Annotated in this window: 44 protein-coding genes (1 of these 44 running past the window's edge); 23 read left to right on the forward strand and 21 right to left on the reverse strand. The window is 46.7% G+C overall.

Annotated elements, in window-relative coordinates; all coding sequences use genetic code 11:
- The 16 genes from BD749_RS12735 to BD749_RS12810 all read left to right on the forward strand — a co-directional run.
- Nucleotides 1-608: malectin domain-containing carbohydrate-binding protein (locus tag BD749_RS12735; RefSeq protein ID WP_218972550.1), on the forward strand; the 608-nt coding region annotated here is incomplete at its 5' end.
- 901 nt (nucleotides 609-1,509) lie between these two features.
- On the forward strand, nucleotides 1,510-5,763 hold the full coding sequence (locus BD749_RS12740) for a malectin domain-containing carbohydrate-binding protein (protein ID WP_101444813.1): 4,254 nt from the start codon (nucleotides 1,510-1,512) through the stop codon (nucleotides 5,761-5,763).
- Nucleotides 5,764-5,928: 165 nt separating this feature from the next.
- Entirely contained in the window at nucleotides 5,929-9,216 is a 3,288-nt protein-coding gene (locus BD749_RS12745; RefSeq protein WP_101444816.1) for a malectin domain-containing carbohydrate-binding protein, read from the forward strand.
- 251 nt (nucleotides 9,217-9,467) lie between these two features.
- Complete coding sequence (locus tag BD749_RS12750; RefSeq protein WP_101444819.1) at nucleotides 9,468-10,322, forward strand: ABC transporter permease; 855 nt, start codon at nucleotides 9,468-9,470, stop codon at nucleotides 10,320-10,322.
- A gap of 21 nt (nucleotides 10,323-10,343) precedes the next feature.
- Nucleotides 10,344-11,618, forward strand: coding sequence for an ABC transporter ATP-binding protein (locus BD749_RS12755; RefSeq protein WP_101444822.1), 1,275 nt, complete (start codon nucleotides 10,344-10,346; stop codon nucleotides 11,616-11,618).
- Between the two features lie 54 nt (nucleotides 11,619-11,672).
- Entirely contained in the window at nucleotides 11,673-13,307 is a 1,635-nt protein-coding gene (locus BD749_RS12760; RefSeq protein WP_101444825.1) for a glycosyltransferase, read from the forward strand.
- A complete protein-coding gene (locus BD749_RS12765; RefSeq protein ID WP_101444827.1) occupies nucleotides 13,304-14,320 on the forward strand; it encodes a polysaccharide deacetylase family protein in 1,017 nt (338 codons plus the stop codon). The genes BD749_RS12760 and BD749_RS12765 overlap by 4 nt, the downstream gene beginning before the upstream one ends.
- 11 nt (nucleotides 14,321-14,331) lie before the next feature.
- Nucleotides 14,332-15,255: a glycosyltransferase family 2 protein gene (locus BD749_RS12770; protein ID WP_101444829.1), complete on the forward strand. Its 924-nt coding sequence runs from the start codon at nucleotides 14,332-14,334 to the stop codon at nucleotides 15,253-15,255.
- A gap of 18 nt (nucleotides 15,256-15,273) precedes the next feature.
- Nucleotides 15,274-16,266, forward strand: coding sequence for a glycosyltransferase family 2 protein (locus tag BD749_RS12775; RefSeq protein WP_101444832.1), 993 nt, complete (start codon nucleotides 15,274-15,276; stop codon nucleotides 16,264-16,266).
- Nucleotides 16,267-16,429: 163 nt separating this feature from the next.
- Entirely contained in the window at nucleotides 16,430-17,431 is a 1,002-nt protein-coding gene (locus tag BD749_RS12780; RefSeq protein WP_245869167.1) for a glycosyltransferase family 2 protein, read from the forward strand.
- Nucleotides 17,407-18,495, forward strand: coding sequence for a glycosyltransferase (locus BD749_RS12785; RefSeq protein WP_101444836.1), 1,089 nt, complete (start codon nucleotides 17,407-17,409; stop codon nucleotides 18,493-18,495). Before BD749_RS12780 ends, BD749_RS12785 begins: the two co-directional genes overlap by 25 nt.
- Before the next feature lie 507 nt (nucleotides 18,496-19,002).
- Nucleotides 19,003-20,064, forward strand: coding sequence for a glycosyltransferase family 4 protein (locus BD749_RS12790; protein ID WP_101444838.1), 1,062 nt, complete (start codon nucleotides 19,003-19,005; stop codon nucleotides 20,062-20,064).
- Nucleotides 20,065-20,117: 53 nt separating this feature from the next.
- Nucleotides 20,118-21,239, forward strand: a complete 1,122-nt coding sequence (gene wecB / locus BD749_RS12795; RefSeq protein WP_101444841.1) for a non-hydrolyzing UDP-N-acetylglucosamine 2-epimerase — start codon at nucleotides 20,118-20,120, stop codon at nucleotides 21,237-21,239.
- Complete coding sequence (locus BD749_RS12800; protein WP_180336407.1) at nucleotides 21,214-22,794, forward strand: alginate lyase family protein; 1,581 nt, start codon at nucleotides 21,214-21,216, stop codon at nucleotides 22,792-22,794. The genes wecB and BD749_RS12800 overlap by 26 nt, the downstream gene beginning before the upstream one ends.
- A 10-nt stretch (nucleotides 22,795-22,804) precedes the next feature.
- Complete coding sequence (locus BD749_RS12805; protein ID WP_101444846.1) at nucleotides 22,805-24,070, forward strand: glycosyltransferase family 4 protein; 1,266 nt, start codon at nucleotides 22,805-22,807, stop codon at nucleotides 24,068-24,070.
- A gap of 437 nt (nucleotides 24,071-24,507) precedes the next feature.
- Nucleotides 24,508-25,509, forward strand: coding sequence for a sugar transferase (locus tag BD749_RS12810; RefSeq protein ID WP_101444848.1), 1,002 nt, complete (start codon nucleotides 24,508-24,510; stop codon nucleotides 25,507-25,509).
- Between the two features lie 267 nt (nucleotides 25,510-25,776).
- Here the strand turns inward: BD749_RS12810 and BD749_RS12815 are convergent, their stop codons facing one another.
- The 3 genes from BD749_RS12815 to BD749_RS12825 are packed head-to-tail and all read right to left on the reverse strand — an operon-like array spanning nucleotide 25,777 to nucleotide 28,154.
- Nucleotides 25,777-27,069, reverse strand: coding sequence for a hypothetical protein (locus BD749_RS12815; RefSeq protein ID WP_101444851.1), 1,293 nt, complete (start codon nucleotides 27,067-27,069; stop codon nucleotides 25,777-25,779).
- 3 nt (nucleotides 27,070-27,072) lie between these two features.
- Nucleotides 27,073-27,513 (reverse strand): hypothetical protein, encoded by a 441-nt coding sequence (locus BD749_RS12820; protein ID WP_101444854.1) that lies wholly within the window; start codon nucleotides 27,511-27,513, stop codon nucleotides 27,073-27,075.
- Complete coding sequence (locus BD749_RS12825) at nucleotides 27,510-28,154, reverse strand: thioredoxin family protein (RefSeq protein ID WP_101444857.1); 645 nt, start codon at nucleotides 28,152-28,154, stop codon at nucleotides 27,510-27,512. The genes BD749_RS12820 and BD749_RS12825 overlap by 4 nt, the downstream gene beginning before the upstream one ends.
- A 257-nt stretch (nucleotides 28,155-28,411) precedes the next feature.
- Between BD749_RS12825 and BD749_RS12830 the strand changes: the two genes are divergently transcribed.
- The 4 genes from BD749_RS12830 to BD749_RS12845 all read left to right on the forward strand — a co-directional run bounded on the left by BD749_RS12830 (nucleotide 28,412) and on the right by BD749_RS12845 (nucleotide 32,440).
- Nucleotides 28,412-29,605, forward strand: coding sequence for a proline dehydrogenase family protein (locus BD749_RS12830; protein ID WP_245869172.1), 1,194 nt, complete (start codon nucleotides 28,412-28,414; stop codon nucleotides 29,603-29,605).
- Between the two features lie 181 nt (nucleotides 29,606-29,786).
- A complete protein-coding gene (locus BD749_RS12835; RefSeq protein WP_101444860.1) occupies nucleotides 29,787-31,592 on the forward strand; it encodes a nitronate monooxygenase family protein in 1,806 nt (601 codons plus the stop codon).
- 6 nt (nucleotides 31,593-31,598) lie between these two features.
- Complete coding sequence (locus BD749_RS12840; RefSeq protein WP_101444863.1) at nucleotides 31,599-32,048, forward strand: 6-pyruvoyl trahydropterin synthase family protein; 450 nt, start codon at nucleotides 31,599-31,601, stop codon at nucleotides 32,046-32,048.
- A gap of 164 nt (nucleotides 32,049-32,212) precedes the next feature.
- Entirely contained in the window at nucleotides 32,213-32,440 is a 228-nt protein-coding gene (locus BD749_RS12845) for a hypothetical protein (RefSeq protein ID WP_101444865.1), read from the forward strand.
- A gap of 84 nt (nucleotides 32,441-32,524) precedes the next feature.
- On the opposite strand, the gene BD749_RS12850 is transcribed toward BD749_RS12845, so the two are convergent.
- The 15 genes from BD749_RS12850 to BD749_RS19450 all read right to left on the reverse strand — a co-directional run bounded on the left by BD749_RS12850 (nucleotide 32,525) and on the right by BD749_RS19450 (nucleotide 46,164).
- Nucleotides 32,525-33,292 (reverse strand): ABC transporter permease subunit, encoded by a 768-nt coding sequence (locus BD749_RS12850; protein WP_101444868.1) that lies wholly within the window; start codon nucleotides 33,290-33,292, stop codon nucleotides 32,525-32,527.
- Nucleotides 33,289-33,999, reverse strand: a complete 711-nt coding sequence (locus BD749_RS12855; protein WP_101444870.1) for an ABC transporter ATP-binding protein — start codon at nucleotides 33,997-33,999, stop codon at nucleotides 33,289-33,291. Before BD749_RS12855 ends, BD749_RS12850 begins: the two co-directional genes overlap by 4 nt.
- Nucleotides 33,932-35,257 carry a nitrous oxide reductase family maturation protein NosD gene (locus BD749_RS12860; protein WP_101444873.1) on the reverse strand — a complete coding sequence of 442 codons (1,326 nt, stop codon included), beginning with the start codon at nucleotides 35,255-35,257 and terminating at the stop codon, nucleotides 33,932-33,934. The genes BD749_RS12855 and BD749_RS12860 overlap by 68 nt, the downstream gene beginning before the upstream one ends.
- Entirely contained in the window at nucleotides 35,241-35,708 is a 468-nt protein-coding gene (locus BD749_RS12865) for a nitrous oxide reductase accessory protein NosL (protein WP_101444876.1), read from the reverse strand. The genes BD749_RS12860 and BD749_RS12865 overlap by 17 nt, the downstream gene beginning before the upstream one ends.
- 7 nt (nucleotides 35,709-35,715) lie before the next feature.
- On the reverse strand, nucleotides 35,716-36,306 hold the full coding sequence (locus tag BD749_RS12870) for a hypothetical protein (RefSeq protein WP_101444878.1): 591 nt from the start codon (nucleotides 36,304-36,306) through the stop codon (nucleotides 35,716-35,718).
- Nucleotides 36,307-36,383: 77 nt separating this feature from the next.
- Nucleotides 36,384-38,420 carry a Sec-dependent nitrous-oxide reductase gene (gene nosZ / locus BD749_RS12875; protein ID WP_101444880.1) on the reverse strand — a complete coding sequence of 679 codons (2,037 nt, stop codon included), beginning with the start codon at nucleotides 38,418-38,420 and terminating at the stop codon, nucleotides 36,384-36,386.
- A 17-nt stretch (nucleotides 38,421-38,437) separates the two neighbouring features.
- Nucleotides 38,438-38,983 carry a c-type cytochrome gene (locus BD749_RS12880; RefSeq protein WP_245869176.1) on the reverse strand — a complete coding sequence of 182 codons (546 nt, stop codon included), beginning with the start codon at nucleotides 38,981-38,983 and terminating at the stop codon, nucleotides 38,438-38,440.
- Between the two features lie 296 nt (nucleotides 38,984-39,279).
- A complete protein-coding gene (locus BD749_RS12885) occupies nucleotides 39,280-40,047 on the reverse strand; it encodes an ABC transporter permease subunit (protein ID WP_101444882.1) in 768 nt (255 codons plus the stop codon).
- A gap of 3 nt (nucleotides 40,048-40,050) precedes the next feature.
- Nucleotides 40,051-40,758: an ABC transporter ATP-binding protein gene (locus BD749_RS12890; protein WP_101444884.1), complete on the reverse strand. Its 708-nt coding sequence runs from the start codon at nucleotides 40,756-40,758 to the stop codon at nucleotides 40,051-40,053.
- Nucleotides 40,721-42,019 carry a nitrous oxide reductase family maturation protein NosD gene (gene nosD, locus BD749_RS12895; protein WP_101444887.1) on the reverse strand — a complete coding sequence of 433 codons (1,299 nt, stop codon included), beginning with the start codon at nucleotides 42,017-42,019 and terminating at the stop codon, nucleotides 40,721-40,723. Before nosD ends, BD749_RS12890 begins: the two co-directional genes overlap by 38 nt.
- Nucleotides 42,003-42,470: a nitrous oxide reductase accessory protein NosL gene (locus tag BD749_RS12900; RefSeq protein WP_101444889.1), complete on the reverse strand. Its 468-nt coding sequence runs from the start codon at nucleotides 42,468-42,470 to the stop codon at nucleotides 42,003-42,005. Before BD749_RS12900 ends, nosD begins: the two co-directional genes overlap by 17 nt.
- Nucleotides 42,467-43,069: a hypothetical protein gene (locus tag BD749_RS12905; RefSeq protein ID WP_101444892.1), complete on the reverse strand. Its 603-nt coding sequence runs from the start codon at nucleotides 43,067-43,069 to the stop codon at nucleotides 42,467-42,469. The genes BD749_RS12900 and BD749_RS12905 overlap by 4 nt, the downstream gene beginning before the upstream one ends.
- 90 nt (nucleotides 43,070-43,159) lie before the next feature.
- Entirely contained in the window at nucleotides 43,160-45,178 is a 2,019-nt protein-coding gene (gene nosZ, locus BD749_RS12910; RefSeq protein ID WP_101444894.1) for a Sec-dependent nitrous-oxide reductase, read from the reverse strand.
- Between the two features lie 30 nt (nucleotides 45,179-45,208).
- Complete coding sequence (locus BD749_RS12915; protein WP_245869179.1) at nucleotides 45,209-45,691, reverse strand: c-type cytochrome; 483 nt, start codon at nucleotides 45,689-45,691, stop codon at nucleotides 45,209-45,211.
- A gap of 314 nt (nucleotides 45,692-46,005) precedes the next feature.
- Nucleotides 46,006-46,164, reverse strand: a complete 159-nt coding sequence (locus tag BD749_RS19450; RefSeq protein ID WP_180336408.1) for a hypothetical protein — start codon at nucleotides 46,162-46,164, stop codon at nucleotides 46,006-46,008.
- 374 nt (nucleotides 46,165-46,538) lie between these two features.
- Between BD749_RS19450 and BD749_RS12925 the strand changes: the two genes are divergently transcribed.
- The 3 genes from BD749_RS12925 to BD749_RS12935 all read left to right on the forward strand — a co-directional run bounded on the left by BD749_RS12925 (nucleotide 46,539) and on the right by BD749_RS12935 (nucleotide 52,012).
- On the forward strand, nucleotides 46,539-48,839 hold the full coding sequence (locus BD749_RS12925; protein WP_101444899.1) for a nitric-oxide reductase large subunit: 2,301 nt from the start codon (nucleotides 46,539-46,541) through the stop codon (nucleotides 48,837-48,839).
- Between the two features lie 658 nt (nucleotides 48,840-49,497).
- Entirely contained in the window at nucleotides 49,498-50,130 is a 633-nt protein-coding gene (locus tag BD749_RS12930) for a hypothetical protein (RefSeq protein WP_101444902.1), read from the forward strand.
- 235 nt (nucleotides 50,131-50,365) lie between these two features.
- The gene (locus BD749_RS12935; protein ID WP_101444905.1) at nucleotides 50,366-52,012 is read left to right on the forward strand and encodes a M28 family peptidase; all 1,647 of its coding nucleotides are present in this window, start codon (nucleotides 50,366-50,368) and stop codon (nucleotides 52,010-52,012) included.
- A 216-nt stretch (nucleotides 52,013-52,228) separates the two neighbouring features.
- Here the strand turns inward: BD749_RS12935 and glgP are convergent, their stop codons facing one another.
- From glgP to BD749_RS12950, 3 genes are all read right to left on the reverse strand, one after another.
- Nucleotides 52,229-53,875, reverse strand: a complete 1,647-nt coding sequence (gene glgP, locus BD749_RS12940) for an alpha-glucan family phosphorylase (RefSeq protein WP_101444908.1) — start codon at nucleotides 53,873-53,875, stop codon at nucleotides 52,229-52,231.
- 337 nt (nucleotides 53,876-54,212) lie between these two features.
- Nucleotides 54,213-56,954, reverse strand: coding sequence for a S8/S53 family peptidase (locus tag BD749_RS12945; RefSeq protein WP_101444910.1), 2,742 nt, complete (start codon nucleotides 56,952-56,954; stop codon nucleotides 54,213-54,215).
- Nucleotides 56,955-57,660: 706 nt separating this feature from the next.
- Nucleotides 57,661-57,671 carry the final stretch of a pirin family protein gene (locus BD749_RS12950; protein ID WP_101444912.1) on the reverse strand. The gene runs 859 nt beyond the window's last position, so the window shows 11 of its 870 coding nt (coding positions 860-870); its start codon lies off the right edge, out of view; it ends in the stop codon at nucleotides 57,661-57,663.

The following is a 57,671-nucleotide window of genomic DNA, read 5'->3' on the forward strand; positions in this document are numbered from 1 at the left end:
ACATCCACGCCGAGGCCGGTTACGCCAGGGCCGTGGTCAAGACCTTCACCGGCGTGTCGGTGACCGACGGCAAGCTGACAATTGGGTTCTCCTCGGTGACAAACAATGCCATCGTCTCCGCAATCGAAGTGATTAAGGAAGATGCTACAACAATTACTTCTGCCGTTCTCACCAACTCAGGCGGCTCGAGCTACAAGGACAGCCAGTCCAGAACCTGGGCGGCGGACGCGGCCTTCTCGGGCGGGGTGTCCGGCTCGCAATCCATCAGCGTGAGCAACACCTCCAGTGACGCGCTCTACCAGCGCTACCGCTACGCCAGCAACGGGGCCCCCTTCAGCTACAACATCCCTGTGGCCTCGGGCCGCTACACCGTCAAGCTGCACTTCGCCGAGCCCTACTTCAAGAAGTCAGGCGCCCGCAAGTTCAACGTCGACGTGGAGGGCGCGCGCAAGTTGAGCAGCTACGACATCCACGCCGAGGCCGGTTACGCCAGGGCCGTGGTCAAGACCTTCACCGGCGTGTCGGTGACCGACGGCAAGCTGACAATTGGGTTCTCCTCGGTGACAAACAATGCCATCGTCTCTGCAGTAGAAGTAATTAAGGAGTAGAAACTTATTTTACCGAATGAGGCGATCTAAATAATTGTTTTAGATTAAGTTCATAATAACTAAGCGATGTAGGACCTACCTACATCGCTTTTTTTGTTAAATACAGTATTTTTCTGAGTCTTTGCTCACTTATAGGAAGTATATATCATTAGTTTTTTAATGTTCAATTGCATTTATGTTTTCATAACACTTAATGGAATTAATATTAACCTATGCATCTCATTTGGGGATCCAATGCATTATCAGCCTGATTGATCAAAGGATAACTTATTTCTTGTTTTTTCTTTACAAGTATAAATTCATTATCAGTAACTGCTAATTATATTCTATTTAATAAGCATTATAAGTCCTCTACTATATACCCTAAAGCAATAATACTACCTGACTACTTTAATTATAATTATCATTCTATTGACCAGTAGTAGGACTACTGATCTTATACCCTATAGGCCCTTAGGCCAGTACATTTCATTAAAAGCCATAAAAGACACAAGAATTTCGAAAATTAAATTCTAACTCAAATGGTACATATCGAATAATGCACAACGACAGACTATTAAATATTTTATATATATAAAATATAAAAAGCGAATTGATCTATTGTAAAAAAATACAAATAAAACAGCAACCATTCCAATATTATACGTAAATATCAATAGGCTGAAATAACATTATTAGTTTAGAAAATTACATCTAAACCTATTGAATATTATATACATCATAGATATATATAATAATATATTTAGGAATATTATAAGATTCATTAAAAATTTTGATCTGGATTATTGAATATTCTATTAGCTCTTGCTAGAGAAATCTCGCCTTTTGCAGACATCTTATATATCATTTACTCTTTGAATGCCTGGTTGTTACCATACTATACGTCTAATATAAAGCTAAAATGAAAAAGACATTTACAATTGAACCTAGAATAATCTTCTCATTAATTATCAATAGCCTATTCATTTTAACACTTGTTACTGCTATAAACAGCAGAACAGAAGGTGCTGACCTTAAAAATCTTGCAACAAGCTATCAAACATCTCCTGCCTTAATAAGTAACATATCTACAGGCTCAGGTAAGGCTTATACAACTACAGGTCTTGTTATAGGGGCCAAAACCTACGTAGATCGTACATATCAAGTCACTAGCTTACCCTCAATATTATCTGGATCTTTCATTTTACAGACAGCTAATGATGATAAGCAAAATACAAGTACTTCATTTCTTTCTTTTGACTTAAGTCAAAGTTCAACTGTTTATGTAGCTTATGATCCAAGAGCTACCTCATTGCCTAACTGGCTTAGTGGTTGGCAAAAGTTAAGTGACAGGATAGGTTTTAACGATCCTAAGATTAGTCATATGGATTTATACAGCAAAACTTTTCCAGCCGGGAAAGTTAGTTTAGGCGGCAATTTGGCGAGTCCAGCTTCAGGATCACAAACTAATTACTTTGTAGTCGCTAAACAATCTACATCGACTTCTTCGAGCCTAATTTCGGGGGTCTCCTCAAAAACTGGTAGAAATTATAATCTTACCACTCTAGCTGTAGGAAAAGAAGCGTATACGGACCGTACTTATAAAATAACAGGTGTTCCTACATCTTTGAACGGAATACCCTTTATTCAGACACCAAATGAGGACAAGCGGTCTACAAGTACTACGGTCGTATCATTTAACCTCAGCCAGACTTCTACCGTTTATGTAGCTTACGACCCGAGAGCCACAGCTTTACCTACTTGGCTCAGTGGTTGGCAGAAGCTTTCAGATAAATTATATTTCGACGATCCTGGCACTAATTACTTAGATTTATACAGTAGATCATTTCCTGCGGGCACAGTAAGCTTAGGAGGAAATATGGCTAGCCCGGCAGCTGGTTCACAAACAAATTACCTGATATTAGCCAAACAATCTACCACCACTGGTAACACACTTGCATTTACACCAAACACTTTAAATTATACAGTAGAACAGGGTGCAAATGTAACAAGTCAATCAACAACATTATCAGCAAATACTGGATCACCCAGTATTACCTTAGTCAAGTCAGAAGCTAGTTGGCTTACCTTACCTACCTCTTCACTAGGAACAATTTCTTTTGGCCCGTCAAATATCAGTTCAAATCTGACCCCAGGTGTATACCAGGCGACAGTGACTGCAAATGCGAGCAACTATCAGTCCGCCTCATTGCAAATTAACTTAACGGTTACTAAATCAAGTACTACAACCCAGGAAAAGAAATTTAATTTTCAACCCGCTGGCTCTTCTACACCGAGCGGTTATACCCAAGATGTTGGGCTAGCTTTTGATAATGGTAGAGGCTATGGTTGGGTAGATCCATCTACAAAACAGCCTAGAGATCTAACAGCTAATATGCGTCTCCGTTCAGGTACCGATGAGCTACGACTCAGAACATTATCTCAAATGCAAGCGTCCGATAAAGGACAACTCCCAGGAAGCTGGGAACATGTTACTGCTAATGGATCTTATAATGTGACAGTGAGTGCTGGAGACCCTAATTATTTCGATAGTAACCACCGTATAAATGTAGAAGGCGTCACTGCTATATCAAATTTCATACCTTCAACTTCACAAAAGTTCAGATCAGCAACTGTTACAGTTCAGGTTAATGACGGAAAGCTTACCATAGACGCTAATGGTGGAACAAATACAAAAATAAATTACGTCATTATCACGCCTGCATCTTCTGATGGTGACAAAATTCCACCTACAGTAGCTGTGAAATTAAGCGGCGTGTTGCTATCGCCGGGAGTTTATGCCAATGAAGCCACCATTGCAATTGAAGCATCTGATACTGGTGGTTCTGGTCTTGCTTCGATTCAGTACAGTCTGAATAATGGCTCTTATACAGCTTACAATTCCCCTTTCAAAATAAGTACTGCAGGCAGTTATACTATTCGGGCTAGAGCAATAGATGGCAATAACAACCAGACAATAACAGACATAACTTCTTTCAGTATCGTAAAGTCTTCCCAAAGCAATGCTTATATGGTGGTGGAGAATATGGACAAGTTCCAAGCACCGGACAGGCTGACATTCTCACTTCTTCAGACTCCTTGGAGGCGACAGAACGAGGATGGCTCTTATACACCCTATAATGCTAATCATAATAAGGTGAGACTTAAAATAAGTAACCGAGGATCGGGGTCTTTAACAGTTAGTGGTTTAACGTTTTCTAACACCTCCGCATGGAAGATTGCTACTCTGAATGGTTCAACTTATTCTAGTTCATCTTTGCCTATTACCCTGAATAGTGGTGCGTCAGTAGAGGCAGTTGTCGAATTCATAGCTAAGGATTTAGGAGGACGCGTAAAGCTGCTTAATGATAAGCTGTACATTTCATCCAATGACCCTAACACCCCATACAAGGAGATAAAACTTCATGGATTATGGCAATTTGAAGGTGAGGGGAATGATGAGCCTTATGCACAGGAGATCATCAATGCATTTGGCTTTAAGACTAAAGTAGGATTTAGTGCGACAGACGGCACCTCAAAAGGGAACACCGTAATTGCTAACTCTGATGAAATACTTTCAGCTTACTTCCTTCGTGCTGATGCGACTAAACCTGTACATGTCGTTCAGATGGCTGCCTATCACAGTTGCTGCTCCTCTACAGAAACCTTCCAATGGTATGACAAAGGGAGTACAACCAACAGAACTGTTTTCCAGCATAACACCCTGGATGGTCAGTCTCTATTACCAAGGCTAAGAAGTTCTTCAACTGATGTTGCGCAGGGAACGTTCTCACCTAGCGGCGCCTTTGGCTTTAAAACCAATAACTCTTATTCTGACCGAACAAAAAATTATGAAGGCAGAATAGGTATGCGTATTTGGAAAGCAGTTGATCAGGATGGCAATATCATTCCGAATGCCTATATCATAGGTATGGATTACCTTACATCTCCATTTGTTAATTACGACTATCAGGATAACATATACTATGTGAGTAATGTTAAACCGGAAGTGGGGGCTGTTTTCTATTCTGAACTGCAGGCAACACCATCAGCCTCAGACTTTGGCACATTATTAACAGGAGCTAGCAAGTCACAGACTATAAATCTTAAAAATTTAGGTAAAACTTATAGCAATGGAAGTAGCGATCCTTCCATAACAATCAGGAGTATAGAAATTGTAGGACCAAATAGAGACGAATTTTCGGCTTCTATGCCAACTACTACAACATTAACCCCACAAGCCACCACTGGCATCAATGCCGTTTTCCGTCCTTCCAGCTCAGGGATAAAGAACGCAGCCTTACTCGTGCATTATAATAATTCTATGTCACCTTTACGCATACCTCTTTATGGTATGGCTAATACAAGTAACAGCACGGTTAACATTACAAAGCGCATTAAGGGTGGGGCAGATACGAATGTAACGATTGGTGGCAAGTTATGGGAGGCTGACATAAACTATAGGAAAGGGAATATCAAGTTAGATAGACCAGGAGCTACTCCTATTGCCGGTACAGACGATGACCCACTCTACCAAACTTACCTATCCTCCAACGCTGATTTCGATGAGATCCGCTACGACATCCCAATTGCGAATGGCAATTACGCTGTTAGAATGCACTTTGCAGAGAACTTTTGGTCGGTAGCGGGTGCCAGGGTATTCAATATCAGTCTAGAAAATGTGACGCAGCTATTCAACTTTGATATATTCAATGAAGTAGGTTTTAAAGCAGCTCTGGTAAAAGATTTTGAAGTAAGTGTAACTGACGGTACTTTAAACTTGAAATTTAACCCTACAGCAAACAGACTGGCATTAGCTGGTGTAGAAATTTTCAGGATAGCGTCTGGCTCTAACTTGACAGCATCTCAAACTTCTTTAATCTCATCGACAGACAAGGTTTCAGGGAGCAATCAGTTCAACTTTAAGGTATATCCCAATCCTAATAAAGGTGAGAATCTCCATATTGAGATTGAAGGATTTGGTAGCAATGAGCATGTTACAATTCAGCTTTATGATGTGGCAGGGCGCACATTACAAGTTTCTGAACTGATGACTGATGCTAGTGGCACAAAGAAGACAGAATTAGTTTTCAGCAGAAAGTTGAGCAGAGGAATGTACATAATTAAAGCTAGCACTGACGCGGGTGAATCACACATGAAATTAGTTATAGAATAAGTTTCACCCATCTATCCTAGGGGGATTTTGGGAATCCTCCTAGGATAGATGGAAAACGCCACAAACCTCCTCTGTACTATTCTTTTAGCAGTTGCCTTAGCCACCGTGTTCTAAGCTGCCAAAGTGAAAAGGGAAACATAAAATTTCACTTAAAAATTTCCCAATATGAAAAAAACATCTACATCTGGTAAAAAGGCGATTATAAGACGCTTTGGCCTTACGCTACTCATCCCTGTTGTAGCTTATATGTTTAGTTTATCTGCTTTGGCTCAAAGTTGTCCACCTATTAGCCCAATTTCATGTGACAAAGTTCAGGTCGCCCTACCTTATAACTTAAGTTTCAGCAGCTCTGTTTCGGGAACTGTGCCAGATAAAAACGGGATCGGAACCGGCTTCACCATGGTCGACGCCTACTCCGGTTCCCGACATTCGGCCGACGGGAATCCTTCCAATACAGGTATGCCTGGCTATGAAGCCTCTAAGCTAACAGTAGCATCAGGCAGGCTTCAGATAGTGACAAACAAAGGAATTGCGGCAACAACAAGTAACAATCAGTTAAATGCTCTGGGCGTACGAATAGATTCACGTGCAAAGCTAAACGTAGAAGTAACACTCATTAATCCTTTTAATGGCACTTCATACCAACAAGGAGGTCTTTGGTTTGGGTTAAATGACAAGACCTATCTTAAAATAGTTGCTGTAGGCAATAAAGTAGAACTTCGAAAGGAGGTAAATGATGTAACTGCAGCCTCAGACCAACGAATCACTTCCTCGCTATCTGACCTCCATAATTCTGCCTTACGTTTAAGGCTGGAGATAGATCCTAATCTGAATGTGGCAAAAGGCTATTATACGATTAATGGAGGAGCAGAACAAAGTGTGGGTACAGCACTAAGTATTTCAGGTATGGGCATAACTTCTTCAACAGCCTTTGCTGGCATTTTCGCCACGCACCGTAACGGCACCAGTCCTGTTACCTATACCTTTGATGACTTTGCTGTAAAAAGCCAGACAACCACAGGAAATAATCATCCTACTTTCGTCACGAAAAACTACTCCTACTCTGTTTCAGATGCAGTAGCTCCAGGAAGCAATGTCGGTAGCGTGAAAGCAAACGATCCGGAGGGGGGGGCAATTACTTATGCGGTTGTAGCAGGAAACACTAACAACGCCTTCACTATTAGCTCGAGTACTGGGGTTATCTCAGTAAATAAAAAGCTTAATTATCATTCACAGGCAAACTATTCCATCAGAATCAGGGCTACAGACACCGGCGGACTTAGTGACGAGGCTTCCGTTAACATTTCGGTAAGTAATGGATCTTCCACTGCAAATTTTACATCAATTTCTTGGAGCACTGCTGCAAATCAACCATTCAATGTCAGCGAAGCCCAAGGTGAAGTTGTGAATGGAAAGCTCTATACCTTTGGAGGTTTCGATAGTCAAAAATCCTGCTGCACACCTACAAGCCGTGCATACGTCTATGACCCTTCACTTAATAAATGGACATCAATCGCGCAAATGCCTCCGATGAATGGCACTAATTATGGTGGAGTGACTCATGCTGGTTTTGCGACCGATGGAACTGATATATACTTTGCAGGCGGATACACTTCAAACGCTACCGGAACAGGTCAAATATTTGGAACAAAAGAAGTATGGAAATACATTGTTTCTGAAAACCGGTATGTAAGGCTCCCCGATCTACCAATTGTTATCGCCGCAGGGCAACTAGAGTATGTAAATGGAAAGCTGCATCATATAGCGGGAACTAACCAAGCACGCACCGCAGATTTAGGCAATCATTATGTTCTTGACCTAGACAATTTAGGTGCTGGATGGAAAACTTTAACATCTCTCCCAAGCCCTAGGCAACATGCAGGTTCGGCGGTATATGAGGGCAAAATATACTTCATTGGCGGACAAACTGGTCATGACAGTCATCTTGTTGCTTCAAAAGAAGTACACCGTTACGATCCTGGATTGAATAGTTGGGTAAAGGTAGCAGATCTTCCTGTTCCTAGCGGAGCTACAGGCCGCGGACATATTTCTTCTGCGGTTGTTGTAGTGGGTAATCGTATTTTAGTGCTCGGCGGAGAAACCATTCACAATAGTGGACGGACTAATATGGTGTCTGCCTATACTCCGGCCACAAATAATTGGCAAAATTTAACCAGCCTTCCTGCAGCACGTTTTTCCGGCGTCGCGGCTCTTCTTAACAACAATATATATTACACAGGAGGCTCTAGCTCCAGTACAACCTATAAAGGCATACCAGGCACAAGTGGCAGCACAAGTCAGCAAGTGGTAAGTTTTACGTTGATAAACGCAGATACGAAGCAAAATATACAAGTGCTTCAAAATGGCGCAACACTTAATCTATCCTCCCTGCCAACGAAAAATTTCAATATTCGAGCTAACACAAACCCTAGTTTGGTTGGTAGCGTGATATTCAACTTAAGTGGTGCGCAGGTCCTAAATGTGACAGAAAACCGGGCACCTTATGATCTAATGGGAGATGACGGAGCTTGGACACCGGCTGCAGGGAACTATACCCTCAAGGCAACGCCGTATACTTCGTCTAGTGGAAGTGGAACAGCTGGGAATGCCTTAACAATTAGTTTTTCAGTTACAAATCAGTCTAGTACTCCATCCAGTTCTAATTTGCTTAATGCTGGAGGTGGCCAGTACACCGACGGCCAGTCCAGGACCTGGTCCTCGGACAGCCACTTCACCGGCGGCGTGGCTGGCTCCAAGTCCTTCGACGTGGCCGGCACCGCCGACGACCGCCTCTACCTGGCCTACCGCTACGCGGCCGACGGGGCCCCCTTCAGCTACAACATCCCCGTCAGCGGGACCGGCCCCCACACCGTCCGGCTCCACTTCCTGGAGCCCTACTTCGGGGCCCCGGGCGGCAAGACCTCTAACCTGGCCGGGGCGCGCCTCTTCCACGTCGACGTGGAGGGACAGCGCGTGCTGAGCAACTACGACATCTACGCCCAGGACGGGGCCGGCAAGGCCGTCGTCAAGACATACGAAAACGTCTCCGTCAGCGACGGGGCCCTCACCATCAGCTTCACTTCCGTGGCTAACAACGCCATCATATCGGCCATCGAAGTCATCTCGGCGAGTGGCAATATTACAATGCTAAATAGGTTAGAAACTTCGGAAAAAGCGGAACTTGCGGGTGAGAGCTACCTGCGTGTACACCCTAACCCTAGCGAAAAGGGCGATCTATTTTTTGAGATTCAAGGCTTCGGAGCGCTCGAATCAGCCGAGATCACATTAGTTGATGTATCAGGACGTTCCTTGTATAGCGAAGTAACCAAAACGGATGGAAGTGGTGCTGCAAAAGGAAAAATAACTATACATAAAAATATAAAACCAGGTATCTATTTCCTCAAAGCTCAATCGAGCTATACAGTAAGATCAACCAAATTAATCAGGCAATAGAAGAAGCTGCAGCCATAGAAAATAACCTACTAAGTAATATCTATGGCTGCACATTTACTCGCTTGGCATCTTGTTATTCCGATGAATTTCCTTCAGTGTCTTATTAATTATTCTCCACTCGATGATGTTTACGCACTTACAAGCGGCATCCAATTATTTTGTTAAGTACCTATAAATTTTATCTCAATTTAATCTAAACATTTTCCTAACAAATCATGTAATACTAATTATTATAAGTTTACTGCAATTATATGTCAAAGGGGAAAGCTGTTTGGGATTGGGAAATAAACAGCAAAACAAGCTTTTGGGGTCACGGAATACCTGAACTTTGGTCGTATAGGCATCTAATGGTAGGATTAGTAAGGCGTCACTTCCTGCTTAACTACCAGCAGACTGTACTTGGACCATTATGGATACTTTTCCAGCCTATCTTGACTTTATTTACTTATGTATTAGTATTTAATAAAATTGTAGGTATCCAAACTGGTTCAATACCACCCGTTGTCTTTTATGCTTCGGGTATTGTACTATGGAATTTCTTTAGCGAAAGCTTCACTGGTACTGCAAGCACCTTTAAGGATAATGCGCAGCTTTTCGGTAAGGTATACTTCCCAAGAATTATCATGCCGATATCAGTAATCAATACCCATGCTCTGAGGCTATTGATTCAGCTTCTGCTATTATTTATGGTAGTTGGTTACTACAGCATATTTTCTAGTTTCTCAATACATTTTAATATATGGATTCTGGCTTTTCCTTTCACCATCATTCTGATAGGTATATTCGGATTAGCCTTAGGTTTGCTATTCTCGGTGATTACTGCAAAGTACCGCGATATTACCAACCTGGTAACACTAGGAGTACGCCTTTTTATGTTTATCACACCGGTAATTTATCCTTTATCGACTGTTCCAGAAAATCTGCGTTGGCTCGTTCAACTCAACCCACTGACACCCTTGTTTGAGTTGTTCCGCTTATCCTTACTAGGTGAGGGCTATATTACTTCTTATCAACTACTGTACAGCGTTGTAATTACTTTGCTTGTACTTGTTGGAGCAACACTTCTATTCAACAAACAGGGTGACAAATTAATAGATGTAGTTTAACAAGAATTTATATATCTAGGTATGCCTGAAGTAGTAATAGAGGTAGATAGACTTTACAAGAAGTACAATCTAGGAACAATTGGCACTGGTTCTTTCCGACAAGACCTGCAACGTTGGTGGACCACTGCTATCGTGAAGAAACAGGATCCATTCTTTCAAACAGATAATAGCCCAGAAGCCAGAAAGAAGTCCATTCTAGCATTACAAGACATTAGTTTTGAGGTAAAACATGGCGAAGCGATTGGTATAATAGGCAGTAACGGATCTGGTAAATCAACCTTACTTAAGATCATCTCAAGAATTGTTCGTCCGACACATGGAACTGTAAGAGGCCGAGGCAAAGTTAGTAGCTTGCTAGAAGTGGGCACAGGTTTTCACCCTGAGTTGACAGGAAGAGAGAACATTTATATTAGTGGCTATATATTAGGTATGAGTAAGGCTGAAATCAAAACTAAGTTTGATGAGATAGTAGCCTTTTCTGGAGTAAATGATTTCATAGACACACCTGTTAAAAGGTACTCGTCAGGTATGTATGTGCGTTTGGCTTTTGCCGTAGCTGCTCACCTCGAACCAGATATACTTATTGTGGATGAGGTTCTGGCTGTAGGTGATGCTGATTTCCAAAAAAAGTGCTTGGGCAAAATGCGGGAGGTTTCTCAATCCAATGGCAGGACTATTTTATTCGTGAGCCATAGCATGCAGGCCATAAAAAATCTGTGTGATAAAGCCATGTGGTTAAACAAAGGGAAGATGCAGGCTTTTGGAGAAGTAGCAGGAGTTGTAAACAAGTACCTGACAACTGTACAGCAAGCCAAATTAAAACAGAGTTGGGATGTACCACAAACTGCACCTGGAAATGAGTGGGTCCGTATGCGATCTGTTGAGCTAATTCCACATCTCGAAAATCCTGATGAGCCGTTGGATATAAGAGTTCCTCTTACTGTCAAGTTTAGTTTCTGGAACATGCATGACAACATGTACCTAAGTGCAGGACTACATTTATTTACTCCTGCCGGTGAATGTATCTTCGATGTACCCTCACCCTCCAGAATTTGTGACAAGGGAATAGTTGAAGGAGAATGTTACATCCCAGGTAACTTACTGAATGATGGGCCATATTATTTTTCTATGGTTATAGTAAAAGACACATCAGTACCCTTATTTAACTTCGAGGAATGCTTAACATTTGAACTTGACGATTATCGCGAAAATATACAGTGGTATGGGAAGTGGTGGGGAGCAGTTAGGCCAAAGCTGCCTTTTCACCTAACGCAAACTGAGTCTGTACTCCTTTAGTATTAACCTGCTCTATTACCACCCTAGCTATTACCACCCTAACCCGAATGGCATATGCTTACCTATCAAGATACTTCGCCTCCTCCCCTAGTGTCAGTAGTGATCCCATGTTATAATCATGGAAACTATGTTCGTAAAGCCATTGAGAGTGTTATAAAACAGACATATAGCAGGACCGAAATAATTGTAGTAGATGATGGTTCCACTGACGATACAAAAGACACTGTAGAGCGATACGCTGGGGTACGTTACATCTATCAAGAAAACCAAGGCTTATCCGCAGCTCGCAATACCGGAGCCAAGTATAGTACTGGTAACTATATCATGTTCCTTGATTCAGATGATTGGCTATACCCTAAAGGCATCGAAACAAACGTAAATTATTTGATACAGCATAGTGAAGTTGCTTTTGTATCAGGCATTTACGATGCTTTCTATGTAGACGAAAATACCATAAGTGAGGGCAAGCATATTGTAGATTCAGATCATTACTACTGCATGTTGCAAGGCAACTATATTGGCATGATTGCAACTGTGCTATTCCAGCAGTGGGTTTTCAAAGAGTTTTCCTACGATACATCGCTTCGCAATTGTGAGGACTATGACTTGTACCTTAAAATAACCAGAAAATATCAGGTATATCACCACCAGAATAAAATAGCTGCCTACAGATTACACGCTAAAAATATGTCTTCTAATATCCCATTAATGTTAGCGGGAGCGCTTCACGTACTTAAGCGACAGGAGAATCAACTAAAAACAATGTCTGAAAGGGAGGCTTATCTATCAGGCATAAAGGCATGGAAAGAGCACTATTGCAAGAAGCTATACCTTGAGTTAATTCGCAGTAGAAGAACAGCATCTCATTCAGAGCTCCGCTTATTATTCGAACATCACCCGAGGTTCCTTTCCAAATATATTTTAAATCAAGGCAAAGCCACTATGAAAGCAATGATCAAAAGGTTTATACCCGCTACCACGAGTAAGAGGTTACTCAACCGAATGGGGTTGTATAAGAAATTCACTCCTAGAGTAGGCCAAGTCGATTTTGGAGACTTTAACCGTGTGTTGCCTTTCAGTAATATGTTTGGATATGATAGAGGTGGCCCAATTGACCGTTACTACATTGAGAAGTTTTTAAATGAGGAAAAGGACTCTATCAAAGGGCGCATGCTTGAAATAGGAGATAATGCTTATACCCTAAGATTTGGAGGCAGCAAAATAGTTCAAAGTGACGTTTTACATGTAAACGGAAGCAATGAAATCGCCACCATTATTGGGGACATTAGCCATGCTCCACATATACAAGACAATACCTTTGATGGAATCATTCTGACACAAACGTTACACCTGATATATGATTTTAAAGGAGCTCTCAATACTTGCCATCGAATTTTGAAGCCAGGGGGAACTCTCTTACTTACTGTGCCAGGCATCACGCCCATAGATCAAGGTGAGTGGAATTCTATTTGGTATTGGTCGTTCACTGATAAGTCCATGAAGAAACTAATGCAGGAATCGTTTCCAAATTGTCCTTTCGAGGTGAAAACCTTTGGCAATGTATTGGCTGCCTCAACATTTCTGCATGGGATGGGCAGAACCGAGATCCCTCAGGAAAAACTGGACTTCCATGATCCACAGTACCAAGTCATAATTTGTGTGAAAGTTCAAAAGTCAACTGCACCATGAAATCGCAGCTACGTCATATTTACCATAAGTACATTAAGCCAAAGGCCATCGTGCTTATGTATCATCGCGTGGCAAACCTGGAGTCAGATATTTGGGATATCACCGTCAGCCCTTCAAACTTCGAACAACATCTTCAAGTAATAAAAGAACTGAAAAGTGTAGTGCCTCTTAATGTTCTGGCTCTTGATGTGAAAAAGAAAAACATCCGGAAAAATAGTGTAGCAATAAGCTTTGATGATGGTTATGCTGATAATTTTACAGAGGCCTGCCCCCTCTTAGAGAAATATGGTATTCCTGCTACTTTCTTTATTAGCTCTATAAATATTGACACATCTAATCTTTTTTGGTGGGATGAATTGGAGCAAATAATCCTCTACAAAGATTCTTTACCTCAGAGGATATCGATTGTTTTAGGTGAACAGCTGGTAGTGTACAACCTTCAGGAAGAGGCTATCCTGACAGAAAATAAAAAAAGTGAGAATAAGCGGTGGAAAGCATACTTGCAGTTGCCGCCATCAAGACGATGTGAGCTCTACTTAATATTGTGGCGACTTCTGAAACCACTGCCCCATAACATGCAAAAACAGAGCCTTCAAAAAATAAAGCACTGGGCAGGACTGCAGGAGGAATCCCTTATAGCATATCAGAGTATGACAGGCGATCAATTACAAGCCCTCTCGCGAAACAAGTTATTTGATGTAGGGGCACACACCACCTCGCACCTCTCATTGCCCTTACATACCCGTAAACTACAAGAGTCTGAAATAATTGAGAATAAGAATTTCCTTCAGGCCTCAATAGGAAAAAACGTAAAGCTATTATCTTATCCTTACGGGGATTATAATGATATGACAGTGGCAGCCACTGCGAGTGCAGCCTTTGACGCAGCCTTTACAACGGCTGAACAGGTTGTTACAAACCACTCCAATCAATTTCTTATTCCTAGATTTCAGGTAAAAAATTGGGATGGAAAGGAGTTTCAGCAGCAACTAAATAAATGGTTATTAAAATAAACCCTTAAAGTATGGCAACTACTTTGAAGCCTAAAGTCTCCATCATTACCTGTTTTTTTAATACAGAACAGTTTATAGTAGAAGCCATAGAAAGCGTCTTGAGCCAGACATTTACTGATTGGGAGCTATTACTTATAGATGACGGCTCTACTGATGCTAGCACTCAAATAGCTAAAGGGTATGCTTCAAAATATCCTGGTCACATACGCTACTATGAACATGCTGCACATATAAATAAAGGGCTTAGCGCCAGCCGAAACAAAGGCTTGAGCGAGGCTTCTGGTGACTTAATTGCATTTCTGGATGCCGATGATGTGTGGCTGCCGGATTATTTGCTAAACCAGGTTAATCTGATGGAGCAGCTTTCTGTAACTATGGTATGTGAAGCTACTGAATACTGGTATAGCTGGAGTGATGCATCCAAAGAAGATAAACATACACCTGTAGGGGTAAATGCCAGCACTGTCTACAACCCGCCGCAGCTCATGCTAAGTTTATATCCTTTAAATACAGGTGCTGCCCCCTGTATGTGTAGCATACTTATTAGAAAGGATGCTTTGTTAAAACATGGTGGCTTTGACGAATCTTTCACTGGAATGTATGAAGACCAAATATTTCTGAGTAAGATTTATATGAATGAGCCAATTTATGTATCGCATTTATGTAATAACCGATACCGTCAACGCCCAGGCTCTCTAGTTAATTCTTCTACTAAAGCAGATTATCATCAAGTAAGAGCACGTTTTCTGTACTGGTTTCAGATGTACTTTTCTAAAAAGTCTCTGGAAAACCCTTACATATCAAAGTCACTTAAAAAGGCTCTTTGGCCGTACCAATACCCTATGCTCAACAAATTAATGAACATGAAATATAAAAGCTTAGGAAAGAGATTGAAGAGAATCTTATTTGGAAGGCTTAGGCTTGCAATATTATAACATAGGAGGGCTCATACGATGCCACTAGTTACTGTTTTAATGCCAGTTTATAATTCAGAAAAATACTTAGCTACAGCTATAAATAGTATTCTGAACCAGACACTCCACGATTTTGAGTTTCTAATTATTGATGATGGCTCCACTGACAAAAGTATAGAGATTGTCAAGCAATATGATGATTCACGCATCCGGTTTTATGAGAATACAGATAATCTTGGAATAACAAACACATTAAACAGAGGAATTGAGCTTGCATCTACTCAGTACATTGCAAGAATGGATGCAGATGACATCAGCTACCCTGAGCGCTTGAAACTTCAGTTTGAGTATTTAAAAGAGAACCCAGCATGTGCTTTAGTATCTTCTCATGTCGAAGTCATATCAGAGAATAGCTTGTTGGTTCATGAAGAAAGATACAACGCTAAATATTTTTACTATAATCTCATCTTCTTCAGCGGTATCTGCCACCCTTCTGTTATGTATCGAAAACACGCTGTACAAAATGTGAAGGGATATACTGCTGCTTATGCTGAGGACTTTGAACTATTCTGGCAACTGTCACGAAAGTATGAGATGCATAACATAAATCAAGTATTGTTAAAATACCGTCTCTCTGAACAAAGCTTGCACCAGAAAACCAAGAAATTAGAGTATGAGCAAGCTCACCTTGAGCAGATGATGCGGAACATTAGATACTATACAAGTAATGATTACACCATCCCCACAAGCTATCTGGAGTGCTACAGAAACAATTATACACCGCTTTTAAATGACTTCACATTAAGTAACCTTATATCATGCATCGAAGAGTTAGACTTTATAACAAGATGCGTGATCAAAAAGGAATCATCAAAACATAGCATCCTGGACATTCAAAATGCAGCCTCATGTAAAAGGAAACAGATTATAGCTTTCTTTTCGCAGCACCTTACTTTATCAGAAAGAACCAAATTACTTTTTCATACTAAGTCACCTAAACAAGTTTTGAAACATGTTCTACTAGGTAATTAAATATCGTTGAGCGGACTGTATTGATCACAAAAGAAGTTTTTCTCACAAAACAATTCTAAGAATTTATCCATATTTTGTTTTAGATTATTTAAAAAGATCGCAAAATATTACAGTAATGCATCATATAAATCCGTATAAGAGCAATTGTTAATCAACAAGTTTTATGAACCGAGTACCTATATCGCCCCCTGCAATACCAGTACTATCTGCAGTTTATAAAAGGCCGCTATGGTCAGTTATGATACCGGTTTATAATTGTAATCAATTTTTAAAAGAAACGTTGGAAAGTGTTTTATGCCAGCTGCTGCCAGAAGGAGAAATGGAAATCGAAGTAGTGGATGATGCCAGCACTGATACTGACGTTGAGGTACTCGTGAAGCAAGTTGGCAAAGGGCGGATAAAATACTACAGGCAAAAGGAGAATGTAGGTAGTCTAAAAAATTTTGAGACATGCATTGTTCGCTCAAAAGGTGAATTGATTCATATTCTACATGGAGACGACTTGGTTAGACCAGGTTTCTATGATAAACTAGGTTCCCTTTTTAATAAGTACCCAGAGGCTGGAGCTGCGTTTTGCAGGTATAACTGCATTGATGAAAATGGTAAGAGCTTATATACAAAAAGCCCTGAAAGTAAACACGATGGCATATTAGAAAACTGGCTTTTTACTATTGCGGAACGCCAGCACATTCAGTATGCTGCTATTGCTGTAAAAAGAGAGGTTTATGAGAAGTTAGGATCTTTTTATGGTGTCAATTATGGCGAAGATTGGGAAATGTGGGTACGTATAGCTAAGCATTACCCTATGGCCTATACACCAGCTATTTTAGCTGACTATAGAAAGCATGTTAATTCAATATCAAGTAATAAATATCTTACGGGTCAATATTTAAAAGATATTTCATTTGTAACAGAACTTATACAAAACCATTTACCATCTGAAAGCAAAGAATCTATCTTAAAGAAATCAAGAAAATACTATGCATCCTATGGTATAAAAATGGCAGGCAATACCTGGACAGCACTAAAAGATAAGCAAGCAGTAGATGCACAAATTAAGCATGCACTGACCTTATACAAAGGTCCATGGACATATTGGCTGACAGCTAAATTATACTTCAAATTAGCCCTGTCTAAACTATGGCACTCGGTATCACAGTTGTAATTTGCACATATAATGGCTCAAGGTTACTACCAGAGACTATTAGGCATATAGCGCAGCAAAATGTAAGCCCTGATATATCGTGGGAGGTGATTATTATTGATAATGCATCAACTGATAACACATGCAGTATTGCCTTAGCAGAGTGGCAAAAGTACTCCAACCCTGCTCCGTTTAGGGTTGTAAAGCAACCGAAGCAAGGCATCACTTTTGCGCGAAAAATGGGCGTTAATAAAGCTAGGTATGATTTCATTTTGTTTTGTGATGATGATAATTGGTTAAGCCCAAACTATGTTGCTTTGTCTTATGAGATAATGCTCAACAACCCTACGATTGGTGTACTGGGCGGCCATGGCGAATTAGTATATGAGGTCCCTCCACCAAGCTGGGTATCTAAAATGAGCCTGTTTGGTAATGGAGCTCAGGCCGAAGCGTCTGGAAAAGTAACACGAAATTTAGTATATGGTGCCGGCTGCGTAGTCCGAAAATCAGCATACCTAGAAATCTATACATTTGGGTTTAAGCCAATGCTTGTAGGTAGGCAAGGTAAAAATCTTACCTCTGGTGAAGATTATGAAATATGTTACTCAATTGCTTTAATCGGCTATGATATTTGGTACGACCAAAGGCTAACATTTAAGCACTTCATGCCTAAAAACAGGCAATCATGGGATTACCATATCAAGTTTTTTAAAGATGGTGCAGGAAGCCATGAAGTGTTATTTCCATATCAATTCGTACTTAATTATGGGTGCAGAAATTTACTCCTATTCCACGTTAGGCTAATCAGGGTTATGCTTTCAAGCGTAAAACTATTCTTAAAGCTTAGTTTTGAAAAGACTCTGCTACATCCTCTGTCTGATGATGGCAAGATTAATAAATTAAGGCTAATCGCTGTAAAAGCTAAAATTCAAAGTAGTGGCAGGTACTACGAATTGAAAAAAAATTTCTTGACTATTCTACACCTAAAAAAAGACTTTGAGCAAAATATTTCGATCAAGCAGGCTGATAATTTTTATAAAGAAGGTAGAGCTTACTCAAAGAAGATCAAAGTTTTACTGAACTAAATTTTAAAGATAGAACTGGCTCTATTTTATCCCCTAGACGTATTCTTGAGCTCTAATAGATATTAGTCAACCATTTAGTATATGCATTATTCACAAAGCTCAGAATAATTTAAAGCAATGTACCTTGCGTTAAAGCCCAATAGAAATTATTATCTCTATCCAGATAACCAGCTTCTTTATAGGCAGTTACAAAATATTCTTCCAATTTTCCAGTACAATACTCCAATTATAGTTTATATCTAGTTATCAAAATTAGTACAATTCTAACATTTCTGTTGATACCCAAAGACAGAGATCTAGATAATTATATTTGATGTTAGAATATAACCTTTATATATTATAGCACGTTATACTATATTAATTAAGTAATAACTATTTGTCATTTAATAATAAAATTTAATCCAAATAAATCTTAAACTGGATAATCTTTTCTTGACAAAAATCAATTTTCTGTAACAGTGTTTATACTACCTTAAATTCACCCTAAGGAACAATACCTGATTTAAAATGAAACTACTCTTCGTTCTTGAGCTTGGTTTACTGCATTACCGCATACCAATTATAGATCAGATATCAAGGTCTGAACACATCGAACAGTGTGATGTAATTCATACAGAAGAGTACACAGGTAAAAATTACCACTTTAGAGAATTAAAAACGGAGGTTAGAAATTACGGCAAAATAAAATTGTTGCCAGATGTCAAGCACCTAAAAGATAATTATGACATCATCGTTTTCTCATTCAATTTATGGAGACCTAACTGGTTTTATACTTTATTTAAAAGTAGAAAAGCAAAGTACATTCTTTGGGGACAAGGCTTTGGAAGAAGCAACAATTATTTAGTAGCCAGAATGGCAAAAATTGCCTTCGCTCATTGGGCTGACGCTCTAATCTTTTATACACCCAGCGGCTGCGACGACTTCAACCGATTTGGGGTTGGACGGCATAAAATGTTTGTTGCCCAGAACACACTTCATGTCGAGAACGCAGGCTTAACCAGCACTACTTTTAAAAAGGATCTTCTTTATGTAGGTAGAATTCAAGAGCGTAAAGGGATAGATCAGCTTATCAGGGCGTTTGCTTTAATTTCAGATGAGATTCATCATTCTATAAGCATCAGGATAGTAGGGGATGGTGACATAACTGATTTACGGAGAATTGCTACTGAACATAAGGTAGAAGACAGGGTTATCTTTGAACCAGGAGCTTTCGATGCCGAAGAACTGAAAGCTAAATTTGCTAGTGCCCTAGTGTATGTCTCACCTAATCATGTGGGACTCGGAGTGGTACATAGTTTTGCGTATGGAGTCCCAGTTATTACGAACCGGAACAGGAAGCATGCACCGGAGTTTGAGTATTGCGATGCAAGCAATAGCCTTGTTTATGAAGGAGGTATAAGTGAATTAGCAGCTGCTTTAAGAGAAATCTGCAACAATAAAAAACTACAAGAAGAGCTGTCTGACGGTAGTTATAACTACTACAATAAGCATTTGCAGGCTGGTACAATGGTTAATGGATTTTTATCAGCCTTTGACTTTGTATTAAACAGACGCAAAATGATTGCCTAACCAATAAATCATCAATTCAATTTTAACCAACCAAATCTAATAGGTGCAGAACTATGATTGTTTCTATTGTTGCAGGTGCACGTCCCAATTTCATGAAGATTGCACCTATTATCGAGGCCATTCAAGTAGCTAAAGAAAGGGGAGCCGATATTGGCTACCGCTTGATCCACACCGGACAACACTATGACAAGAAGATGTCAGGTGACTTTTTTGAGCAGCTTGGCATACCTCTACCAGATACCAACCTGGAGGCCGGAGGTGGAACTCAGGCTGAACAGACTGCTGCCATTATGGTACGATTTGAAAAGGAGCTAATTGCGCACATGCCGGATTTAGTACTTGTTGTAGGAGATGTTACCTCAACAATGGCTTGTGCTATCACTGCTCAAAAGTTATGTATACCTGTTGCACATGTTGAGGGGGGTATACGGTCCGGTGATTGGACTATGCCAGAAGAGATCAACCGGCTCGTGACGGATAGTATTACTAACTACTTTTTCACTACATCTGAGCACGCAAATGCTAACTTAAGAAACTCTGGTGTATCAGAAGACAAAATATTTTTTGTTGGCAACACCATGATAGATACGTTGTTAAAGCAGACACCCAAATTTATCAAACCCCAATTCTGGGATCATTATGGCTTAGCAGAGAAAGAATACTTGATCATGACACTGCATAGACCTTCCAATGTTGATGATGCAGTTCAATTACAAAGTATTATCAGTGTACTTGAAGCTGAAGAAAACTCGCTGCCAATCATCTTCCCGATACATCCAAGAACACGGAGCAACATCGAAAAATTTGGGATAAAGCTTGACAAGGTTATAGCTGTAGACCCACTTAGCTATTTAGAGTTTAATTATCTGGTTATGCATGCCAAGGGAGTCATAACTGACTCTGGGGGTATAACAGAAGAAACAACTGTTATGGGACTACCATGCATGACACTCAGGAACTCTACCGAGAGGCCTGAAACCTGTACCCTCGGTACAAATGAGCTGTTGGGCAGCGATCCTCAGATGTTGGAGCAAGCGCTTGTTCGTCTATACTCCGGGAATTGGAAAAAAGGCAGCATTCCCCCTCTGTGGGATGGCCATACAGCAGAGAGAATTGTCAATCATCTGTGTGAGATTTTTCAAGTTAAAAGTGAAGAAGCTGTCTCTGTATTATAATACGATCAGGTATCTGAAGATTAAGCAACTGGTCTATCAAGTCACATACCGGCTTAGAAAAGCTAAGCCTTTATATGCCTATATACAAGAGAAAGATCCTGCACATCTTAAGCAACTCAATTTTTCTGATTACCTATCGAGTTTTACATATGCTACCCCTGATGGTAGTTTTAACTTTATTAATCAGGAAGTACACTTCGGAGAAAATATTGATTGGTCGTACTCTGAAAATGGAAAGCTATGGAATTATAATTTACAGTATGCCAATTACCTTCTGCAAGAGGAAATTCCATTGGCTATAAGGCTTCAGTGGATTCGTTCCCTTTACGAAAGTTTAAACAAATCAGAAATTTCCCTGGAGCCATACCCTGCCTCCATCAGGATAATGAATTTAATCCGACTAATCTGCCGCCATAAACTAAACGAAGAGGATCTGCTGGTCTCTCTACGGGCAGAGCTAAACTTTCTATCAGGAAGAGTTGAGTATCATCTTTTAGCAAACCATGTTCTTGAAAATTCTTTTGCCCTGCTCATGGGTGGTGCCTTCTTCGAGGAGCCAAACTGGTTAACAACCGGCCAAAGTATTCTATTAGATGAAATGGATGAGCAAATTTTAGAAGATGGGGCTCACTATGAACTGAGCCCAATGTACCATCAAATCATACTGCATCGGTTACTTGAACTAGTAGATTGGTATCAGTCATACGATGGTCAGAATGAAGCATTCCTAGAAATTCTAAAATCGAAAGCAAGTAAGATGCTTAGTTGGTTGGCTAAAATCACGTTTAAGAATAACCAAATTCCTTGTTTAAACGATAGTGCCCCTAACATTACTTATGACACAGAATCACTACGCAATTATGCTTTATTTCTAAACATTGAATCAGATACTCCGCGTCCTCTTTCATCTTCCGGATACAGGAAATATGAGTTCGGGGACTATGAATGTCTTGTAGATATGGCAAACATTGGCCCTAGCTACCAGGCAGGGCATGGACATGCAGACGCTTTGTCTTTTATCCTGCACTATAAACAGGTTCCACTGTTTGTTGAAGCAGGTACATCAACTTACCAAGCAGGCCCTATCAGGTCTTACGAAAGATCCACATTTGCGCATAATACTGTCGTTATCGATAACGCTGATCAATCTGATGTGTGGGGTAGCTTTCGATTAGGGGATAGGGCGATAACCAGTATCAATTCTGAAACGAAAAACAGTATCGAAGGCGAACACGACGGATATGAAAAAAGATACGCGATAAAACACAATAGAAAGTTTTCATTTGACCGATCAACTATAACAATACAAGACAGATTGGTGGGCAAAAAAGCTTCTGAAGCTATTGCTTTGATTCACTTACACCCTGCAGTAACATTTAAAGTAGAAAGTTCTAGGATACACCTGGATACAATAGGAACGATCAGTTTCAAAAACGCGCTCCGTATCGAAACAGCTCCCTATCAGTTTGCTTCAGCTTTTAACACCTACCAAAAAGCAACAGTTTTTAAAATACATTTCAAAAATGTGCTTGATACAGTTATCGAGTTTGAATAAATGACTTACTATGAAAATACTTTACTTCTATCAAAATTTTTCGACTCCTAAGGGGTCATGGGGCACCCGTGTTTATGAGTTTGCCAGTAACTGGGTAAAGCAGGGACATGAGGTAACTGTAGTAACCAGCATTCTTAGCAAATCGGATCTTACTGCCACTAAACTTATCGAAGACCAGTATTTCGATGGTATTCATGTTAAGGTTTTGAATATTGTTACTGATAACAAGCATTCCTTTTACAAGAGGATCTGGACGTTCCTCTTATACAGCATACTATCATCTTATTATGCGCTCACTATAAAAGCAGATGTTGTCATTGCCTCATCAGGTCCCATTACAGTCGGTATTCCTGGTTTAATAGCACGTTACATCAGAGGAAGAAAGTTGATTTTTGAAACCAGGGACTTATGGCCTGAAGGGGCTATAGAGTTAGGTATCATTAAAAACAGACTCATAAAAAATATAAGCTATTGGTTTGAAAAACAGTGTTACAAAGCTTCTTCGTATATTGTTACCCTGTCTCCCGGCATGACAAAAAACATCTTCCAGCGCTTTGAATTTGAAAACATAGTAGATGTAACAAATGCAGCCAATATACCTCTGTTTTCTACTCCAAGACCATTTACAACGACACATCCTTTACTGAAACCAAAACAATACGCTATTTATACAGGCAATATCGGCATGGTGAATAACTCATACTGGTTATATGAAGCTGCAAAAGCTTTACACAAAATGGGGCGACAGGATATTGTCATACTGCTTATTGGAGAAGGGCAACAGCGTGAAGAACTAGAGCAGAAAGCATTTAGTGAAGGCATAACCAACTTCATCCGGCTTGGTTTAATGCCTAAGGAAAACTTAGTTACATACGTACAACATGCTCTTGTATCTTTGGTGCCCTTAAAAGGGACTCCCATACTAGATACCTCTTCTCCAAACAAATTTTTCGAGTCACTGGCTGCAGGTGTGCCGGTTGTCCAGAACACACAAGGCTGGATGAAAGATTTTCTTGAAGAACACCATGCCGGATATACCTTAGACCCCAATGACCCTGATCAATTGGCTCAAACCTTGATAGAACTGAGTGATAATCTAGCCTCTACAATTGCTATGGGAGAAAGAGCCCAGATTATTGCGAAAGCTTTGTTTGACAAAGACTATTTAGCTGATAAAATGCTCCGCACACTACAAGTTGTCCATGAGATGTCTGCAGAAGTTTCGCCCCAAAGTGTTACCTCAGAATTGCATCAAAATAGTACAGTAAAATTATAGAATAATTTACTCCAAAGTTTTAGTTGACTAAAGTTTGAAGCCATATATAACACAGGACGTCCTAAAAACTTGCCTTAATCTCACAATAATGCATTATTCAGTGAATAACAGGCTGCTTAATGGCCAGCATTTATCTATCGATAAAATATTATTTTAATATCATAAACTATTTTTAATAGGATAATATTTTTATCATAAAATCAGTAATATAAATTTATCATAATATAATATTATTCCTATATAACACTACCTCAGACATCAAAAAACAGCATTGTTATTAGTATCAATATTAGAAACAACTAATCATAAATTATTTAATTATTTTTTTAAATATTCTTATTACTTTTTCTTCCACCTCCCCGTATATACAATTATTAGTTAATATAAGTCAAGAACTTAAATCTCTAGCTTTTTTGGACCCTTTAGTTATTAAGGTTATGAATTTACAATTACTATATTTTAATGGCCTTGATTTAAATAAGACAAAGCTTAATGTTATTAAGCACGAGAAAGTCAGTGAGAAAAAGTGCCTTATAATTAATCCTGGTGCAATCGCATTAGAGCTAATACAAGAACCTAAATTCAAAAAAGTATATACAGTTGACTTTTGGGAGAACTCCTCTGAAGTAGATTTAGCAACATTTCTATCACAAAAGCATTTTGATGTTGTTTTACTAGACCCTAGTTATAACATTACATTGAATAACTCGCAACTGAAGCAGATCAATAATTTAAGAGTGAAACAAGTCTGTGTATACAATTTGGCGTCATTTTATGAGAGCTTTACCGAGCGTATCCCATCAGTTCACTGTAAATCCTGGCTTATTAGCAGTGACTTATTCTATGTTAATTCCCGCACAAATTTTTTCCAACTTAAAAGAGCGATAGATCTAACCGTTGCCTTTTCTTTCGCACCTATAGCTTTTTTGCTTGTATTAATGGCTATAGTGTGCATAAAAGCTACATCAAAGGGGCCAGCATTTTTTATTCAGAACAGAGTAGGTTTGAAAGGCAAAGTTTTTAGCATCTACAAACTAAGAACTATGTACTATTCGCCTGAATCAACTAACAACTCACATACAGTACTCAACGATAGCAGAATTACACCCATCGGTAAGTTCTTGAGGAAAACGAAAATAGATGAGTTACCTCAACTTATTAATATTATTTGCGGGCATATGAGCTTGATTGGTCCAAGGCCGGAGAAAGAAGACATAGTGTGCAAACTAGCCGAGGAAGCCCCATACTATAACTTAAGGCATGCAATACGCCCAGGAGTAACAGGATTAGCTCAAGTTACTTATCCTACTGCTACCCCTGAGCAAAACCTACAAAAATTAGAGTATGACTTGTTTTACCTAAAAAATGCCTCTCTCTTATTAGATATTAAAATACTTTTCAAGACTATTAAAGTCGTACTGACTATGAATAGTCTTTAGATTAAACAGATATATTCAAAAATTTTGAATGACCATAAATATCAAGAATCACGTTAATCAGATCCATTACTGCTTTTATGGTTTTTTGCAAGACAAGTTACTTAATAACTTGAATGCGTTAGAATTGAAAAATTGTAAGAGATACAATTTGTATCTTTAAAATCAGAAAGAGTCAGATTGCGAAAATTAAGAGTAATACTCAGTATATCAACATTATCAATTACGTCACTCCAAAATTCTGTAAACCCTTGAGGTAGGAGCCCAATATTAAGATTCAGACAACCTCCCTACCCCACTCACTTTCAACCCCCGCTGCCCCAGAAACAACAGCCCCAACCCCAGCGGCATGGGCACACTCGCCCAGAACATCAGCCAGTTGAAACTTGGCAAAGCTCTCAGCCCGAGCCAAAGCAAAGTGCCCTGCCCGAATAGCAGCAATTCCGTGGCGAAGAAGCCCGTCAGGAAAAGTACTAGCCCGATACCGCCATATCGGCCGAGGCGGTAGAGGCCTTGCTGCAGGAGGAAGCCCAGCACGAAGAGCGACACAAAACCGAGCAGGGACAGGTGCAGGTAGCCGATGATGAAGTAGCGGATTTTGTAGGCCAGGTCGGCCATGTACGGGAAAGCAGATACGGTCTGTAACACCAGTTTCAGCACAAAAAAGAACAGCGCCATACCTGCCAGCGCCCGCACCCAGGGCTTCAGCAAAGGCACCACCTCCGCCCATATCTGCCGCAGTACTTTTGCCAGGTATAGCAGGCCCGCCAGTTGCATGCCCACCGACACATACCCGATGGCGTATACCCAGTCCGCAGGTTTGGTCCAGAGCACCGACAGCGCATAGGCAGGTAGACAGGCCAGCGCCAACAGCCAGAAAGCCCATATGGTCCAGCGGCGGTTGAAAGGGATGTGGTGGCGCTCCAGAAACCAAAATAGCAAGCCGAGCACGGCAAAAGTAAACCAGCCGTTGTACTGGAAGTGCAGGTAGAAATAGATGGCCGAGTAGTAGAGTTCACCGCCAATGGTGCCTTTGGCCATAATCGGCCCCATGGCCCAGGGACCGATGGAGGACAGCACCATAAACAGCAAGGCCGCCCCGATAAACTTCAGCGAAACACCATGCGCTTCCTGCGCCACATGCTGCCGCAGATGGCGCCAGTAGCTGCGGGCAAACCAGTAGCTGAGCAAAATGTGCAACGTCGAGAAGATGATGGAGAAGAGCGCATAACCCTGCACCGGGAAGGTAAAGAGCATACCCAGCACCGATACCTGCGTCAGGAAAAACTGCCGTCGGAAAGAGGCGCGGTCAACGGGGGTAGTGGCAGGGAAAATGTAGAGCAGGGCCGCAAAAAAGGCGCAGTAGAGCCAGCCCAGCAAGGCCACATGCGAATGCGCGTGCAGGAAGTTTTTGTAGTTGACGCCCACAACAGGCGACACCATGAGCCAGCGCAGGAAAAGGCCCAGCACCGCCACGAGCACAAAATACCCAAGTGCGAGCCGAGCCCGCACCAGGGTATCCTGTTCTGTTTTCGGTAGCCGCTGCGCCTTTACCTCCGCCATCGTTTATTCAAAATAAGTGTTGTATTCTTTTAGGCGCGTGCTTACCCGCGCCAATGCCTGCTCAGACAGGTGCTCGTCTTTTTCGGCCAGCACGTTAACATCTTCCACTAGTGGCATTAGATATACGTGCAGCATGTCATGCGCGGGACCTTTCATGCGGCAGTCTTTAAAGAGTTGCTGCATCTCAGCTTTCATGGCCTGCCCCAGGTCGTTGTACGCCTCTGCCGAATTGTTCTCCGCCTGCAGCTTAAACTCCTGCAGCATACCTTGAAGTTGCGTGATGTGGCGGTTGGTTGGCTCGTCGGCCTGCCAGCGTTCGGTGCCGTTCAGGGCCAGAGTTTGCTCTTCGTGAATTACCTCTTTGTGCTCTGTTTCGAGATCGCGCTCGTGTCCGCACATGGAGGTCAGGCTGGCCAGAAATATGGCGATAATGACTAGCTTCATGATACTACTCCCTCCTCTTTTTCCTGAACAGGTATAGCGCTTTGCACCAATTGCAGCAGATCCAGCTGCAGCGATTGGCTTCGGTCTTTGGCGTATAGCGTGTGCACCAGCAAGTGTACCTCTTCTTTGGTCGCAAATGGGTTTTGCTCTTTAAACTGGAGCACCTTTTCCTGAATCGCTGCCGGGCGTGGTCCCCAGGTAAAGAGGCGCTCATTCGTTTCGGCATTCAGGCAGATCAGCTTCGGTATAGCACGGCTTCCGTTGGTCAGGCAGGTGTCCATCCAGTCGGGATTTTCGTCGCGCAAAAGCACCGTCAGTTCTATGGTGGGCACCGCCTCGGCAATGGCAGCCAGGGCAGGCAGTTGTTGAGCTCCGTCGCCGCACCACGACTCCACCAGCACCACCCAATGCCATTCGGGGCGCGGTTGCTGCAGGGCCTCGAGTAAGTCAGGGTTAAGGGTGAATTGTTTCTCGACACGCTTCATGCGCTGCTGGTTGAGTTTGGTGTAAGCAATGCGTTCTTCGGTCTGCTCCGGGCCTGTGGTTTGATCCTTTGCTATGAGTTCGTCTGCCAATTGCTTGAAGCTTTGATAAGTCAACGGATTGATGAATTCAGGCGTGAGTATATCAGGGGTGTTCATGAGACTTGGGTTTTAAATTCTATGCAAGTCTAGCCATATGCCTAGCTTTATAAAATGACTTAAGTCACTCAAAAACAATATTTAACGCATCGTTCTACAGCTGTAAAAACAAATACACAGAAAATGATCTATGTCATTATTTGAACTAACGCTGCTCATTTCCGGGGCATGCCTGCCAGGCTAACTTGTGCCTTCATCCAGGCTCGAACCTACTGGTTAAACAACAGCAGCCATATACCCAAAGAATTGCAATTACCATGAATACGACAACCATACAACCCACCAGCACCTTCGATCCGAACGACCTGAAGATCGCCTTCGGCACCAAGACGGACCAAGAGCTTAAAATGGCGCACTTTCTTTTTAAAATGATGGGAAAGCCCATGTTGGTGAAGCTAGGCGGAGTTGCCTCGGTTTGGGCACTGAAGCTGGGACTTCCGATCAAGGGACTGGTTAAAAAGACGATCTACAGTCACTTTTGCGGGGGCGAAACGGCGCAGCAGGCCCAGCGTGCCATCCGCCGCATGGCCAACGCCGGCGTATACACCGTGCTCGACTACGCCGCCGAAGCCAAGGAGGATGAAGCCGGTTTCGACTACGTGCTCGACGAGATCATGCGCAACATACGCCTGGCCAAAGTAACGGGCGAGATACCCTACATCAGTGTGAAACTGACAGGTATAGGCTCCCGCGACATTTTCCAGAAACTGCAGGAAGGAGTAACGCTGTCGTCGGAAGAGCAGGCTGCTTTCCAGCGAACAGAGAATCGGCTGAACCTGATCTGCAAAGCCGCTTACGAAGCCAACATCACGGTATACCTTGATGCTGAGGAAACCTGGCTACAGCAGCCCATGGACGAACTAGCCGAAAAGATGATGCTGCGCTACAACGAGCGGCGCGCCGTTGTGTTCAACACACTGCAGATGTACCGCACCGACCGCGTGGCTTACCTCACCGATCTGCTGAAACGCAGCGAAGGTTACGACGTTATTTTAGGTATAAAGATCGTGCGCGGGGCATACATTGAGAAAGAGCAGGAACGCGCCGCTGAGTACGGTTACCCGAGCCCGGTCTTTCACATCAAAGCTGACACAGACCGCAGCTTCGACGAAGCGATTGACATCTGCCTGCAGCACCTGCACCGCGTCGAGCTCTGCGCTGCAACACACAACGAAGCCAGCACCCGCTACCTCGTCAACCAGATCAACCGGCAAGGTATAGCCGACCACCGCAAGCGCATCCATTTTTCTCAGCTCTATGGCATGAGCGATAACCTGACCTACAACCTGGCCAGCGCTGGTTTTAACGCCTCCAAGTACCTGCCTTATGGTGACGTGGCTACCACCCTGCCTTACATGATCAGGCGGGCGGAGGAAAACACGTCCATTGCCGGGCAAATGGGCAGGGAATTGAGCCTGCTGGAGGCGGAAATGAAACGCAGGGGCTTGTAAGTCGCTGAGAGTGGTCATCCCCTTGCTCCTTTTAAAGAAAGCAAGGGGACAACCCGGCAAATGCAAAAATCCGGAAAATCCTTTCCTCCCTGGGGGCAGGAACCCTATTTGAAGAATCAGACAAAAGGGGTTAGAGCTTAACAAATAGTAACAAAATCAAACCGATACCACATTTTCATTCATGATCAAAAACACACCGCACAGCTTCCATATCCCGGTTATGGGATTGGCCTTCTCGATTGACTCGCCCATGAAAGTGGCGCAGTATGGTATCTCTTCGGTTATCTCGCTCAGTGACGACACGCTGATTGAGCAAATGCGCGAGTACTACAGCCAGGTATACCAGGAGCCATTTACTCCTATCTCGCAGAAAGAAGAAGATTACCGCGCACGTCGCATTACGGCTTACCTTGACCTGGCCGACCGCATCGTAACGTTACAGGTACAGGCCCTCCAGCAGGAGTCGTTCGACTCTGAATCGCGCCTGACAAAGTACTTTCTGTTGCTGCCGGAAAACGCTCCCCTAAAAGCGATGTACAGAAAGATGCTGCAGACGAGCAACCCGGAGCTGAAGAAGATCATGCAGGATGAGTTGCGCAAAGCCGTGGTACCCGGAAGCATCGATGTGAACATCATGACCAAGCTCGACAAAACCAATTACGACAAAGACGGTAACCCGCTGCCATCCGAGTATTCCGATGCACTGGCCGCGCTGCGTGGTTTTGCAAAAAGTACCGTGCATGCTTCGGTGATTTTTTCGGCCGGTATGAACATGCGCCTCTACAGCTACCTCGAGCAATTCCCCTGTTTCTTCCCTGACGAAAACGGCTACCTCCAAAAGCAGGTGGTGATCAAAGTGAGTGACTACCGCTCGGCCTTTGTGCAGGGCAAGATCCTGGCTAAGAAAGGCATTTGGGTATCGGAGTTTCGCATCGAGTCGGGCTTGAACTGCGGCGGCCATGCCTTCGCTACCGACGGCTACCTGCTCGGCCCCATCCTCGAAGAGTTTAAGCAAAACCGACAGGCCATGCAGGACGAACTCTATACCTTGTTCAGCAATGCGCTTACCTCCAAAGGCTATACCGTACCGGCCGCAGCGCCTACCATGCACATCACGGTGCAGGGCGGTATCGGCACGGCAGAGGAGCACGACTTCCTGCTCGAGCACTACGGCATGGATGCTGCCGGCTGGGGTACCCCTTTCCTGCTGGTACCCGAAGCTACCACTGTCGATGCGGAGACCATGGAAAAACTGGCCCGTGCCAAAAAAGAAGACCTATACCTGAGCCCAATTTCCCCGCTTGGCGTACCTTTCAACTCGCTGCGCGGCACCAGTTCGGAGGCGCTCACTTTGGCACGTATTGAAAAAGGCAAACCTGGTAGTCCGTGCGAAAAAAAGCACCTGGTCTCCAACACCGATTTCACAAAAGAGCCGATCTGTACCGCCTCCCGCAAATACCAGCGCAACAAGCTGGTGCAACTGCAAGGTATGGGGCTGCCGGAAGCAGAATACAAAGCCGAAGAAGCAAAAGTACTTTCGAAAGAATGCCTCTGCGAAGGACTGGCCAACACAGCGCTGGTGAAACTAGGTATAGCCCGAAAAACCGTAGCTTCCAGACCGATCGCCATTTGCCCGGGCCCGAACCTGGCCTACTTCTCCAACATTTTTAAACTGCAGGAGATGGTCGACCACATTTACGGTCGCATGAACGTACTTAACAATACCTACCGTCCGCATGTGTTCATCAACGAGCTCAACATGTATGTGCAGTACTGGAAAAACAAGAAAGCCGAACTGCAGGAGACCATGACAGACAAGCAGGAAAAATACCTGCAGAGTTTCTGGCAGAACCTGCAGCAAGGTATAAGTTACTACAAAGAGCTGGTGCCGACACTGTTTAAGGACCAGTTGGAGAAGCGTGTGCTGATGTTGGATGAATTACTGGAAGCTGAAGACCAGTTGCAGTTAGCAAACCAGAAGGTATAGTCAGGTATGAGCAGAATACGATTAACCCGCCTGTTTACATTTGAAGCGGCGCACGCCCTGCAGCATTACAAAGGTGGCTGCCGCAACATTCACGGGCATTCCTACAGGCTGGAGGTCACGATCATGGGCACGCCCATCGTGAGTGAAACGCACCCGAACGACGGCATGGTGATGGACTTCAAAGAGCTGAAAAAACTGGTACAGGAAACGATCATCGACCCGATTGATCATGCGCTTTTGTTGCGGCAGGATGCCCCGCAGGAGTTGATCCTGGCCTTGCGGCACTTCAACCACAACCTGGTGCTCACGCCGTATCAGCCTACCTGCGAAAACATGCTGATCGACTTCAAGCAGCGCATCCGGCACCTGTTGCCGCCCTATGTGGAGTTGCACAGCCTCAAGCTCTGGGAAACGGAAAAGTCTTTTGCCGAATGGTACGCAGCCGATAACGACTAAGCCTGCCCTCCTCCCCTTCAAAGCGCCCTGTCTGACGGCCCCGGCCAAGTACAGGGCGCTTTTTTTGCATTGGCCTGTCAGTTTGTAACTGGTTTTCAGAACTATGCTTTGAAACGAACGGTTTTTAAACTCGTTTTAGATAGTTTAAACCAATACATACGACTATGAAAAAGACACTTATAATTTTTGCCGGTATTTTCTTTTTCTCCTGTAGCTCCGACAACACGACCCACGACACAGCTGGTGAAACCGACACCCGCAATAACGAAACCATAGATGAAAGTGTAGAGATCGGGTCAGGCGAAGAAGTAAGCCCGCAGCTGGATATGCAGGACGATACAGCGGCTTTTGAAGTAGACACCGTATCAACCACAAACCGCAATAACCAGTAAGCCTATAAAACAGAAATCCCCGCTTTGCAGAAGGCGGGGATTTCTGTGTCAGCACGTGGCTGGCTATACCTGTGAATTACATTCCTACAGGTCTCTTTTCTGAAAGATGCGCTTGGAACTGAGCAGGGGCACTATCACCCAAAGCAGCATCACTGCCAGGGCAATGCCGATGCCCCATAAACTTCCAAAAATGCTCTTGTAGAGCGCCCCGGTATAACCCATCATCGCCGATACATCCAAATGAAGCAGTACCATCACGCGCCCCAGGTCCACTGGGTTGAGTGCCGTAAGAGCGAGCGTGGTCTGTTCGAGCGGATAGTCGCTGAAGGCGTAGAGGATTAGCAGCACCAGCCCGTCGTAGATCAGGGCAAAGTAGAACCAGAGCAGCAGCGCGATACCGATGCCTTTGGCCTTGTCGCGGGTGATGACCGAGGCCAGGAAAGCCAGCGCCACGAAAACGAAAGTGATCAGCACCCCCGTCACAACCAGGAACAGACCCGTGGTGCTCGGGGCGAAGAACAGCACCGGCGCCCCCACCCCAACCAGAAAAGCGGCTGACAGCGACAAGGCCACGCCCAGGTACTCGCTCATAAAAATACGGCTACGCCGGATTGGCTGGGACACCAGCAGCTCCATGAACTCGTAGGAGTTGTAAAAGTGGGTCGTGGCGAAGACAATGCTGATCAGCGGCACGGTCAAGAGCACCAGGTTGAGAAGGCTCAGCAGGCCCTTGTCGGCACTGCCTCCCAACTGGAAGAGGCCAATAGACAAGAGTAACAGAAACAAGGTATAGGCCACGATGATCTTATTGCGCACGATGTCATACAAAACGTATTTGATAAGCTTGTTCATAGTGCAGTTCCTCCGTTCATCATTTTAGCAACTGCCCGGCTCAGGCGGGTTTCCTGGGTCTGGTTTTTGATGTCTGCAATGGTTTCGTAAAACATGATGGCGCCATCTACAAGGCACAGCACTTCGTCAGCCACTTCTTCCACTTCGCTCATCACGTGCGAGGTGATCAGCACTAACTTGCCTTTCTTTTTCTCTTTCAGGATTTTGCCTTTCAGAATCTCGGCAGCAAAAGGGTCCAGGCCGGCAGTGGGTTCATCGAGTATAAGCACCTGCGGGTCGAACAGGAAGGCCAGCGCCGCGCTCACTTTCTGCTTCGTGCCGCCCGACAAGGCGCCCATCCGTTTGTCGTACATCTCTTCCAGCCGGTAAAGCCCGATCAGTTCGTCGTCGATGGGGGCGTTTTTGCGGATGTCGCGCACCATTTCGATCACCTGCCGGATCTTCATGTTTTCGGGATAACGGCCGATCTGGGGCATGTAGCCGATCTGGCTGCGGTAGGCATGCCTGTTCAGCACACTCTCTCCCTTAAATTTAATGTCGCCGCTGTCGGGCAGCACCATGCCCAAAATGCACTTGCTCATGGTGGTTTTGCCCGCACCGTTCGGCCCGATGATGGATATCACTTTGCCTTTTGTGAGCTCAACGCTCACGCCACGGAGCACTTGCAGTTTGCCGTAGGTTTTGGACAAATTCTCTATTGTTATCATGATCTATCTTCTTCATTAGCGGTCGCTCGTCCATCAGGTTTTGCGGAATGATACTTGGCAGTACCCTTTCCATGTTATCGAGCAGATCTACCATAAAACTGCGCATCAGCATCACAGAGGGTGGCACGCGCTCCACCAGCATCGCATATAGGCTCACCGGCCGGTAGGGCACATCCCCTATGCCGTCCTTATCCAGGTCGTAGCCCGTGTACTTGTCCCAATAGTTGTGTTCAAAATAGTTATGCTGCGCGTTGCCATTCGTGCTGATGTCAAACGAGTTGCCGGTAAAGTTGTTTAACCGGAAGGTATCGTCTATGCATGTGGTCATCAGTTTAATGGCCCAGCCGTTGCGCTCAAAATCATTGTGCCTGAAATCGAGCCGGCTCGAGCTTTCCATGTGTATACCTGTGGTGTTGCGCCGGAATACGTTATTGTAAATAACGCTGTTGTTTATCTCTTTCAACAGCAGTCCGTAAGAGGCCGCGCCCCAGTTATCCTCAAAGGTGTTGTGCTCCATGCGCACATTGGTGGTGTACATCACGGCCACACCAGCGCCGTTCCTGCGGAAGGTGTTATGGGTATAGGCGTTTCCGTCTGAGAACATAAAGTGCAACCCATAGCGGCTGTTCTGGTGGCTCACGTTCCGCTCCACTGTACTGTTTTTCACGGTTTCCAGGTATATGCCATCGCGGTGGCCCTGCACCTCGTTGCCGATGATCTGCACATCGTCCGTTTTGTAAATGTGGATGGCATTGCCCAGCGAAGACTCGGTTTTACCCACGTTTTCTCCTTTCACCACATTGTCTTTGATGACGATCCCCTCCGAGTACTGCAGGTATATCCCGTAGTAAGTTTTCAGGATGGTGTTGCTGAGGATCCGGATGTTGTTCTGCTGCCTCACCCGAATCGCGGCGTCGTCGCGGGTATAGCTGGTGGCTACGTTCTGCAGTGTAAAGCCCTGGACCGTTACGTTGTCGGAGGACACCGTAATGATCTGCCCGCTGTTGTTGCCGTCTATCACCGGGTTGTTCTGCCCGATGAGGCGGATGGGTTGGGTGATCTCTATACCTGCTTCCTGGTATACGCCTCCATCCACAAGCACCACGTCGCCGGCTTTTGCCAGGCTTACAGCCTGTTTCACGGAGGTATAAGGACAGGAGGCACAAACCTTCAGCGTGTCGCCAAAAGCCACCGGGCTCGTCAGCAGCAACACAAAAGCGCCCAGCAAGCAAACAAAATACTTACTCAGGTTTCTCATTATTTCTCACAGCTTGTTTGGCCCCCTCCCAGGTTAGCAGGCGGCCTCCGTACTTCTCCTGCATTTCTTTGGCCCTCGCTTCATCTGCCACAGCCGTCAGGAACATGCCCATGGGGCTGGGCAGCTCCGTGCTCTGCAGAAAATGCGCCTTGTCTGCCTCAATCAGTGTACTGGGTTGGGTGAAATCGGTCACGAGCAGGTAAGCAGCTTTGTCGCTTATTTCAGGATGCTCCAGTACGTAGGAGGCAAGGCACTCGGCCGCGTCAAAATAAAAGGGTTTGCCTTTGTCGTTTACCAGCTCGGCGCCATACCGGTTATCCGACACGGTCATCTGGCAATGGGTACAGTTGGCCTCGCCATAGGGCACAGGTTTTGGCTCCACCGAGCAACCCGCTGCTCCTATCAGCAGGAAAAGTAGACTCAGGGTGTAAAGGGTGTTTTTATGTAGCATGTTAAATTTATTCGGATGTAGTAGAATTGATTTTAGCCCTGCTTAACAGGTATACGAGTGTGCCGAACACGATAGCCAGGAAGATGCCGATACTACCCCAACCGGGCAGTGAGAGCGCATTGAAGTTTAGCAGCGTCTTATGTCCCAGCAAAGGCGGTATATAGGTCATGCCCGGTACTTTTATGGGCGCTTCCGGACTAAGGTTAGTGCCAAACTTGTACAACCAGAGGTAGAAGTCGGCAATGCCAGAGGCACCTGCCACGGCCAGCAAAATAACCCAGTACAGCACCAGTTTTCTTTTTCCCAGCAACCCCACGGTCACGCCCGTCACCATAAAAAAGATAACGATATACTGCATGTACTTGAGCTCGGCAAACGAGTCCGGGTGAATGGGCTCCATCCCGATGTAATGGTTCAGGATGTTGAAGTTCTGGAGCACACTCTCGGAGCTGCCTCCCAGTTTGTTGATCCAGATATGCAGCTCAAGCCCCTCCGGGTACTGGGGTGCCTCCAGGTATATCTTCCACATGGGGAAGAAAAACAAAGTACCGAGCAACAAAGCTGCCACTACCATTATTATTCTCAGGTAAATGCGCATCTTTTCTGATTAAAATTATAAAAAGACAGCGAAGCCTGGTCTTAACAAACTCCGCTGTCCTTCACAATCAGCTAATCTTAGTTTACACTGGCCTGTGCCGGAGGAACCGGTTTCTTCTCGCCCGTCGAGAATTTCAAAGGCACGTTAGATCCGCGCGGCGAAACACGCACATAGCCCTGCATTTCCTGGTGAAGGGCAGAACAGAAGTCCGTGCAGTAAAAAGGGTATACACCGGCCTCCCTAGGTACCCAGCGCAACGACTGCGTGGCGCCCGGCATGATCAGGGTCTCGGCGTTGGTGGCACCCATGATGGCAAAACCATGCGGCACGTCCCAGTCCTGTTCCAGGTTGGTCACGTGGAAAATCACTGTATCGCCTACCTGCACGCCTTCAATGTTGTCTGGCGTGAAGTGGCTTCGGATAGAGGTCATGTTTACTTTCACGGTCCTGCCCTGGCGCGTTACTTTCACGTCAGACTCCTTCTTGACAGCCTCCGGGTGCGAATTTTCATCCAGCTTGAAGAACTTGACACTGTTTGGCGCCACCTTGTCCGCCTGAATAGCTTGCGCGTAGTGCGGTTCAGCCAGGGTCGGGAAGTCGAGCAGCATACGCATTTTGTCACCGCTGATGTCGATCAACTGGGCCGAGTGCAAAAGTTCTGGTCCGGTTGGCAGGTAGCGGTCTTTGGTGATCTTGTTCATCACAACCAGGTACTTGCCGTCAGGCTCTCTGGTATCTCCGCCCGGGATCATGAGGTGGCCCGGAGAATAGTAAACCGGCATTCTGTCCAGCACTTTCAGGTCTTTCACATTCCACTTCACCACCTCCGACGACACGAACATCGTAGAGTAGGCATTTCCCTTTCCATCGAACTCGGTGTGCAATGGGCCGAGGCCTGGCTCCTGTACTTCGCCATAGAGTACCGACTCATACTTGAATACAGGTATCCCATTCACTTCGCCATCAAAGTCCTTGTTTTCGATGGCTTGCTGCATTTTAGAGAAAGAGAAAACAGGCAGGGTAGCGGCCAGTTTGCCGTTCACCACCATGTACTCCCCAGTGGGGTCCACATCGATGCCGTGCGGCGATTTAGGCGCCGGGATCAGGTACATCATACCCGGGCATTCTTCCGGCAGCAGGTAGCGCACTTTTTTGATCACGTTGGATTTGGCGATGTGGGAGTTGTGGTCCATCGTGTTGTGGTAGTAGTTGGCCGGCATTTCGTGTGCCTTGCCCTCGGCAGCGTACTTGGCCGCCAGCTTCCAGTTAATGGCCGCCAGGTAGTCGCGGTCGTTTTGGGAGGCGCCCAACTCCTTTAAAGTAGAAGACTTTTCGGTGTTGTAGGTGGTAAAGAAAACCCAGTCGCCGGAAGGCCCTTTGCCGCCATTGGCCAGGTCATAGTCAAAGCCGGGCACCAGCACCTGAAAATCCAGCTCCATGTGGCCGTTGCCCTCGTTTGTCTTTATAAAAGAAATAGAGCCCCGAAACTTGTCTTTGTACTCGTCCAGGCCGGCATCTCCTATACCTGCTTTGTCTGTGTTGATCGGCACACTGAAGCGTGTACCCGCCAGAATGTACTCGTTGTTGTTGGTTGGGTAAGGCGAGCAGTGGTTACCGGCCGAGTTCGGAATCTCCATGATTTCCACTGTCTCAAAAGTCGTCAGATCCACTTTTGCCACCCTTGGCGTGTTATTACCATTCACGTACAGAAATTTTCCGTCTGCCATCCCATCGGTGCGCGACAGCTTGGGGTGGTGCAGGTCGTCCCAGGGTACAAATCCGTGCGAGGTCATCAGCATGGGCTTTGTCTCCTCGTTATACCCGTAGCCATTCTCGGCAAACTGCGTGAAAACAGGTATAACTTTCAGCAGCCTGCCCGAGGGCAGCCCGTATACTGATACCTGCCCGTTAAAACCTCCCGACAGGAAAGAATAATACTCATCATGTTGCCCTGGTGGTACATATACCGCAGACGCCGCATCCGAATCGACTGCAGTCGATTTCTGATTTCCTTCTCCTCCTCCACATGCCTGCAGTACCGCACCAGCCATGAGCGTGAGCATAAAGCCCAGCTTAGGTGCTATTGCTGTTAACTTTTGGTTTAGTACTTCCATGATATTTTGGGTTAAGTTTATTTTCCTTGTGCCTGGAGATCGTTCTGACGGAGGAACTCCAGAATAGCGCGTGCGTCTTTCTCGTTGATGTTCTGGTTGGTCATCTGCGTTAAGTGCTCAGCCAGTAGCTTTTTGGCGGTCGGGTCTTTTTTGGTCATTTCCTCGGGGTTGATCACCATGTTCATGATCCACTCCGGCTTGCGTTTTTCGGTCACGCCCAATAGCCCGGGGCCCACAATTTTCTGGTCAGTGAGCTGGTGGCAGGCTGAGCATTTGCCCTCGAAAATGGTCTTGCCTTCGGCGGCCAGGGCATCGTCTATGTCTGCGCTTACTTCAATAGAAGAGACAGGTCCTATACCTTTGCCATCATCTTCTACAGGGGCTTGCTCCTGCTGATGTGCCAGTCCGGTTTGCTCCTGCGATTCGGTGGCTTTATTTTCATTATCGCCGGATGAACAGCTTAAAAGAAGCGAGCCACAGAATAGCGCCACAACGCCATACCTGAAAGAATCGGGGAGAAGACCGCTCAGAATTTTGTTTAATGAATTGGACGGATTTGCCATAGTTTTGATGGTTTAGGTGTGGTAACGTTAAACATTCTTGGCATTTGTACGCACTGACTTTCTTTCGGTTTGATTCAGAGGCAGTACTGTACTTCAGCCATATCCGTTTTATTACATAGCTTCCTCTGCTGATACAGGAAAAGGATACCGCCATTACTTAAAAGTGCTATTACTGCATCGACACAAAACACAGCGACACGTTAAACAAAAGAGCGCAGACCGATTAGCCTGCGCTCTTTTGTTTGAATAAAACTTCTGGTCTTTTCTCTTGCCTGTGAAGGCTATTTTTTCACGCTTTAAAGGTCTCGTTTCTGGAAGATGTTTCTGGAAGTGATTAAAGGGATCGTCACCCAAAGCAGCATCACCCCAAACGCCGATACAATTCCCCACATACTGCCGAAGATGCTCTTGTAGAGGGCACCGGTATAGCCCATCAGAGCCGACACATCCAGGTTCAGCAATACCATGATGCGACCCAAGTCTACCGGGTTCAGCGCCGTCATGGTCAGGGTGGCGTACTCCAGCGGGTAGTCGGCAAAAGAATACAGGATGAACAGCACGATGCCGTCGTAGATCAGGGCAAAGTAGAACCAGAGCAGCAGCGCGATGCCGATGCCTTTGGCCTTGTCGCGGGTGAGGACCGAGGCCAGGAAAGCCAGCGCCACAAAAATAAAGGTGATGAATACGCCTGTTAGCACCAGGTATAGCCCTGTGGCCCCTGGCGCAAACAGCATCACGGGTATACCCATGCCGATGACAAGCGCAGCCGAAAGAGACAAGGTAACACCCAGGTACTCGCTCATGAAGATCTTGCTGCGCTTGATGGGTTGCGACACCAGCAGCTCCATGAACTCATAGGAGTTGTAAAAGTGGGTTGTGGCGAACACAATGCTGATGAGCGGCACGGTGAGCAACACCAGGTTGAGCAGACTCAGCAAACCCTTCTCCGGGCTACTGCCCAGGTTAAACAGGCCAACCGAGAGCAACAGCAGAAACAAGGTATAGGCCACTACAATCTTGTTGCGCACGATGTCGTACAAAACGTATTTAATGATCTTTTTCATGGCTTAGTCCTCCTCATGCATGATCTTGGCAATGGCGCGACTCAGGCGCTCCTCATTTGCCTGTTGCTTAATTTCCGTGATGGTGTCGTGGAATTTTACCGAACCGTCCATCAGGCACATGACCTCGTCGGCCACTTCCTCCACTTCGCTCATAATGTGCGAGGTAATCAGGATCAGCTTCCCTTTCTTTTTCTCCTTCAGTATTTTGCACTTGAGAATCTCCGCGGAGATCGGATCAAGGCCTGCGGTGGGTTCATCGAGAATAAGCACCTGCGGGTCGAACATGAAGGCAAGTGCCGCACTCACTTTCTGCTTCGTGCCGCCCGACAGGGAGCCCATTCTTTTATCATACATATTTTGAAGCCCATAAAGGCCTATTAACTCTTCGTCAATCACGGTGGCGTCTTTACGGATGTCGCGCACCATTTCGATCACCTGCCGGATCTTCATGTTCTCGGGATACTTGCCGATCTGGGGCATATAGCCGATCTGGCTGCGGTAGGCGTGCTTTTTCAGTATGCTCTCGCCTTTGAACTTGATGTCGCCGCTGTCGGGCAGCACAATACCCAAAATGCACTTGCTCATGGTGGTTTTGCCCGCACCGTTCGGGCCGATGATGGACACCACACGGCCACCCTCAAAGCGCACGCTCAGGTTGTCGAGCACGGCCAGTTTACCGTAGGTTTTGGACAAGTTTTCTATCGCTATCATGATTTATTTTCTTCATTAAAGGGCTTTCATCTATCAGGGTCTCGGGTATAAAGCTCGGCATCACCCGCTCGATGCTGTCCAGGAGGTCTACCATAAAACTGCGCATGAACATCACTGAGGGCGGCACGCGCTCCACCAGCATCGAGTACAAGCTTACAGGCCGGTACGGCACATCACCTACACTGTTTTTGTTCAGGTCGTAGCCGGTGTACTTGTCCCAGTAGTTTTGCTCGAACAGGTTCATGGTAGGGCTGCCGTTGGTGCTCACATCAAAGGAGTTGGCCGTGAAATTGTTGAGCCGGAACGTATCCTGTATGCAGCTGGCCAGCAGACGAATCGCCCAGCCGTTGCGGTCAAAGTCGTTGCCCTCGATGTGCAGCCGGCTAGAGCTCTCCATGTAAATACCGGTGGTATTTCTACGGAAGGTATTGTTGCGGATCGTGCTCTGCGAAATATCCTTCAGCAGGAGGCCATAGGCAGCGGCGCCCCAGTTATCCTCAAAGGTGTTGTGTTCCATCCGGATGTCGCGGGTATACATCACGGCCACACCGGCGCCGTTCTTGCGAAAGATGTTACGGGTATACACGTTGCCGTCTGAGAACATAAAGTGCAGGCCATAGCGGTTGTTGCGCTCGCTTGTGTTCTCGTGCACCAAGCTGTTGGTCACGTATTCGAAGTAAATGCCGTCGCGATGGCCCTCCACCCTGTTATTGCTGATCTCGGCGCCGTCGGTGCGCCACACGTGTATGGCATTGCCGAGCGCCGATTCTATCTTACCGGTATTCACTCCCTTCACCACATTGCCTTTCACCACGCTGTTGTCCGCGTTTTGCAGGTATATACCGAAGTAGGTATTGAGTACCGTGTTGTTCAGTATCTGTATGTTTTCGCGGTCAGCCACCCGGATGGCAGCATCGTCGCGCATGTAGCTTACGGCCACGTTCTGTACCGTGAAGCCCTCCAGTTTCACGTTGGAGGATTTGATGGTGATGATCTGCCCGCTGTTGCGGCCATCGATCACCGGGTTGTTGCGCCCGATCAGGCTGATGGGCTGGGTGATCTCTATACCTGATTCCAGGTATACGCCTCCGTCCACGAGCACCACGTCACCGGCTTTCGCCTTGCGCACGGCCTCTTTCACGGAGTGGTACTCGCAGGTGTTGCATACCTTCAGTGTGTCGCCAAAAGCCAAGGGGCATCCCAGCAACCACACCAAAGTGCATGCGGTCCAAACTACGATATTTTTACTCAGGTTTCTCATTGTTTCTAACGGCTGTTACGGCCTGTTCCCAGTTCAGCAGGCGACCGCCTACTTCCTGTTGCATTTTGGTGGCTGCGGCCTCGTCGGCCACGGCGGTCAGGTACATGCCCATCGGGCTGGGGAGCTCTTTGCTCTGTATAAAATGGACGCTGCGGGCTTCGATCAGCTCACCGGGTCTTGTGTAGTCGGTCACCAACACGTGAGCGGCGCTTTCTGCCAGTTCCGGATTTTGGTCCAGGTACTGGGCCAGGCACTCGGCCGAGTCGAAGAAGAACGCTTTGCCTTTGTCGTTCACCAGTTCGGCGCCGTAACGGTTGTCCGACACGGTCATCTGGCAGTGGGCGCAGTTTACCTCTCCGTATGCGATTGGCTTGGGCTCTACCCGGCAGCCGGCCAGCAGCAGGATCACCACGAGCACCAGGCAGTTCAGGTATAGGTTATAAGATTTCATGCGGTTACTTTTTCTGCTGTTTTCACTTGCGCTGTGCTTCTGCTGAAATAATACACCAAGCCAGCTAATAAGATCGCGAGTCCTATACCTAAGCTACCCAGGGCTGGCAACGACAAGGCATCGAAGTTGAGCAGTTGTTTACTGCCTAGCAAAGGTGGCACATAGGTCATGCCCGGCACTTTGATGGGGGCACTTGGGTCGAGGTTGGTACCGAACTTGTTCAGCCACAAATAGAAGTCAAGGATACCTGCAGCACCGGCCACCATTAGCAGCACTGTCCAGCCGAGCACCAGCTTGCGTTTGCCCAGCAGCGCTACTACTATACCTGCCACGATAAAGAAGATGACAATGTACGGCATGATCCGAAGCTCAGCGAAAGAGTCGGCGTGGATGGGCTCCATACCGATGTAGTGGTTCAGGATGTTGAAGTTCTGGATAGCCCCGTCTGAGTTACCCGCTATCTGGTTTACCCAGATGTGCATTTCCAGTCCTTCGGGGTACTGGGGGGCTTTGAGGTAAATCTTCCACATCGGGAAGAGGAATAACAATCCGAGCGACAGCGAGGCTATCAGCATCAGCACTTTGTGGTAAGCTTTCATCCTTTTGGGTTTAAGGTGAAAATTTAAAAATTAAGCGGAGGCTGCTGTGGGCAACCTCCGCTTTTGTTTTGCCCAGCTTAAACCTTTTGGTTAAGCAGCAGGCTTCTTCTTGCCTGTAGAGAATGAGATCGGCACTTTAGAGCCTTTAGGAGATACCCGGATGTATCCTTGCATTTCCTGGTGGAGGGCAGAGCAGAAGTCGGTGCAGTAGAATGGGAACACACCGTCTTTCTTTGGTACCCAGCGCAAGGTCTGCGTAGCGCCTGGCATGATCAGCGTCTCGGCTGTGTTGGCGCCCATCACTGCGAAGCCGTGCGGTACGTCCCAGTCCTGCTCAAGGTTAGTCACGTGGAAGAGAACAGTATCGCCTACCTGCACACCCTCAATGTTGTCTGGGGTCATGTGGCTGCGGATGGCCGTCATTTTCACGCGCACAATGTTGCCTTCGCGGGTCACGCTGGCGTCAGACTCTTTCTTCACCGCATAAGGGTGCTTGTTCTTGGCCAGATCGTAGAATTTCACGCTGTTCGGTGCCACTCGGTCGGCTTTGATGGCCTGTGCGTAGTGTGGTTCCGCCACAGTCGGGAAGTCAAGCAGCATACGCATCTTTTCGCCGCTGATATCGATGAGTTGGGCAGAGTGCGCCAGCTCAGGACCAGTTGGCAGGTAACGGTCTTTGGTGATCTTGTTCATAGCCACCAGGTACTTGCCGTCCGGTGTGTGCGTGTCACCACCCGGGATCATCAAGTGACCAACTGAGTAGTAAACCGGCATTCTGTCTACTACTGTGAAGTCGCTCAATTTCCATTTCACGATCTCAGAAGACACGAACATAGAGGTGTAGGCGTTGCCTTTTCCGTCAAACTCGGTGTGCAATGGTCCCAGACCTGGCTCCGGCACTTCTGCTTTCAGCACAGACTCGTATTTGAACACTGGGATACCGTTGATCTCGCCGTCGAAAGACTTGTTCTTGATGGCTTCCTGCATTTTAGAGAAAGAGAACACTGGGATGGTGGCAGCCAGTTTACCGCTTACAACCATGTGCTCACCGCTTGGGTCCACGTCGATACCGTGTGGTGACTTAGGCGCCGGGATCAGGTACATCATACCTGGGCAGTCTTCTGGCAGCAGGTAGCGCACTGACTTCTTGATGGTAGACTTCGCGATGTGCGAATCCTTGTCCATTTTGTTGTGGTAGTAGTACGCTGGCATTTCCTTTGCCTTGCCTTCTGCGGCATACTTGGCAGCCAGTTTCCAGTTCACGGCAGCCAGGTAGTCGCGGTCGTTCTGCGATGCACCCAGTTCTTTCAGTGTGCCAGAACGCTCTGTGTTATAAGTGGTGAAGAATACCCAGTCAGAAGATGGGCCTTTGCCACCGTTAGCCAGGTCGTAGTCGAAGCCTGGTACCAGGATCTGGAAGTCAAGTTCCATGTCGCCTTTCTCCTGGTCTACTTTAATGAAGGAGATAGAACCGCGGAACTTGTCCTTGTACTCGTCCATGCTCACGTCAGCTGTACCGCCTTTCATGTCAAGTGGCACTGAGAAGCGCGTACCTGCTATCACGTACTCGTTGTTATCGGTTGGGTATGGCGAGCAGTGGTTACCGGCTGAGTTCGGGATCTCCATGATCTCCACAGTCTCGAAGGTGCTCAGGTCCACACGGGCTACACGCGGGGTGTTGTTACCGTTGGCAAACAACCAGCGTCCGTCGGTCATACCGTTGGTGCGCGACAGTTTTGGGTGGTGCAGGTCGTCCCAAGGCACGAAACCGTGGGATGTGTTCAGCATCGCCTTAGACTCTTCGCTGTAGCCGTAACCGTTCTCGCCGTGCTGCGTGAACACCGGAATGATCTTCAGCAGTCGGCCGGAAGGCAGGCCATACACAGACATCTGTCCGTTAAAGCCGCCCGACAGGAAAGAGTAGTACTCGTCGTGCTTGCCCGGTGCTACATACACCGCCTGCGCGGCATCCGAAGCAACACCGGCAGCTGTAGCGCTACCTTCGCCAGGACCGCTGCTGCAACCCTGCAGGGCCGTGCCACCGGCCAGCGCCAGTGTAAAGGCAGCAGCAGGAGCCGCTTTTTTGATAGTTGTGAATAATGATTTCATGTTGATTATTGTTTTGCTGTAGTTTTTATATTAAGAATTCTTGTCGTTCTGACGGAGGAACTCAAGGATAGCACGTGCGTCCTGCTCGTTGATGTTCTGGTTGGTCATCTGCGTTAAGTGCTCAGCCAGCAGCTTTTTGGCGGTTGGGTCTTTTTTGGTCATCTCCTCGGGGTTGATCACCATGTTCATGATCCACTCCGGCTTGCGACGCTCCGTTACACCGGCCATACCCGGTCCAACCACTTTCTGGTCAGACAACTGGTGACAGGCAGAGCACTTGCCCTCGAAAATGGATTTACCCTCAGCAGCCAGCGCCTCGTCTACATTGTCGCCCACTTCAACCGTGGTAATAGGGCCCACCCCTTTGCCGTCATCCTCTACCGGGGCAGCAGGTGCCTGATGGGCCAGGCCGGATTCCTGTTTTGTTTCGGTAGTGGCGGTGTTGTCTGAAGAGCAGCTGTAGAGTACAAGGGCAGCCAGGAAAAGGAAAGCAGCGGATTTTAAAGATTTCATGATGGTTGGGTTTTGATTTTTGGATTTCATGTTGTTAATCTGTTTGGCATTGAGGCATTCAGCTTCCCGCACATTTTCTAATTCCCAGGCACTGAACCCCTCTTTAATTGGCACTGTTTGGCTTTCATTTACACTACAAAGGTATTCTCCTCAGCTTCTGAAATAAAAGACCTTTATCTCTTTTAATAGTGACCTTTGTCATCTTTTTGCTTCTGGCTCTATTCATTGCCAGCAAAGCTTCAAGGCAAATCAACCCGTTAATTTGACTGAGTTCTAGCGATTAGCGGAACGACCGTCAACAGAAACATGCTCTCTTACAGAGCCTTAACACTATACCAGACATACTCAGGTAGCATGAGCACCTTCTCTTTTAGCTCACGCGCCAATGCAAACACATTCGCGTAAGGCAAGTGCTTTTTATTTACTTCATCAGAGGATTCATCCAGGTGATGTGATTCGTTCTCTGCCGCCATATTCAAAAACATATTATAGGATATATATAAAAGCATGAAAAGAAGGTATAGCGCCCGTTTGTGCTTCAACCTGCACAAAGGTATTTTGAAGGAGTTTTTAAATAGAAGACCTTAATCTCTTTTATTAATGACCTATATCATTTTTCTGCTTGACCCTCTGTATGACCTTTGCAGCAGTTCGAAAATAAATCAGGAGTAACAGCTACAGATCGGCTTGCTCTGGCTGCTCGCATTGGTGGAATAAAAAAGCATTGTTCCAATACCCTATGTCGCAGCCTTACCAACACGGCCTGCATGGTTAGTCGGACCAAGGCGGAAGCTCCCATAATTCAGTTTCAACCCTAAAAAATAAACCACTCAAATTTTTAGCCTTTATGAAATACAGAAACCTCTGGCTGGGATTTATCGCCGTGATCGTCGGTTCCTTTGCCGTTCTCGGGTACTATGGTATCGAGATTTACAGAGAAGCACCACCTATACCTGACAAGGTGGTCACCACATCCGGAAAAGTCCTCTTCTCCGGAGATGACATCAAAGACGGACAGAACGTATGGCAGTCGACGGGTGGCCAGCAGTTGGGCTCGATATGGGGACACGGTGCTTACATAGCCCCTGACTGGAGCGCCGACTGGCTGCACAAAGAGGCCATGTACTTCCTGGATTACTGGGCGCAGCAAGAAAAGGGCGTGTTGTATGACGACCTGGACGAAGAAACCCAGGCCATGCTGGAAGCCCGCCTGCAGAAACAGATCCGTGCCAACACCTACGACCCTGAAACGGGCGTGCTGACTATATCGGACCTGCGTGCCGAGGCCATTGCGGAGGTGAGCAAGCACTACACCGGCCTGTTCATGAACGACCCGGCCCTTGCCAAGCACCGCGACGCCTATGCTATGAAAGACAACACCGTGGAAGACCCGGTGCGCATGGAGAAACTCAATAGCTTCTTCTTCTGGACTTCCTGGGCCTGCGTGACCGAACGTCCGGGCAAAAAAATCACCTACACCAACAACTGGCCAGCTGAGAAACTGGTAGCCAACGAGCCAAGCTCCGACCTCATCATCTGGACAGGTTTCTCCGTGATCATCCTGATTGCGGGTGTGGGTATGCTGGCCTATTATTATGCCTCTAACCGTGAGGAAGAGATCGACCATTCCAAACTGCCGAAGCAGGACCCGCTATTGGGTTTAACTGCCACTCCTTCTATGAAAGCGACCCTAAAGTATTTCTGGATCGTTACCGCCCTTATACTGGTTCAAGTCACGCTCGGGGTTGTTTCAGCGCACTACGGTGTGGAAGGGCAGGCCTTGTATGGCTTCCCGCTGGCTGAGTACCTCCCCTACTCCATTACCCGTACCTGGCACGTGCAGCTGGCCATCTTCTGGATCGCGACATCCTGGCTGGCAACTGGTTTGTACATCGCCCCTGCCGTGTCTGGTCACGAGCCGAAGTTCCAGAAACTGGGTGTAAACTTCCTCTTTGTTTGCTTGCTCATCATAGTGGCGGGTTCGCTGGCCGGTCAGTGGTATGGTATTATGCAGAAACTGGGCTATACCGAAAACTTCTGGTTTGGTCACCAGGGCTATGAATATGTGGACCTGGGTCGTTTCTGGCAGATCTTCCTGCTGGTGGGCTTATTCCTGTGGCTGGGTCTGATGGTACGCGCTATTCTACCGGCCTTTAAAAAAGACGTAGATGGACGCCACCTGCTGGGTATGTTCCTGATCTCATCGGCTGCCATTGCCATCTTCTATGCCTCTGGCCTGATGTGGGGTCAGCATACTAACCTGGCTATTGCCGAGTACTGGCGCTGGTGGGTGGTGCACCTGTGGGTAGAGGGCTTCTTCGAGGTATTCGCCACGGTGGTAATCGCCTTCCTGTTCGTACGCATGGGCTTGCTTGACACCAAAATGGCGACGGCCACCGTGCTTTTCTCGACCATCATCTTCCTGTTCGGCGGTATCATTGGTACCTTCCACCACCTCTACTTCAGCGGTACACCAACGGCGGTAATGGCCCTGGGAGCTACCTTTAGTGCCCTGGAAGTGGTGCCACTGGTACTGATCGGTTTCGAAGCTTACCACAACCTGCAGATCAGCAAGCTTACCCAGTGGATCAAAGCCTACAAGTGGCCCATCTACTCTTTCGTGGCCGTGGCCTTCTGGAACCTGGTGGGTGCCGGTGTATTCGGTTTCGTGATCAACCCACCGATTGCGCTCTACTACATGCAAGGCCTGAACACCACCCCGGTGCACGCCCATACCGCTCTGTTCGGGGTTTACGGGATGCTTGGAATTGGTCTGATGCTCTTCGTACTGAAAGGCCTCTCTGCCCGCCGTCGCTGGAAAGACGGGGTGATCAGCTTCGCTTTCTGGTCTATCAACATCGGTCTTATTCTGATGGTGCTCATCAGTGTGCTGCCAATCGGCCTGATGCAGACCTGGGCGAGTGTGGAGTACGGACTGTGGTATGCCCGCTCTATGGAGTTCATGCAGACTGATACCATGAACATCCTACGCTGGCTGCGTGTGGTAGGTGATACCATCTTCGCCGGCGGTGTGCTGGCCCTGGCCTGGTTCATCATCGGCCTCAAAACAGGCTGGTCTTTGGAAGAAGACGAGGATGTGGCACCGCTGATCGAAGAAGAAGCTCCTGCCAAACAAGCCCGCTCTTAACATACAGCCATACCCAAAAGTTGAACTCCGAGCACAACGCTCATTATACCTATACCCTTTACTTAATAACCCCTCTGCCCTTGGTGGAGGGGTTGTTGTTTTTAGGTATGGACTACGCAGGTATAGATGCAACCCATCGACAGCTCCGGGTAAACAGAAGCACAAGCCTTGTAGAAAGAAAGGTATAGAACCTCAATTAATTTTTTGTTCCATACCGCAAGGCCGGTTTGTTCGTAAGGTATAGGCGGGTTTAGGTATAGTGAAATTAGCACTTAGGCATTTATCAATCCCGATTAAACTGTAGGGGTTTTTCTAATCGCGGTATACCTACATGATGCACATGCGGGTCAGGAGCCCCGGAACAGTGTGCTTTCAGATTTATAAGGCTGAAAGAGCAAAAAGCAAAGTCCGAGCTAGCCATGTATTACTCAGGCGCCCATTCGGACACCCTTGTCCGAATGAATAGAGTCGGGAAATGCCATGTCGCCGTATACAGTTGCGCTATACCTACGCCAGGGGGCCAGGAAGTCCGGAAGAGTTAAAGCATGAAAGAGCTATACCTGTAAGCACAAAGGGGTAATGAGGTTAAGTGAAAAAAATTCACAACCTATCCGAATCGCCCCAAATTAATCACTCAACAACTAAAGCAGAACAAACGATGGGCATCAAGAAAATAGTCGATAAAGTTAAGGAAGAGGTAAAGGTATTGAAAGGGGAAGAGTCCAAGGACAAGGTATACCAGAACGAACAGGACTACCCTAATGCAGCCAGCGCGCGTGCGGCCTTCGAAGAATCGAAGCAGAAGCTCTTTAACGTGAACCTGTGGTCAAATCTGGAGGGTATCAACTCTACTTTTGAGTTGCACGACGAACGCGGGAGGAAAACGACAGCGGAAGCACCCAAGATTGGTGATTATGTGAAAGTAACACTGCCCGGCGCCGAGGTGGAGAACTGGGTGCAGGTAAACAACATCAAAACCACCGAAAACATGGCCGAATTTACGGTGCAGCCCAGCAGTAAACCCAACCCGCCGGCTGACGAGGAAGCAGTGACCGAGCACTTCTTCACCAGCGACGCCACCAGTACGTTTCGGGTAGAGGTGCAGGGCACAAAACTGATCGCCTCTGAGATTGGCAAGAACGAATACATCAACAACCAGGGTGATGAATCAGGAAAGCGCGCCGTGCTCAACACCCTGATCGCTGAGGGCGGCTGGGCCGGATTTCAGGGGCTGCAGTGGGACAAACTCACCAGCTACCTCGTGCACAAAGAAGAAGCTAAAACCGACTAAAGTGCCTTTTCAGCTTCTGATTTTCAATTGTGAACGCTCTCAGGTATTTCAAGCCTGAGCCTGCCATATTTTTCTGCTTTTGCTCACCGTGCTTCCTTTCACTATAAGAAGCATGCGGCACCGGCGGCACTACAGCCAATAAGCCTATACCTGTCCTTCTATACCTGGGGGCAGGTATAGGATAGGCACTATGCTGCATTTCTCTTATATTTGGTGAAACAACCGATAAATCTGCATGAAACGCTTTCTGTTTTTGGCCCTTTTCTGTGGGCTTTTGCTGCAAGAAAATGCCTTTGCCCAATCGCTGGCCCTTGACAAGCCGGTCGAGAAATCGCTCAAAAAAGTAAAACCGAACGATATAAAAGCACACGTGAAGTACCTGGCCGACGACCGCTTGCTGGGCCGCAAACCAGGCACGGAAGGTTACCAGATGGCCGTGGACTACGTGGTGGAGCATTATAAGAAAGCAGGTATAGAACCCGGCGGTGAGAATGGGACTTACCTGCAGTTGGTGCGCCTGCGCCAGGCCTTTCCTGGCAAAGAAGCCAGCATGACGCTGGCAGATGCGCAGGGCACTGCACTGCAGCTTGGCTATAACAAGGACTTCTCGATTTACCCGCACGCCGAGGAGCAGTCTGTGCAGGTGGAGGCACCGCTGGTTTTTGCAGGCTACGGCATCAGTGCACCAGACCTTGGGTATGATGACTACGCAGGTATAGACGTGGCCGGAAAAATTGTAGTAGTAATGCGCGGTGCTCCTGCCAGCTTTCCTTCCACGGTGTCGGCCTACAGCCGTGATTTGATGACGGTACTGAAGATCGCTGCTGAGAAAGGTGCTGTGGGTGTGATCGTGGCGACGGATAACCCCAAAGCGGGTGTTGCCAACCTTGAGCGCGGTACCTACAGCGTAATGGACGCTAACGGAAAAGTGGCGGTATCGCGCAACTATGTGTCGGATAAGATCCGTGTGCTGGCCAACATCAACGCCGCCACGTTCCAGCAACTCCTCAAAGGAGCAGGTATAGAAATGGCGGGGCTTGGTGAGCAACTAAAACAAGGCAAGCCTGCCTCTGCCCCGCTTACGCACACCTTGCGCACCAGCTATACCTCTACCTACAAAGATTTTGAAAGCCACAACGTGATTGGCAAGATCACGGGCAGCGATCCGCAACTGCAGCATGAGTACGTAGTACACAGCGCCCACCTCGACCACGTAGGTATAGGCCGTGCCGTGAACGGTGACTCCATTTACAACGGTGCGCACGACAATGCCTCCGGCGTGGCCAGTGTGCTCGAAATCGGTAAAATCTACTCCAGGCTTCAAGAAAAGCCAAAACGCTCCGTGCTGTTCGTGATGGTAACGGCCGAGGAGATGGGACTGCTGGGCTCTGCCTACTTTGCCCGCTATCCTACTGTTCCGGCAGACCAGATCGTGGCCAACATCAACACCGACATGCCAACCATCATCGCGCCGTTGCTTTCGGTGGTAGGCTTAGGTGCGAACCACTCCACCCTTGAGAACGAAGTGGCCGTTGCCGCGCAGCACTTGGGCATGGTAGTGGAAGACGACCCGGAGCCGGAGCAAATGCGCTTTATCCGCAGCGACCAGTACAGCTTCGTGATGCAAGGTATACCTGCCCTGCACATTAAGTATGGCAACAAGACCAAGGACGGACGGAACAACCTGAACAAGCAGGTAGAACAATGGCGCAAGGTACACTACCACATGCCGCAGGATGAAGTTACCAGCACCTTCGACTTTGACGCTGGCAAAAAATACGTTCAGCTGAATTTCCTTATCAGCTACCAGGTGGCAAACGCAACCCAGCGACCAAGCTGGAAAGCAGGTGATTTCTTCGGTAGCCGCTTTGGCCGCCAATAACAGGCAGGACTTTTTGACAAAAGGCAGTTAGACAAAAGATATTCGTTATTAACAAAAAAAGGCGCTGCGCTAGAGATAGCGCAGCGCCTTTTTTTGTTAATAAGACAAGACCAACCGAATGATCATTTTTTCAATTCTATCTCCAGGCATCAGGTAGCCATCAAGTAGTGGTTAGTTGTCTATTGTCCTTTGTCAAAAAATCTTTTGTCAAATAAATTAGTACATCTGCTCATAATACTGGTGAGCCATGCGGTCTGAGTCGAAGAACGGCATGACGTCGCGCATGCTCTGCTTCACAATGCCCATCCATTTGCCACGATCGTTGTAGTAGGTCGGGATCACCTCGTTTTCCAGGATGCTCATCAGGTTCTTGTGATCGATCTCATCCTGCATAGAATCGGGCAGGTTGCTGTCTACCACGGGTAACACAAAGCTGTTCTCGCCGTGCCGGGCAAATTCCGGCAGCCAGCCATCTAGTACCGAAAGGTTTACGGCTCCGTTCATGGCAGCCGTCATACCGCTTGTGCCGGAGGCCTCGCGGGGTCTGCGTGGCGTGTTCAGCCAAATATCCGCCCCTTGCTTCAGCTTACGCGACAGTCCGATTTCATAACCCGTCAGCACGGCGAAGTTCTTCCGTTGGTAGGAAAGGTTCACCAGACTATTGAATACACTCACAGCGCCTTCATCGAAAGGATAAGGTTTACCAGCCCAGATCACCTGCACCGGATGCGACTTATTCGAGATCATTTCAAAAAAGCGCTCTATGTCATGCACCAGCAAGTCGGCGCGTTTGTAGGCTGCAAAGCGCCGGGCCCAGACAACGGTTAGCACATCTTTCCGGAAAAGTTTTCCTGTCTGGTCTGCCACCAACTCGAACAGCTCCTGTTTCATATCGGCCTTCCGTTGGATCAGCGCCTGGTTGTCGTCACGCTCCAGTGCCTGCCGCATGGTGTTATCCATCCAGAACCGGGCATTCTGCGCATTGGTAATGGCCTTGATCTCGCACACATTGTCGTTCTCGTACCACATGTCACGCGCCACCTGCCCATGCAGTTGCGACACACCGTTTGCTATTTTTGCAATTCGCAAGGCGGCCAGGGTATAGTCAAAGAAGTTACCGTGCATTCCCGTCATGTGGCGGGCCTCTTCCAGTGAGGTCTTGTTGAAGAAGGACATGTTGTTGAGCAGATGAATGTCATGCACCTCGTTACCTGCTTTCTCGGGGGTATGGGTGGTAAACACAATGCGCTTTCGCATATCCTCTGTGTTCCCGAATTTTTCGTGCAGGTAAAAAGCCAGTGGCAGCGCGTGGCCTTCATTCATGTGGTATATATCTGCGCCGCCCAGTTCTTCCACCACCTTGGCTCCGGCTATACCTAGCACAATGCTTTGCGCAATTCGGGTAGAGGGTTCCTTGTCGTATAAGTGGTAAGTAATGGTACGGGCCAGGTGGTCATTCTCCGGGATGTTGGTGGTCAGGAAATACATCGGCACAGTGCCGAACACTTCGGGGCGCAGCACCAGCGCCTTCACCTTCACCGGGTGGCCGTTCACCATCACGGTCACCACAATGCCCGTGTCTTCCAGGTAGGTATAGTATTTCTTCTGAAACTGCACCCGCATGGTCTGGTCATCGTTGCGCACCTGGTCGTAGTAGCCGTATTTCCAAAGTATACCAATGCCGATCATGTTCTGCCGCAGGTCGTGTGCGCTCCGCATGTGGGAACCGGCCAGGAAACCCAGACCACCGGAATAGGTTTTGAGCGCCTGGTGTATCCCGAATTCCATGCTGAAATAGGCCACACGTTTCTGATACTTCTCATTGATCTCGTAAGGATGATACCACTTGCTGTATACTTTCATATTTAAATGCTACTTGTTTATGGTTCTGCGGCGCCCTGTTATGCAAATCGCCTGATGACTCTGCTGCGTTTTAAAATAAAAGCAGTGAACAGCGAAATACAACAAAAGCTGGAAGTATCGCCTATTCTACTGCTTGTACACTTTCTCTGAGACGGAATTAAGATGGTGCAAAAGTACCAAAAGAAGCGCAACCGCACTATACGCCCGAAAAAGCCTAAGTACAATATACTTGTAACACAGCCAAAGTGATACAATTTATTTTTGAAAACCACGATCTACTTTACAAAAAAGGCCCTCCCAACCAGGAGAGCCTTTTATCAGTTGGTTTTGCAAAGCTTTATTTTGCCAGCAGCATCTTGTTGGAGTATACCTTCTGGCCTGCCTCTACTTTGTAGATGTAGGTACCGGCAGGCAGATTATCTGCTCTGAAGTCTACGCTGTGCTCCCCTGCCGTTTTGCTTTCCGACACCAAGGTGCGCACTTTTTTGCCCAGTATGTCAAACACCTCTACCAGCACCGGACCGTCCTGTTCTACTGTGTAACGAATGGTTGTTACATCAGCGAATGGGTTCGGATAGCTTACCAGTTTGCCTTCTGCTGATATAGCCAGGTTGGATGTACCCGAAGTGGCAAGCGGTTGCTGTCCACTGTTCCACAGGCTATGCGTGCGGGTAATGATCACAGCAAAGTCGGCGCGGGTCACATCCTGTAGCGGCTTGAAATTAGCGTGCAGTACAGGCTCCAGGTCATACGGACCTTGGGTAGCAGTGAAGAAGGCATTGATCATATTCAGTTCGAGCGCCACGCTCACATAGCCTTCCAAACCGGCAGGTATGTCGGCGGCATCCTCAATTGGGTAGCTTTTGCCGTTGTACTCCACAGCAGGCGTTTTACCATTGCGTTCCAGGGCATAAGCCTGTAAGCCCAGTGCCTGCACCAACGAATAGGCTAGCTCGGCGCGGTTCACTTTGCCATTCGGATTAAACTTGCCCGGAGAAGCGGCCAGCATGATGCCATTCTGCACATGGTTCTTGTCACGCAGGGCTGCACCACGCGCGGTTACCGATTCTGCAATGAGATTGCGCTCTTTCACATCGGTCAGGGTATAGGAGCCATTTACTGGTAAGTACTGGCGAATCGCCTCCCCCATCACCAGGTAGTCAGCCAGGTCGATGCGCTTTAAAGGTTCATCCGGTTTATAACTGCCGCCCCTCAAACCATCGGCCAGACGGGCACCTACTGCCATCTTGATAGAAGCCTCGGCCGGGTGACCAGCTATGTCATTGAGTCCGGTAGTGCCGGCTGCCGTCATCATGTTCACCACCCCGTTTATGTTTTCCGGGAAAGCAACGCCGTTCAGGCCGGATATCTCAACGGTCCAGGTACCTGGCTCAGGAGAGGCAACTGCCACGCCACGGTCATAGCTCAAGGCAAACAACACCGGGATACCAGCACTCGTGCGGGCACCGCTCGGGGAGATTAGCGTTAGTCTTACCGGGTTGCCCGTCTCACCGGCAACACCCTGGGTCCTGATCTTGGATTCGATACCCGTAGTACCAGAAGCCACAGTAAAGGTATAGATGTTAGTGGCAGGCGTTGCAGGATTGTAGTCGATTGCGAAGTTGAGCGTCTCGCTGTTGGCGTTCACGCTGCTGTTGAACGTGCGGTTCATGTTCAGCGTCGAGCCATAGGGAGCGGACGCGCGATAGGCTCTGTCAACCGAGGCATAAGCGTTCACGTAACCGGCCCCTACCTCCCACTTCTCACGGTTCGGGATGTTGGTAGCGGTTTGCTGCAGAATTTCCTTTACCTGATAAGGTGTGAGCGTGGGGTTGGCTTCTAAAAGCAAAGCCACAATGCCTGCCACATGCGGCGCGGCCATGGAAGTACCGCTCATGTGTGTGTAGTAGGGCACGTGCGCCGGATCCAGTTCTGCGGCGTCTTTGTCAGCCGATAGCGAAGAAACTGGCGCAATAACACGGGCGGCGATGATATCCACACCCGGTGAGGTCACCGTAGGGCGGTCTTCCCAGGTATAGGTTTTGCCATCCAGCGTAAAAGAACCCGCTTTGTTTTTGATGCCGCGCGAGGAGAAGTCTGCCAGCTGACCGGACTTGTTACCAGCAGCCACCGCAATTACCCAAGGCGCTTTTTTATACTGTCCGGTCATGGTGCCGGAGCCTGGGCCAGAGTTACCCGCCGAGAACACCACCACGATGTTACGGTCCACGCAGCGCTTGGTGGCCAGCGTGATCGGGTCTGCCGGGTTTACGTCGGTGCCGGTGTCGCTGGTCGTGCCGAAGGAGTTGGTAATCACGCGGATGTTGTAGCGTGCCTGGTTGGTAATGGCGTAGTCGAAGCCTGAGAGCACATCGAGCAAGAGCAAAGCAGCGCCGGAGCCGTATCCCACCAGGTTAGCACCTGGTGCCACACCCTCATACAAACCTTGCGAGGCCTGCCCCGTGCCACCCACTATACCTGCCACGTGCGTGCCGTGGCCTCCGGTCGCGTCGGTATTGGGCACATTCTCGATCGGTGTGTACGGCAGTATAGAGGATAGCGCGTTGAGGTTGGTGGCAGCCGTCACATTTTGCACCAGGTTTTTACCGAACTGCAGGTCAGGGTGTGTGCCATCCACGCCGCTGTCGTTTACGAGCACGCCTATACCTTTACCGGAAACAGGAAACCCGCCATTCCGACTGGTAAACAGCGGGTCTTTGCGCAGTTTGTCTACACCGGTGAGCGCGGTACCGGAGTTGTTTTCATACTCAAGCGATTCGTTCAGGTATAGTGAGAGCACGCGCGGGCTTCTGGAGAGAAGATCTATTTGCAGGCCTGTAGCCAGCACACCGGCAATTGGAAGAGATTTGAGCGTGAGGCCCTTCGTGATTCCTGCCTGTGAGAGTGCTGACAGGTCAAGCAGCGTAGGAGCACTTTCACCTTTGAATGTTACAACTACCTGCACTAACTTGGTCTTGTCTGTAATGGCTGCTTGAAGTCTGCTGTCGACATAGGCCTGTGCAAAAATGTTGCTTATTACCAAAAGGCTTACTGCAACCACTGCTAAAAGTTTTCTCATAAAATAAGGATTAGTTAAATGTGTTACATAAGGTGTATTTAAAGTAAGAAGCCTGCTTCAACCAAGGGAGAGCAGTAGAGTAGAGAGAAAATTTGGTAAATAAGGGTGCTATTATAAAGAGAGTAATACGAAACCTTGTCGTAAAATAATTATATTAAATAAACAAGACATGGTATATTAAATGGAAAATCATCAGTTAAACCTCTGGATTTAACCCAGTGTTATACCCTCAAATAATCATACTGCAACACATGTTACAACATACGTTTGAGTGGATGCTTTACATTGCCGATAACATGTTTCGACATACTCCCAGGCAAATCATCTATTGCTTTTTAAGGATTCAGAATTCTGATGGAATACCTTCGCGCATCTCAGTTGGGTTCGCCCTAATGCGTAGCATGGAACTACACATGGTTGATTTTATACCCCATCGATCCTGCCCCTATACCTGATCGCATAGTTGTTTGTGCAATGCTGCAGCTACTCCAGTAACTGATCGGGGCGGCAACGTAACTGAGTGGGTTTTGAAGGGAAATGCTACACTGGCCATCGAGTCAGAATGTAAACTTGTCGGCTATTTATCCGGAAGAGAAGAAAGTAGAAAACAAGCCCTGTAAATTGCTTGGGTGAGTTTACAGGCAGATTGGCCTATCCTGGAAATCGGTTTGCAGGTGAAGCGGTAGGAAGCACCGATCACTCCGGATCACTCAAACA

This window comes from Pontibacter ramchanderi, from assembly GCF_002846395.1.
Lineage (GTDB): Bacteria > Bacteroidota > Bacteroidia > Cytophagales > Hymenobacteraceae > Pontibacter > Pontibacter ramchanderi.

Coding starts and splice junctions, on each gene's coding strand:
- BD749_RS12740 (WP_101444813.1), top strand. CDS start 1,510: ATGAAAAAGACATTTACAATTGAACCTAGAATAATCTTCTCATTAATT.
- BD749_RS12745 (WP_101444816.1), top strand. CDS start 5,929: ATGAAAAAAACATCTACATCTGGTAAAAAGGCGATTATAAGACGCTTT.
- BD749_RS12750 (WP_101444819.1), top strand. CDS start 9,468: ATGTCAAAGGGGAAAGCTGTTTGGGATTGGGAAATAAACAGCAAAACA.
- BD749_RS12755 (WP_101444822.1), top strand. CDS start 10,344: ATGCCTGAAGTAGTAATAGAGGTAGATAGACTTTACAAGAAGTACAAT.
- BD749_RS12760 (WP_101444825.1), top strand. CDS start 11,673: ATGCTTACCTATCAAGATACTTCGCCTCCTCCCCTAGTGTCAGTAGTG.
- BD749_RS12765 (WP_101444827.1), top strand. CDS start 13,304: ATGAAATCGCAGCTACGTCATATTTACCATAAGTACATTAAGCCAAAG.
- BD749_RS12770 (WP_101444829.1), top strand. CDS start 14,332: ATGGCAACTACTTTGAAGCCTAAAGTCTCCATCATTACCTGTTTTTTT.
- BD749_RS12775 (WP_101444832.1), top strand. CDS start 15,274: ATGCCACTAGTTACTGTTTTAATGCCAGTTTATAATTCAGAAAAATAC.
- BD749_RS12780 (WP_245869167.1), top strand. CDS start 16,430: ATGAACCGAGTACCTATATCGCCCCCTGCAATACCAGTACTATCTGCA.
- BD749_RS12785 (WP_101444836.1), top strand. CDS start 17,407: ATGGCACTCGGTATCACAGTTGTAATTTGCACATATAATGGCTCAAGG.
- BD749_RS12790 (WP_101444838.1), top strand. CDS start 19,003: ATGAAACTACTCTTCGTTCTTGAGCTTGGTTTACTGCATTACCGCATA.
- wecB (WP_101444841.1), top strand. CDS start 20,118: ATGATTGTTTCTATTGTTGCAGGTGCACGTCCCAATTTCATGAAGATT.
- BD749_RS12805 (WP_101444846.1), top strand. CDS start 22,805: ATGAAAATACTTTACTTCTATCAAAATTTTTCGACTCCTAAGGGGTCA.
- BD749_RS12810 (WP_101444848.1), top strand. CDS start 24,508: ATGAATTTACAATTACTATATTTTAATGGCCTTGATTTAAATAAGACA.
- BD749_RS12815 (WP_101444851.1), bottom strand. CDS start 27,069: ATGGCGGAGGTAAAGGCGCAGCGGCTACCGAAAACAGAACAGGATACC.
- BD749_RS12820 (WP_101444854.1), bottom strand. CDS start 27,513: ATGAAGCTAGTCATTATCGCCATATTTCTGGCCAGCCTGACCTCCATG.
- BD749_RS12825 (WP_101444857.1), bottom strand. CDS start 28,154: ATGAACACCCCTGATATACTCACGCCTGAATTCATCAATCCGTTGACT.
- BD749_RS12830 (WP_245869172.1), top strand. CDS start 28,412: ATGAATACGACAACCATACAACCCACCAGCACCTTCGATCCGAACGAC.
- BD749_RS12835 (WP_101444860.1), top strand. CDS start 29,787: ATGATCAAAAACACACCGCACAGCTTCCATATCCCGGTTATGGGATTG.
- BD749_RS12840 (WP_101444863.1), top strand. CDS start 31,599: ATGAGCAGAATACGATTAACCCGCCTGTTTACATTTGAAGCGGCGCAC.
- BD749_RS12845 (WP_101444865.1), top strand. CDS start 32,213: ATGAAAAAGACACTTATAATTTTTGCCGGTATTTTCTTTTTCTCCTGT.
- BD749_RS12850 (WP_101444868.1), bottom strand. CDS start 33,292: ATGAACAAGCTTATCAAATACGTTTTGTATGACATCGTGCGCAATAAG.
- BD749_RS12855 (WP_101444870.1), bottom strand. CDS start 33,999: ATGATAACAATAGAGAATTTGTCCAAAACCTACGGCAAACTGCAAGTG.
- BD749_RS12860 (WP_101444873.1), bottom strand. CDS start 35,257: ATGAGAAACCTGAGTAAGTATTTTGTTTGCTTGCTGGGCGCTTTTGTG.
- BD749_RS12865 (WP_101444876.1), bottom strand. CDS start 35,708: ATGCTACATAAAAACACCCTTTACACCCTGAGTCTACTTTTCCTGCTG.
- BD749_RS12870 (WP_101444878.1), bottom strand. CDS start 36,306: ATGCGCATTTACCTGAGAATAATAATGGTAGTGGCAGCTTTGTTGCTC.
- nosZ (WP_101444880.1), bottom strand. CDS start 38,420: ATGGAAGTACTAAACCAAAAGTTAACAGCAATAGCACCTAAGCTGGGC.
- BD749_RS12880 (WP_245869176.1), bottom strand. CDS start 38,983: ATGGCAAATCCGTCCAATTCATTAAACAAAATTCTGAGCGGTCTTCTC.
- BD749_RS12885 (WP_101444882.1), bottom strand. CDS start 40,047: ATGAAAAAGATCATTAAATACGTTTTGTACGACATCGTGCGCAACAAG.
- BD749_RS12890 (WP_101444884.1), bottom strand. CDS start 40,758: ATGATAGCGATAGAAAACTTGTCCAAAACCTACGGTAAACTGGCCGTG.
- nosD (WP_101444887.1), bottom strand. CDS start 42,019: ATGAGAAACCTGAGTAAAAATATCGTAGTTTGGACCGCATGCACTTTG.
- BD749_RS12900 (WP_101444889.1), bottom strand. CDS start 42,470: ATGAAATCTTATAACCTATACCTGAACTGCCTGGTGCTCGTGGTGATC.
- BD749_RS12905 (WP_101444892.1), bottom strand. CDS start 43,069: ATGAAAGCTTACCACAAAGTGCTGATGCTGATAGCCTCGCTGTCGCTC.
- nosZ (WP_101444894.1), bottom strand. CDS start 45,178: ATGAAATCATTATTCACAACTATCAAAAAAGCGGCTCCTGCTGCTGCC.
- BD749_RS12915 (WP_245869179.1), bottom strand. CDS start 45,691: ATGAAATCTTTAAAATCCGCTGCTTTCCTTTTCCTGGCTGCCCTTGTA.
- BD749_RS19450 (WP_180336408.1), bottom strand. CDS start 46,164: ATGGCGGCAGAGAACGAATCACATCACCTGGATGAATCCTCTGATGAA.
- BD749_RS12925 (WP_101444899.1), top strand. CDS start 46,539: ATGAAATACAGAAACCTCTGGCTGGGATTTATCGCCGTGATCGTCGGT.
- BD749_RS12930 (WP_101444902.1), top strand. CDS start 49,498: ATGGGCATCAAGAAAATAGTCGATAAAGTTAAGGAAGAGGTAAAGGTA.
- BD749_RS12935 (WP_101444905.1), top strand. CDS start 50,366: ATGAAACGCTTTCTGTTTTTGGCCCTTTTCTGTGGGCTTTTGCTGCAA.
- glgP (WP_101444908.1), bottom strand. CDS start 53,875: ATGAAAGTATACAGCAAGTGGTATCATCCTTACGAGATCAATGAGAAG.
- BD749_RS12945 (WP_101444910.1), bottom strand. CDS start 56,954: ATGAGAAAACTTTTAGCAGTGGTTGCAGTAAGCCTTTTGGTAATAAGC.